The organism is Pseudomonas sp. MDV22-iso1 (genome assembly GCF_058145095.1).
Window position 1 is genome coordinate 56,603 of sequence record NZ_JBYVMF010000022.1, and the last position, 50,837, is coordinate 107,439.

Consider the following 50,837-nt stretch of genomic DNA (forward strand, 5'->3'; position numbering starts at 1 on the left):
GTCTGGCGGTGATGGTCGAGGCCTACCAGCGTCTGCACCTGGACGAACTGGCCAGCACCAGTCTCGAAACCCTGAAGCTCAACTACCCGAACCATCCAAGCCTCGAAGACGGTCAGTTCAAGCCTTCGGTTGCCGAAGCCGACAACCGTTCGTGGTTGAGCAAGGCCACATTGGGCCTGATCGAATCCCGTCCGCCACTGCCGCCGGGTGAAACTCGCGCCAATCAGGACGTGCAGAAGCAATTCCAGGATGCCAAGGATGCGATCCCTAACGATCTCAAGCCGCGCGATGAAAACGGCGACGTAATCGAAGAAGAGGAACAAGAGTCCGAAGGCAATAATGACGACCGTTCCTGGTTCAGCTACATGACGTTTGGCGTGTTCGACTAACGCTTCAACGTTGCGCGAAAAGGGAGACTCCAGAGTCTCCCTTTTTATTGCCTGATGATTACGGCGAGTTAATCCGCTGTGCGCCTGCCCCGTCCTTGGCTAAACTGCCGAATCATCAATCAAATAGCAGCTGACCATGCTTCGTTTACTGTTCTGGATCGCCCTGATTGCCGCCGCCATATGGTTCTGGCGCAAGTTCAAGGGACAGGCTTCCGCGCCAAAGTCATCTGCCGAGCTGGAAGCGGCACCCATGGTGCGCTGCGCTCACTGCGGCGTGCACCTGCCCCGTGACCGAGCGCTGAACCTTCAGCAGCAGTGGTATTGCAGCCAGGCTCACCTTGAGCAAGGCCCGGGCACCAGTGATCGCTGAGACGTCCAGTCCCGGCAACAAACAAGCCCAGCGACTGCTGCGCCTCTATCATCTCTACCGTTTAAGCGTTGGCATCATTCTGGTGCTGCTGATCTCCAGCAACATGGACGGTCAGTTGCTTTCACGTGCCAATGGCGACCTGCTGAGCAACGGCAGCTGGCTGTACCTGGTGCTGAATATTCTGTTGGTGGTGTTTCTCGAGAACACCCGCCGTCCAGCCCAGCTGTTCACCCTGGCGCTGGTCGACGTCGTGTTGCTGTGCGGGCTGTTCTATGCCGCCGGCGGCGTCGCCAGCGCGATCGGTAATCTACTGATCGTCTCGGTCGCCATCAGCAACACCTTGTTGCGCCGACGCATCGGACTGTTGATCGCCGCCATCGGCGCGATTGGCATCGTAAGCTCGAGTTTCCTGCTGAGCTTCAGTCGCCCCGCCAGCCCTAACGATTATTTACAGGTCGGTACGGTCGGCGCCCTGTGCTTTGCAGTGGCATTGCTGGTGCAAGGCCTTATCCGACGTCTGGAAGTCAGTGAAAGCCTGGCCCATCAGCGGGCGAACGAAGTCGTCGGCCTTGAAGCCCTCAATGCGCTGATCCTGCAACGCATGCGAACCGGCATCCTTGTCCTTGACGACGTGCAGCGCATTCAACTGGCGAACATCAGCGCTCTGACCTTGCTAGGCCAGGAAACACTTGAAGGCCTTCTGATCGAAGACGTCTTCCCCCTCCTCGTCGAACGCCTGCAACTGTGGCAAAACAACCCGACGCTGCGCCCCCAAAGCCTGAAAGTCGTCAGTAACGGACTGGAGCTGCAACCGAGCTTCATTGCGCTGGATAACAGTCCAAGCCAGCAGACACTCATTTTTCTTGAAGACCTGGCCCAGATTGCCCAACAGGCTCAGCAGCTCAAACTCGTCGCCTTGGGTCGACTGACCGCCAGCATTTCCCACGAAATCCGTAATCCACTGGGCGCCATTAGTCATGCCGCCCAGCTATTACAGGAATCCGAGGAACTGAACAGCGCGGATCGGCGTCTGACCCAGATCATTCAAGACCATTCCCAGCGGATGAATCGGGTTATCGAAAACGTTCTACAACTGTCTCGGCGCCAGCAAACCTTACCGCAACGACTTGATTTGAAGCCGTGGCTGGAACAGTTCGTCAGTGACGTCCGCGAAAGCGCTACCGAGAAGCAGAAGATTCATCTGAACATCGGTCCGGGAGACTTCAAGACCCTGATGGACCCGAACCAACTGACCCAAATTCTCGACAATCTGTTACGCAACGCCTGGCGCCACAGCGCCCAGATCCATGATCAGGCACAGGTCTGGCTGGCATTGTTCGTAGACCCGCAAAGCCAGCTGCCAATGCTCGAAGTGCGGGACGACGGCTCTGGTGTGACTGCGCAATCCCAAGCCCATTTGTTCGAACCATTCTTTACCACCAGCAACCAAGGCACAGGTCTTGGGCTTTATCTGTCCCGTGAGTTGTGCGAAAGCAATCAAGCCCGCCTAGACTTCCAACCACGCCAAGGCGGCGGCTGCTTTCGCATCACCTTTGCTCACGGACGGAAACAAAGTTGAACATGAGCCCACTGCAAAAAATCCTGATCGTCGATGACGAACCCGACATACGCGAACTCCTCGAAATCACGCTCGGCCGAATGAAGCTCGATACGTTCAGCGCTCGCGACCTCGGCGAAGCCCAGGCGCTGTTGGCTCGGGAGAAGTTTGATCTGTGCCTGACCGACATGCGCCTGCCTGACGGTACCGGACTCGAACTGGTGCAGTTCATCCAGCAGCGCTACCCGCAAGTACCAGTGGCGATGATCACGGCCTACGGCAACCTGGAAACGGCGATCAACGCCCTCAAGGCTGGCGCGTTCGACTTTCTGACCAAACCGGTCGACCTGACCCGCTTGCGGGAGCTGGTGAGCAGCGCACTGCGCCTGCCTGTGCCCGGTGGCGCCAGCACGTCAATCGAACGTCGGCTGCTGGGTGATTCATTGCCCATGCGCAACCTGCGTAAACACATCGACAAACTGGCTCGCAGCCAGGCGCCGGTCTACATCAGCGGCGAATCAGGAAGTGGCAAGGAACTGGTCGCACGCCTGATCCATGAACAGGGCCCGCGTACCACTCAACCGTTTATCCCGGTGAACTGCGGCGCGATTCCATCGGAGTTGATGGAAAGCGAGTTTTTTGGGCACCGCAAAGGCAGCTTCAGCGGCGCCGTCGAGGACAAGCCAGGGCTGTTCCAGGCCGCTCATGGTGGCACCTTATTCCTCGATGAAGTCGCTGACTTGCCTTTGGCGATGCAAGTCAAACTGCTGCGCGCCATTCAGGAAAAAGCCGTGCGCAGTGTCGGCGGTCAACAGGAAACCGTCGTTGATGTCCGCATTCTCTGCGCGACGCATAAAGACCTCGACGCTGAAGTCGCCGCTGAACGCTTTCGTCAGGATTTGTACTATCGGCTCAACGTGATCGAACTGCGGGTTCCATCCTTGCGGGAACGTCGCGACGACATCGAACTGCTCGCCAGCCATGTACTCAAGCGTCTGGCAGCGGACAGCGGCGAACCCGTCACAAAACTTCACCCCCAGGCTCTGGATGCGCTGAAAAGCTATCGTTTCCCAGGCAACGTACGGGAGTTGGAAAACGTCCTTGAGCGCGCTCATACGTTGTGTGAGAACAAGCAGATTGAGGCGAGCGACCTGCGGCTGGTTGATGGCAACTGCAACGCAGAGGGAGATGTGCCAGACCTGACACAGATCGACAACCTAGAAGATTATCTGGAAAACGTTGAACGAAAACTGATTCTCCAGGCTCTGGAGGAAACCCGCTGGAACCGCACCGCAGCGGCTCAGCGGTTGAATCTTTCATTCAGGTCGATGCGTTATCGGCTCAAGAAACTGGGATTGGATTAACGCCAAAAAAGATCGCAGCCTTCGGCAGCGCCTACTGGAGAGTGCATTCCTCTGTAGGAGCTGCCGCAGGCTGCGATCTTTTGCTTTTCTGTCAAATCCGGCCTGTCGGCGCATAAGGCGCAGGATCAATAATCGGCTCACGCCCAAGCATCACATCCGCAAACAACTGGCACGACGCAGGCGCCAACACCAACCCGTTTCGATAATGCCCGCAATTGAGCCAGAGCCCTTCAAATCCAGGCACCGGGCCGATATAGGGAATCCCCTCCGGCGACCCCGGACGCAACCCGGCCCAATGCCCTACCACCTCGGCATCCGCCAACGCCGGAATCAATTCCACCGCCGAGGACTTCAGGCTCTCCAGAGCCACTTCGGTCGGCGTCTTGTCGTAGCCTTCGTGTTCGAGCGTACTGCCAATCAAGATGTGCCCGTCGCGCCGTGGAATTGCATAGCGCCCTTTGGCCAGCACCATGCTCGGCAGGAAATCCGCTGCGCACTTGTAAAGAATCATCTGCCCTTTCACCGGTTCAACCGGCAAATCCAGACCCAGGCTTTTCAGCAAGTCCCCACTCCACGCACCTGCGGTCAGCACAACCTGGTCGGCACGAATGGCACCCGTGGACGTTTGCACACCCACCACTTGATCACCTTCGCGGATAAACCCGTCGACCTCGCACTGCTCGTGAATCGTGACGTTCGGCAGTGCCAGTAACGCCGCCTTCAGGGACTTCACCAGCCGCGGATTACGTACGTTGGCGACATCAGCCATGTAGATCGCTCGCGAAAAACCGGCACCCAGCACCGGCACCGCGTCATGAGCCGCGGAGATATCCACGGCCCGCAACGGACGGTTTTCCCGCAGCGCCCAGGCCAGCGCTTGCGCTTCATCGTCCAGATCCAGCCAATACAGCCCGGTGACATGCACTTCGGGATCGACGCCGGTCGCGGCATGCAATCGCTTACCCAGCTGTGGATAGAAATCCTGTGACCAGTGCGCCAGCGCGGTGACGGCCGGGCTGTATCGCCATGGATAGAGCGGCGACACAATCCCGCCGCCCGCCCAGGAGGACTCCTGGCCAACATTCGAGCGATCCAGCAGCACCACGCTTTGCACTTCGGACGCGAGATTGAACGCTGTCAGCAAGCCAATCACACCGCCGCCGACAATCACTACTTGCTGTTGCCTGGTCATGTTCTGATCCAACCGTTAGATAGACAGAGGGCGCAAAGAGCGCCCAAAACGTAATTCAGCGACCCCAGCAGTCCTTGGTGGTCAGTCCGGCTGTCGCGTTCACCATGCTCCTGATGCCGGTATTAGTGATGGTGAAGTCCCCGCACTTGTCACCCGCCATGGCGGTGCCAGCCTTGCGCACAGCCGTTAGCAGGAAGGTCTGATCGGTCAGCGTCGGAATGATGGTGTAGAAGTCATTGCCGGCGCTCAGCCCTGTGGCACCGGTGTAGACACTGGTTTTCGAATTCGAGTAGAACCGCTCGAGTATCTGCGCCTGCTCCGAAAGCAACCCCGCCACTTCAGTTCGGCGCCCCTTTTTCACGTATTCGGTCAGGCTCGGGTAGCCAATGGTGATGACGATCCCGATGATCGCAATCACGATCATGATTTCGATCAGGGTAAAACCTCGGTTGGATCTGCGCATGCCTCAACTCTCACTTACTGTATTTGTCGCCACATGATGCGACGGCTGCCGCCGCCGGCCTTTTCCACCAGCGTCGTTGGGGTTCCGCTGGAGTCGTTCACGATCTTGCGGGCGCCGCCGTTGACGATGGCGTTGAGCACCGGCATTCCGCCCGTGAAGATCACGCCGCTGGAAATCGTGTCCGTGCCGTCAACCAACCCGTCACCGTTGGTGTCGAGTACCGCGTAGTTGAGCATCTTACCGCTGAACGCATCGAGTTCGACCAGTTTGCCCGTGCCAAAACTGGCGCAAGGGTCGGTGGTGTCGACACTGGCCGTGGTAAAGACGATCCGCCCCAACACCAAAGCGGCCTGATTGATCACCCGTTCACCGGTCAGGGCACTGTTATAGACCAACGGCAAATACCAGCCCTTCTCCGCCGGATAGGTCACGTCGTTCTGGCTGGTGGTGATGAACTGCCCCGAACTTCCCGAGAACACACCCGTGACAGATTGAGCCTGCAGGCTCGCGGTGGTGATCTGCCCGGAGCCGCCATCTGCGTCCCACACCGCATAAAACGCCTGCAGGTCCTTATTGGTTTTATCGGCGGTTTCGTTGAATTTTCCGGTGCCGAAAAATACCACTTTGCCGCCCTGGGAATTGTCCGCGAGCAACGGCTGTGCAGTGATCGGTTGGGTGGCGCCCCCGGCGGTGGTAAATAACGGTTTACCGGAGAACGCCACGCCCCATGCATCGGGACTTGTACTGCTCAAATCAAACTTCCACAGCCGTCCTTTCAGGTCGCCACCATAAGCCGCCTGCACCACGTTCTGGGAGTTGACCTTGAGCTTCACCGAGGACAGGCCGTTCGTGGTTTCGGTACTGTCGACCACGATCTTCCTGATCAGCGAGCCGTTGCGGATATCGACGACGTACAACGCCGCCACACCCGAATTGCTGCCATAACCGTTTGAGATAAACGCCGCCCAGCGACCATCATCAAGGCGTGCTACCTCGGGACGGGCGTAGGCGTAACCCAGATCGTTGAAAGCATTCGACGGGCTTGCCGTGGCCGGCGCGCTGATCTCCCACAAAGCCTTGGGCTGGTTGTTGGGCGAAGCATCAAATAACTGCAACGCGTAATACGTCCGGCCACCGGCACCTGTTCCGCCCAGCGCCAGGGTTTTCCAGTCACTGTCGAGTTGGGCGTCGAACACACCTACCTGACCGTCCACCAGGAATTTGTGGCTGACGCCATTGATGTAAGCGACATCGGCAATGTTACGCAGCGATGGCAACACACTGGAGGGCATGTAGGCATAACGTCGGGCGCCATTGTTTGCATTGATGACGCTGACAAAACCATCGTTGCCGTTCACCACCAGACTGGTAGTCATATTCTGGGCCTTCTTGGCCAGATAGGTGGTGTAGCTCGAATTACCCGATAAATCCGAGGCGGTTTTCTCCGAGGGCGAAGCGAGTACCAGTGGCGAATTGATGACGTCGCCGAGCAAAACGCTTCGTACCCTCAACCCTGCTTTGTTCGTCCCCTTGCTCCACTCCACCAGATCGCCGCCGCCTATGTTGGTGGGCAGTCCCTGGTTGAGGACTGTTTGCTGCGCGGGAGAGAAATTCGTGAACGCCAATGTCACGGGCGTATTGTTAAGGGAGTTCCAGGACTGGTAAGTGGGTGCCGTTGCGCCGGGGACAATGGCCTTGTCCGTGGTCCAGAGCACCGAAGAGGTATCCACCGCGCCTGCCGAAGTGAAGCCGAACGCTTTGATTGTGCCGCGCCAGTCTTTGGGGTCGTAGCTGGTCTGGTAGTACGAGGAACCCGACCCGACGATCGCGCTGCTGGTGGTGCCGCTGCCCCCTGAACCCGCCTTGGAGGTAATGTCGCTCAACGCCGATGACAGCGCGGTGGTCAGGCCAGTACTGTCGGTTGCCAGGTAATACTTGCCCTGACCGTACTTCGCGGCATCCTCCAGCATCTGATTGGCGGTGGTGAAGCCCACGGTGTAGGTGTTCATGTTCTGCTTGGGAAAGTCCGTCGCGTCCCAGCTTTTTTTCGCCAGATCGACACCGGTCGAGCGCATGTCGATGTCGAAGGCAAACTTGGCGATGTCATCCAGAAACAGCGAATCACCTTCGTCGTCGCCGCCCAGCGGGTTATCGCCATCGTTGTTGATGCCGTCCCAGTTCGGCAGTCGGGGGCCGCCTTGGGCAATGGCTTGAGGGTCATTTGTGGGAAAAGTGCGGTCGTAGGTTGGCAATCCATCGGTGATCACCACCCCATAGTTTTTCTGGCAGCGATACTGGATCGGGCTCGTGTACAGGCTGGGCGTGGTGTTGTAGTACGGAGCCAAACCGCGCATGTAACGGGTGACTTCGTAGTAGGTTTCTGCCAGTGGCGTGTTCGCCACGGCACCCAAGGCCGCGATTGAATCGGTCAGCGTCTTGAATTTTGCATCTGTCGTCAGATCGTCGATGGGGACGGCGATGTAACCACCATTGCCGCGGTTGTTGCTGTTGACCGCATTGAAGGTGGCAAGCCCGATGCGCAGCGTGCGATTCGCCCTGACCAAAGCGGTTGATACATTTCGCGCAACACTGATGCGCGAGTCGATGGGAATGGGGGAACTGGCGGTTGAAAAGTCGGTTTTCTGCCCATTCGCCAACCCGACCACGTAGGAAATGTAGTCCCCCGAATACCGTGTATCGCCGTTCCCCGCCGGGTCAGGCAACTTGATGCACAGGGGCGCCAGTGAGTTGTTATAAAAAGCGTTATAGCCGCTTGAACAGCCTGACGTGGCCAGGCTCGAGAGAAAGATCGAATCCCCCGTAATCGCGGACGAACTCAAGCATAAACCCAGGAATACGTTGCACTCGCGGGCCGGTGTCCAGTTCGCCGTCGGGTCGAAGGCAGCAGCGTAAATGATGTTGTTCATGCTGCCTGAGTCGTCGATCAGCAGCATCACATTCGGCGCCACGGCCGCCGCACTCAACAACGGTGAGTCGGAAGGCGTAAACGCATAGGCCGGTGCCGAGAGATACAAACCCAGCAGCGCGCCGCACAGTATTCGCCACCACCCGGCGCGCCTCTCAGTACTTCGCATAGATGCTCTCCACGACACTGCGAACGTTGTTGCCCACCACGGCCACTGCCGTGACCCGGTACAACGTCGCCGAGGTGTTGCTCGGCACATTCACGGCATTCAAGGTGGTGCCAAGGTTCTGTACGCCATAGAAGCCGCTGCCGGCCGCGACCCAGGTGACACCGGAGGTCGCATTGAACCCGGCGCCGTTAATGGTTGATGACTCCGCGGGTGGTGCGCATGGGACGGTTCCACTGCAAACCGCCAATGAATAAGTGTCCAGCTGCACGGCACTTTCGCCGATGCGCAATGCCGCTTCGGCATTCTGGAACGATTGATTGCGCAAGGACACGCTGGTCGCCATTTTTTCCTGCAGGGTGGCGTTCTGCATCGAGGAAATACCGATAAGTGTTAACAACAACAGGAATACCAGGCTAATCAGTAGCGCCATGCCGCGCTGGGAGTGAGGGGTGACTGCAGAAAAACTCATCGGCCCTCCTCTCATGGCAAGCGGTTGCGCAAGGCGGCAACCACGTTGAAGGTTTGATCGCGTACCCGCTTGTCGGGGTCCGTGAGCGTCAACGTCAGTCGCACGCTGCGGATTCGCGCGGGGTCTGAAGGATTACTGCTGTAACTGGAGGCAGCAGCCTCCGTGGCAGAACTGGCGAGGCCAAAGCTCACATTGAACGCGCTGACGTTATCCACGAGCACATACTGAGTCGGCGAACCAATTCCCGCCCCCATCGTCAGCTGTCCATTTTTCAGGCTATAGATCAATCGTCGAATCGGAAACGCCAGCTGCCCTGAGGCAGGTGCCCTGGTCTGGGGGTAGGCCGTCGCGGTACTTCGGCAGTCGGAAATCACAGTCCAGGTCGGCGTCCCCCCGCTCCCCCCAACATCAGCGGTCACGAGCGTGAGTTTAAGGTTGGCGTTGTCCCAACTGATGGGCGTGATTTGATGGGTGTTAAAGTCGCTGCCCGGAACAGCCTCGGTAATAGCCCCCAAACAACCGAACATGCCCACCATGCGAATCTCTTGAATCATCTTGCTCAGCACGAAGCGTGCATCTTCCTGCATGTTGGCCGCGCTGTTCTGGGTGACATAGGTATTTTTGGCAGCGATAAAAATCTGCGCGACGCCCAGCACCACGATCAGACTCAACGCCGTGGCGATCAATAGTTCGACCAGGCCGAAACCGCTGTCGCGCCGGGTCATGGTGTAGACACCGGGTCGACGGTCGCACGACTGGTCAATACAAAACTGCGACGGGCATTGGCGGTGTTGGCGGCTCGGGAGTCATCCCAGGTAATTGTGATGGTGTATACCCGCTGATTAAGGGCGACGCTGCCTGTGGCGGTGGCGCCAAGGGCGCTGGCGATGTTGGTGGTGAAATCGTAAAGATCCTGATCCCGGGCGACGCTCAGGTTGGCCGAGGTGGGTGGCGTGACCGTGTAATCGGCTGCCGAGTTGGCGCGAATTCGATCCATCATGTCGTAGGCAATAAAACTGGCCTGACTGGTCATCCGCGAGCTGTCGGTGTACTTCAACGCATTGAGTTGAATGGCCGCCGCCCCCAACAGGCCCACAGCCAGAATCAACATCGCAACCAGGACTTCAATCAGCGTCGTGCCTTCCTGTGCGCGTTTGCTCCATCCCCTCATCCGCAATTTCCGCTCAATATGATTCGTCCGTTCAAACACACATTCAGTGTCCTGCTTTGCGCGCCCAGCGCATAGCTGATCGCCACCGCAGTGGAAGGTGCCGACAACCCGCCCAGGTTGTTGAAATCGATGGCGGTCACTCCTGAGGGTAGCGTCAGAGTCGCGCCGCTGCTCATTGCGGGAACAACCCGCAATACATTGGCGGGCGTGCCAATACCGTCGTACACCGTCAATTCACCGGTCCAGACACTACCACCCGCCGTCGGACGAACCCGTGTGGTGATGCCCCGGTCGATCGCCTCCAGTCGCGCGAAATTCAAAGCGCGTCGCAGGTCACCGATCTCGGTATCAGCCTTGGTCCCTTGAACCGAACTGGTGAACGCCGGTACCGCCAGCGTGATCAGGATCAGAAAGATGGCGAGCGCGACCAACAACTCGATCAGCGTGAAACCTTTTGTACGATGATCCATCGATGCCCTCCGTTGCCGTCGGCTATACCTGCTGTTACACGCTAGAGCATTCAGCCGGCAGATGTAGGGTTGTTTTGCCATTAGTCGCGCTCGAATGTGCGTGTCACCACACTCCAGGGAGGGAGATGTCATGCGCCAGCAAGGTTTCAGCCTGATCGAACTGCTTATGGGACTGACGATTGCCGGGATTGTTCTGTCGCTGGTCAGTCCGGCGTTCGCAGCACTTACCGAATCGAACCAACGCGAAGAAGCGGCGAAGAGTTTGGTCGCCGGTGTACGCAGCGCGCGAAGCGAGGCGATCACGCGCAATCAGACAGTGATGATTCACGGCATCAATGGCGATTGGAGCCAGGGGTGGCGAATCATTGTGGATGTCAGCGGCAAGGGGTATGAGGACAGCGACAATCCGGTGTTGATCGAGCGTCAAAGTGGCATTGGCGCGCCGATTGTCGGCAACACGCATGTTACGACATCCATACGATTCACCGGTCTTGGCAGACCAGCAAGTAGAGGATTTCAAAATGGAACATTACATGTGTGTGCAATCAGCGAGCCGGTAAGCCAACACCAGGTGGTGCTGGCTTCCAACGGCCGCGTCAGCCTGCGCAGTGATAAAACTGCACAGACGTTATGCGTGGGAGGAGAAAATTCAGAGAAGGGAACGGACGCGTAATTCCTTGGGCATGGAGAACGTGATGTTTTCCTCGCGCCCGGCCAATTCATCGGCACCGGTAGCACCCCACGCCTGCAACTGCTGGATCACACCACGCACCAGTACTTCCGGTGCGGAGGCGCCGGCAGTAATGCCGATCCGCTCGACACCGTCGAACCAGCTCTTTTGCAGGTCTTCGGCGCCGTCGATCAAGTAGGCCGGAGTCGCCATGCGTTCAGCCAGTTCACGCAGGCGATTGGAGTTGGAGCTGTTAGGGCTGCCGACTACCAACACCACGTCACATTCATCAGCCAATTGCTTGACCGCGTCCTGCCGGTTTTGCGTGGCGTAGCAGATGTCGTCCTTGCGTGGACCACCGATCGCCGGGAAACGCGCACGCAGAGCGTCAATGACACGACTGGTATCGTCCATGGAGAGCGTGGTCTGGGTCACGAACGCGAGCCTTTCAGGATTGCTCACTTGCAGCGCGGCGACATCTTTTTCGTCTTCGACCAGGTAGATCGCACCACCATTGCTGCCATCGTACTGACCCATGGTGCCTTCGACTTCCGGGTGACCGGCGTGGCCGATGAGGATGCATTCGCGCCCGTCACGGCTGTAGCGCGCGACTTCGATGTGCACCTTGGTCACCAGCGGGCACGTTGCGTCGAACACCTTCAGGCCGCGGCCAGCGGCTTCGGTACGGACCGCCTGGGAGACGCCGTGGGCACTGAAGATCACGATGACGTCATCCGGCACCTGATCCAGTTCTTCGACGAAGATTGCCCCGCGAGCCCGCAGGTCTTCAACGACGAATTTGTTATGCACCACTTCGTGGCGCACATAGATCGGCGGCCCGAAAACTTCCAGGGCGCGGTTGACGATTTCGATCGCCCGGTCCACACCGGCGCAGAAGCCACGGGGATTGGCGAGTTTGATTTGCATGCTGTGCCTCGTGTCTTGCGCGCAAGAAATAGCGAAAACAGTGAAAAATCTACTGTGGGAACAAGCCTGCTGTGGCGAGGGGATTTAGCGAAACGTCGCACCGCCCCGTTAGGGTGCGAAGCGACCCTAAACCCAACCACCACGGTCTTGAATGAGAACGGGGTGCCTTATTTACGATTGCTTCGCTATCGAACGGGGATAAATCCACTCGCCACAAAGGCTTGTTACCACAATTTACAGCGATGTGACGCTGATGATCTCAACGTCAAACGTCAATGTCTTGCCAGCCAACGGATGATTGAAGTCGATGGTCACCTGCTCATCATCGAACTCTTTCACCACGCCCGGCAACTCGGTATTCGCCGCATCGTTAAAGATCACCAACAAGCCCGGAGACAGGTCCATGCCCTGGAACTGCGAGCGCGGGATGATCTGCACATTCTGCGGGTTGGGCTGGCCAAACGCGTTTTCCGGCGCAATCGCCAGCGTACGCTTGTCGCCCGCCTTGAAGCCAAACAGTGCTGCTTCGAACCCTGGCAACAGGTTGCCATCACCGACCTTGAAGGTCGCCGGGGCTTTGTCGAAGGTGCTGTCGACAGTGTCGCCGTTCTCCAGGCGCAGTGCGAAGTGCAAGGTGACTTCCGTGTTCTGGCGGATGCGTTGCTCAGCCAATACGTGTTCAGTCATGAACGGCTTCTCCGGTCTTTTTACTTTTGAACATATCCAGTGCAAGCATCACGGCACCGACAGTAATAGCACTGTCGGCAAAGTTGAACGCCGGGAAATACCAGCGGTTCTGCCAATGCACCAGGATGAAATCGATCACATGGCCCAAGGCAATGCGGTCATACAGATTGCCCAGCGCGCCACCGAGCACCAGGGCCAGCGCAACCGCCAGCCAGGTTTCGTTGCGCCCCAGCCGCTTGAGCCAGACCACCAGCACGGCACTGACCACAATCGCGATCAACGCAAACAGCCAGCGCTGCCAGCCGGAGCTGTCGGCCAGGAAGCTGAACGCAGCGCCCGTGTTGTAGGCCAGGGTCCAGCTGAAGTAATCGGGGATCACCACGATTTGCTGGTACATGCTCAGCGAGCCTTCGAAGTAGAACTTGCTGGCCTGGTCAATGACCAGAACCAGCAAGCTCAACCAGAGCCAGCTCAGTCGTCCGAAACGACCAACGCCATTAGGCATAGTGGCGAACCTCGCCAGCGCCGCTGATGTTGTCGACACAACGACCGCAGATTTCCGGATGCTCCGGGTTCACGCCAACGTCTTCACGGCAGTGCCAGCAACGGGCGCACTTGGCGAAGCTCGACTTGACCACTTTAAGCTTCAGACCGCTGACTTCGGTGACCACCGCGTCGGCCGGTGCCTGCACGAAAGGTGCAACGCTGGCGGTCGAGGTGATCAGCACAAAGCGCAGTTCGTTGCTCAGCTTGGCCAGGTCGGCGCTCAACGCCTCTTCGGCAAACAGCGTGACTTCGGCTTGCAGGTTGCCACCGACAGCCTTGGCCGCGCGCTGGATTTCCATTTCCTTGTTGACCGCTACCTTCACCGCCATGATCCGCTCCCAATAGGCGCGGCCCAATTCAACATTTTCCGGCAACTCGGTCAGGCCTTCGTACCAGGTGTTGAGCATCACCGATTCGTTACGCTCGCCCGGCAGGTATTCCCACAGTTCATCAGCGGTGAACGCCAGGATCGGCGCGATCCAGCGCACCAGCGCTTCGGAGATGTGGTACAGCGCGGTTTGCGCTGAACGGCGAGCCTTGCTGTTGGCGCCAGTGGTGTACTGACGGTCCTTGATGATGTCGAGGTAAAAACCGCCCAGCTCCTGCACGCAGAAGTTATGGATCTTGGAGTAGACGTTCCAGAAGCGGTATTCGCCATAGTGCTCTTGCAGCTCGCGCTGCAGCAGCAAGGTACGGTCCACGGCCCAACGATCCAGTGCCAGCATTTCTTCGGCCGGCAGGATATCGGTGGCCGGGTTGAAACCGGTCAGGTTGGAAAGCAGGAAGCGAGCGGTGTTACGGATACGCCGGTAAGCGTCCGCGCTGCGCTGCAGAATCTGCTCGGAAACCGCCATTTCACCCGAGTAATCGGTGGAAGCCACCCACAGACGCATGATGTCGGCGCCCAGGGTGTCATTGACCTTTTGCGGCGCGATCACGTTACCCAGAGACTTGGACATCTTGCGGCCAGACTCGTCGACAGTGAAGCCGTGAGTCAGCAGTTCGCGGTATGGCGCGTGATTGTCGATTGCGCAACCGGTCAGCAGCGAGGAGTGGAACCACCCGCGGTGCTGGTCGGAGCCTTCGAGGTACAGGTCGGCACGCGGGCCGGTTTCGTGGCCCATCGGATGCGAACCGCGCAGGACGTGCCAATGCGTGGTGCCTGAATCGAACCAGACATCGAGGGTGTCACTGATCTTGTCGTACTGCGGCGCTTCGTCACCGAGCAGTTCGGCAGCGTCCATCTTGAACCAGGCTTCGATGCCTTCGACTTCTACGCGCTTGGCGACTTCTTCCATCAGTTCAACGGTACGTGGGTGCAGCTCGCCGCTTTCCTTGTTCAGGAAAAACGGAATCGGCACGCCCCAGTTGCGTTGACGGGAAATGCACCAGTCAGGACGGTTGGCGATCATCGAGTGCAGGCGCGCCTGGCCCCAGGCCGGCACAAACTTGGTCTCTTCGATCGCTTTGATTGCCCGCTTGCGCAGGGTTTCGCCAGTGGCAGGCTCTTTGTCCATGCCGATGAACCATTGCGCGGTGGCGCGATAGATCAGCGGAGTCTTGTGACGCCAGCAGTGCATGTAGCTGTGTTCGATGATGGTGGTGTGCAGCAGCGCACCGACCTCGGTCAGCTTGTCGACGATGGCCGGGTTGGCTTTCCAGATGAACTGGCCGCCGAAAAACTCCAGCGACGGAACGTAGACGCCGTTGCTCTGCACCAGATTGAGGATGTCATCGTTGACCATGCCGTATTTCTTGCAAGTCACGAAGTCGTCCACGCCGTAAGCCGGGGCGGAGTGAACCACGCCAGTGCCAGCGCCCAGCTCAACGTAGTCGGCCAGATATACGGGCGACAGGCGATCGTAGAACGGATGACGGAAGTTGATCAGTTCCAGCTCTTTACCGGTCGTGGTCGCGATGACCGAACCTTCCAGGCTGTAACGGGCCAGGCAAGACTCGACCAGCTCTTCAGCCAGCACCAGCAGCTTGTCGCCGACGTCGACCAGGGCGTAATTGAAATCCGGGTGTACGTTCAGCGCCTGGTTGGCGGGGATGGTCCACGGCGTGGTGGTCCAGATCACGATCGAAGCGGGCTTGGTCAGCGACGACAGACCGAAAGCCGCAGCCAGTTGGGCCTCGTCGGCAATCGGGAAGGCCACGTCGATGGTCGCAGACTTCTTGTTCTCGTACTCGACTTCAGCTTCGGCAAGAGCCGAGCCGCAGTCGAAGCACCAGTTCACTGGCTTCAAGCCCTTGAACACGAAGCCGCCCTTGACGATTTCCGCCAGGGCACGGATTTCACCCGCCTCGTTTTTGAAGTCCATGGTCTTGTACGGATTGGCAAAGTCGCCCAACACGCCGAGACGGATGAATTCGGATTTCTGACCTTCGATCTGCTCGGTGGCGTAGGCACGGCACAGTTCGCGGGTTTTATCCGCACCCAGGTTCTTGCCGTGGGTCACTTCGACTTTGTGCTCGATCGGCAGGCCGTGGCAGTCCCATCCCGGAACATAAGGCGCATCGAAACCCGACAGGGTTTTCGAGCGGATGATCATGTCCTTGAGAATCTTGTTCAGTGCGTGACCGATGTGAATCGTGCCGTTGGCGTACGGAGGACCGTCGTGAAGCACGAACTTCGGACGATCCTTGCCAATTTCGCGCAACTTACCGTACAGGCCAATGCTGTCCCAGCGCTGCAGAATCTGCGGTTCGCGCTGAGGCAGGCCGGCCTTCATTGGGAAGGCGGTGTCCGGAAGGTTTAGCGTGGCTTTATAGTCGGTCATTTAAGGCTCTTCATTAGCGATTGGCGCTAGGTGCGACAGGGCACGGGCGGCGGCGACATCCGCATTGATCGCCGTCTTAAGCGCCTCCAGAGAGGCGAAACGCTGCTCTTCACGCAGCTTGTGGTGGAAAACCACCGTCAAACGCCGGTCATACAGATCGCCGGCAAAATCTAAAAGATGTACTTCGAGGTGAGCCTTGCCATCGCCCTGAACCGTTGGCCGCACGCCAATGTTGGCGACGCCAGGCCAGGTCTTGCCGTCGATATCGACATTGACCAGGTAAACACCGGTCAGTGGAACCCGACGACGCTTGAGCTGGATGTTGGCCGTGGGCGTACCCAATTGGCGCGCCAGCTTCTGACCATGCAATACCCGGCCGGCAATCCTGTAGGGACGCCCCAGCAGACGCTCGGCCAAGGCAAAATCAGCAGCGGCCAAGGCATTGCGAACCTGCGTACTGCTGACGCGAATACCGTCCAGTTCCACGGTTTGCGCCGCTTCTACGGTAAAGCCCTGCATGACGCCGGCCTGTTGCAGGAAATCGAAGTCCCCCACCCGGTCACAGCCGAAACGGAAGTCGTCACCGACCTCCAGGTGCTGAACGCCCAGGCCATCCACCAGAATAGTATCGACGAATTCGCTGGCGCTGAGCTTGCTCAGGCGTTGGTTGAAGGCCAGGCACAAAACGCGGTCTACGCCTTCGTCGGCCAGCAGCTGCAGTTTGTCTCGCAGCCGGGCCAGACGGGCTGGCGCCGTGTCCGGAGCGAAAAACTCTCGCGGTTGCGGCTCGAAAATGACCACGCAGCTGGGCACGCCCAACTCGAGCGCACGCTCACGGAGCCTCGCCAGGATTGCCTGGTGGCCACGGTGAACACCGTCAAAGTTGCCAATAGTGGCGACACAGCCCCGATGCTGGGGGCGCAGATTGTGGAGGCCTCGAACCAGCTGCATAACGCGCTTCTTGCTCATAAAGTGGTCGATTATAACCACACCCGGCGGCCGACGACAGGCAACACCGTAACCCAAAGTGATCGAGCCGACAAAAACACCGACTCGCCCGTGTTTATCGCGTCGTGACGTTCAACTCAACGCCTTGCGATTGAAGTCGCGTAAACGAAAGCCCATCAAAAACAGCATACCGAAATAGGCGATCACGCCAGCAGCGACCAAAGCCCCCAGACGCAGGAACCTTTCCAGCATGTGACCCTCGGCCCAGGCCGGCATGAAATGCATCCCTGCCAGTAAAACACCGGACATCACCAGCACGGCAATCACCAGCTTGAGACCGAACTTCCCCCAGCCGGGCTGAGGCTGATACATCTGTTGCTTACGCAGCTGATAAAAAAGCAGCCCGGCATTGATACAGGCACCCGCGCTGATTGCCAACGCCAGACCGGCATGTGCGAGCGGCCCGATCAGCACCAGATTGAACAACTGCGTCACGACGAGGGTAAAAATCGCGATTTTTACCGGTGTCCGGATGTTTTGTTGTGCGTAAAAGCCCGGCGCCAACACTTTAATCACGATGATTCCGAGCAAACCGACGGAATACGCAATCAAGGCCCGTTGAGTCATGGACGCATCAAAAGCGCTGAACTCGCCGTACTGGAACAACGAGACCGTCAGCGGTTCGGCGAGAATACCCAGCGCCAGCGAGCATGGCAGCACCAGCACGAAACACAGGCGCAGACCCCAATCGAGAATCCGCGAATACTCGTGACGATCCTTGCTGGCATAGGTCTTGGCCAGGGTTGGCAACAGAATCGTTCCTAACGCCACGCCCAACACACCGGATGGCAATTCCATGAGGCGGTCGGCGTAATACATCCAGGAAACGGAGCCTGCGACCAGGAACGAGGCGAAGATCGTGTTGATGATCAGCGAAATCTGGCTCACGGACACGCCGAGAATGGCCGGGAGCATCTGTTTCATCACCCGCCACACACCGGTGTCGCGCAGATTCAGGCGCGGCAGCACGAGCATGCCGATCTTTTTCAGGTGCGGCAGCTGATATAGCAACTGCGCCAGACCACCCACCAGAACTGCCCATCCGAGCGCCATGACCGGCGGATCGAAGTACGGCGTCAGGAACACCGCAAAAATAATCATGCTGACGTTGAGCAGTGTCGGCACGAAGGCCGGCACCGAGAAGCGGTTGTAGGTATTGAGGATCGCCCCGGCCAGTGATGACAGGGAGATGAGCAATATGTAAGGAAAGGTCACTCGCAAAAGGCTGGATGTGAGCTCGAATTTTTCCGGCGTAGTGGTGAACCCTGGCGCCGTCGCCCAGATAACCCACGGCGCGGCGATCATGCCCAACGCAGTGACCAGTGCGAGCACCAGCGTCAGCAGGCCGGAGACGTAAGCAATAAACGTTCGCGTCGCTTCTTCACCCTGCTGGCTTTTGTATTCCGCGAGAATTGGCACGAACGCCTGGGAAAATGCCCCCTCGGCGAAGATACGCCGCAACAGATTGGGCAATTTGAAGGCAATAAAGAAGGCGTCTGTCGCCATCCCTGCGCCAAAAGTACGTGCGATGAGCGTGTCACGAACGAACCCCAGAATCCTGGAAAGCATCGTGATAGAGCTGACGGCGGCCAACGATTTGAGCAGATTCATTGAAAGAGTTTGTGCCTGTCGATAAACAGCAGGCGAACAAAGCGCCTACTTATGCGATACTCCGCGCCGCAGCAGCACAGAGCCAAAGCTCGCGAGTTTACAGGTCAAGCGCCGGAAATAAATATCCCGCCTCTTTATACCTACCACTTAGCGGAACGTCTCAACCGCCCTTGACAAGACAACAACTCATCGGCATGATTCGCGGCCTATTTTGTTTGCTATTTCCTAAAAAGTCTTTCGAGGAGCTCGACGGTGGCCAACACACCTTCCGCCAAAAAACGTGCAAAACAGGCTGAGAAGCGTCGCAGCCACAACGCCAGCCTGCGTTCCATGGTTCGTACCTACATCAAGAATGTAGTTAAAGCCATTGACGCAAAAGACGCTGAAAAAGCTCAAGCTGCTTACGTTCTGGCCGTGCCAGTTATCGACCGTATGGCCGATAAAGGCATCATCCACAAGAACAAGGCTGCTCGCCATAAGAGCCGCCTGAACGGTCACGTCAAGGCTCTGAACCTTGCTGTAGCCGCATAAGCGATAAGCTTGTTAAAAAACCGACCTCAGGGTCGGTTTTTTATTGCCTGCGATTTGGCAGACACCGCACAAAAAAATGTAGGAGTGAGCCTGCTCGCGATAGCGGGGCAACATTCAACACTGATGTCGACTGTTCCACCGCTATCGCGAGCAGGCTCACTCCTACAATTTGGATCTTCGTCAGATTACTGGACGTGCGCCCACGGCAGGATCGGAATAGCCGTTACCGCATTCTGTGGACTGCCTTCGATCAAGCGATCGCTGTAGACCAGGTACACCAGCGTATTGCGCTTCTTATCGAGGAACCGCACCACCTGCATGGTCTTGAACACTAGCGACGTGCGCTCCTTGAACACCTCGTCCCCGTCCTTGAGCTCCCCCTTGAAGCTGATAGGGCCGACCTGACGACAGGCAATGGACGCCTCAGCGCGATCTTCTGCCAACCCCAAACCACCCTTCACTCCTCCGGTCTTGGCACGCGACAGGTAACAAGTCACGCCCTCAACCTTAGGATCATCAAACGCCTCGACAACGATACGGTCATTCGGCCCGACAAATTTGAACACTGTCGATACCTGACCAATCTCTTCGGCTGAAGCCAGCAACGGCATCGCCAACAGCAGACCCAACAATCCTTTTGCCACGCGCATTCAGGTATTCCTTCAGACCAGAATCAGGTTATCGCGGTGAACCAGTTCAGGCTCCGCCATATAACCCAACAGACCGACAATCGCCTCAGACGACTGACCAATGATTTTTTGTGCTTCGAGCGCGCTGTAGTTCGCCAGGCCTCGGGCGATCTCACGACCATCCGGAGCCACGCACACCACCATCTCGCCACGACGGAAGCTGCCTTGAACCAGCTTGACGCCCACCGGCAGCAAACTCTTGTTGCCCTTGGACAACGCCGTTACCGCCCCCGCATCCAGCACCAGCGTGCCGCGGGTTTGCAGATGGCCGGCCAACCACTGCTTGCGCGCCGCCAGCATGCCGCGCTCAGGCGACAGCAAGGTGCCGATGCGCTCGCCCGCTTTCAGGCGATCCAGCACGCGCTCCAGGCGCCCACCCACAATGATGGTGTGAGCACCCGAACGAGCCGCCAGACGCGCAGCACGCAATTTGGTCTGCATACCACCACGCCCCAACGCACCACCTGTGCCACCCGCCACCGCATCCAGCGCCGGATCATCGGCGCGGGCCTCGTAAATCAGGTTGGCATCGGGATTGTTACGCGGATCGGCGTCGAACATGCCGTCGCGATCGGTGAGGATCACCAGCAGATCAGCCTCAACCAGGTTGGCCACCAGCGCCGCAAGCGTGTCATTGTCGCCAAAGCGGATTTCATCGGTGACGACGGTGTCGTTCTCGTTGATGACCGGAATCACTTTCAGCTCAACCAGTGCACGCAAGGTACTGCGGGCATTGAGGTAGCGCTTGCGATCGGACAAGTCGTCGTGCGTCAGGAGGATCTGCGCAGTGTGCCGGCCATGTTCGGCAAAGCTCGACTCCCACGCCTGCACCAGGCCCATCTGGCCGATTGCGGCAGCAGCCTGAAGCTCGTGCATCGCACTGGGTCGCACGCTCCAGCCCAGGCGGCTCATGCCGGCCGCCACCGCCCCGGAGGACACCAGCACCAGCTCGACACCCGCCTCATGCAAGGCCACCATCTGCTCAACCCAGACACTCATTGCCGCGCGATCCAGGCCTTTGCCGTCCGCCGTCAGCAAAGCGCTGCCGATCTTCACGACCCAACGCTGCGCACCTGTCACCTTGCTCCGCATCATCTTCAACCTTAGCTTGAGGACAGCGCGACCCAGCGCTGCCCGTGACGTTAATCGTGGTTATTCGTGACCCATGATCGATTTCCAGATACTAAAACGCCGCTCTGGTGAGCGGCGCTTAAGTTTATCGCAACGAATCAGTCACGCACGTAAATGATTTCCGGACCGTCTTCGTCATCCACATCTTCTTCATCCCAGTCATCGTCGCCGATGTCATGGACCGACTTCACGCCGCTGCGACGCAGAGCACGCTGATCATCCAGGGCTTGCAGCTGCGCACGGGCTTCGTCTTCGATACGCTGATCGAGTTCGGCCAATTCTTCCTTGTAAGCCGGGTCGTTCGCCAGGCGATCGGCACGGTCTTCCATGTAACGCATGATGTCGTGGCACAGACGCTCGGTACCGAGCTTGGAGATGGCCGAGATCACATAAACAGGACCAGTCCACTCCAGACGATCAACGATCTCCTTGACGCGAGCATCGTGCTCTTCTTCAAGGATCTGGTCGCACTTGTTCAGCACCAACCAACGATCACGCTCAGCCAGGGACGGGCTGAATTTGGTCAGCTCGCTGACGATCACTTCCGCAGCATCCGGCGCGCTTGCATCGTCCAGCGGCGCCATATCTACGAGATGCAACAGCAGGCGGGTACGCGACAAGTGCTTGAGGAAGCGAATCCCCAGGCCCGCACCATCGGAAGCGCCTTCAATCAGGCCCGGAATATCCGCGACCACAAAGCTTTTCCAGCGATCGACGCTGACCACACCCAGGTTCGGCACCAACGTGGTGAACGGGTAGTCGGCGACCTTCGGCTTGGCGGCCGAGACCGAACGAATGAAAGTACTTTTGCCAGCATTCGGCAAACCCAGCAGACCAACGTCCGCCAGGACCTTCATTTCCAGCTTCAGGTCACGCGCCTCACCCGGCTTACCCGGAGTGGTTTGACGCGGAGCGCGGTTGGTACTGGATTTGAAACGGGTGTTGCCCAGACCGTGCCAGCCACCATGAGCTACCAGCAGTTTCTGACCTGCCTTGGTCAGGTCGCCGATCACTTCCTGAGTGGCCGAGTCGATGACAGTAGTACCGACAGGAACCCGCAGTACCAGCTCTTCACCCTTCTTGCCGGTGCAGTCGGTGCTGCCGCCGTTGGAACCACGCTCGGCATCAAAGTGCCGGGTGTAACGGTAGTCCACCAGGGTGTTGAGGTTTTCGTCGGCGAGCATGTAGACCGAGCCGCCATCACCACCATCACCGCCGTTAGGGCCGCCGTTTTCAATGAATTTTTCGCGACGGAAGCTCATGCAACCGTTGCCGCCGTCACCGGCTTTTACTCGAATCGATACTTCATCAACAAACTTCATAACAAAACGCCTCTCGTCATACGGACGAGCCGAGAAAATCTAGACATAAGACTCTTGCAAAAATGAGCGCAGCGACCTCAATCAACGACCGCAAATCCAGCGCTGGAGCCCATTACAAACAGCTTTGCAAGAGACTCACCCCACAAACGAAAAAGCCCCGTCGCGAGACAGGGCTTTTCCAGCGATCGCGCAATTAAGCTGCGACAACGCTCACGTAACGGCGGTTGAACGCGCCCTTTACTTCGAACTTGATCACGCCTTCGATTTTCGCGAAGAGGGTGTGATCCTTACCCATGCCAACACCGTAACCGGCGTGGAATTGGGTGCCGCGCTGACGCACGATGATGTTGCCCGGAATGATTTTCTGGCCGCCATACATCTTAACGCCAAGGCGTTTGGCTTCTGAGTCGCGACCGTTACGGGTACTACCACCAGCTTTTTTGTGTGCCATGAGTCAATTCTCCTAGTGAGGAATTAGGCTGAAATTAAGCCTGAATACCGGTGATTTTGATCTCGGTGTACCACTGGCGGTGGCCCATACGCTTCATGTGGTGCTTACGACGACGGAACTTGATGATGCGGACTTTATCGTGACGACCTTGGGAGATCACTTCAGCCACAACGGTAGCGCCAGCAACAACTGGAGCGCCGATATTCACGTCGTCGCCATTGGCAACCAACAGAACGCGATCAAAAGTAACGGATTCGCCGGTAGCGATTTCCAGTTTTTCGATCTTCAGGTATTCACCTGGAGCAACTTTGTACTGCTTGCCACCAGTAACGATTACTGCATAAGACATGGTATTTCTCCGATAATCCTGCTCACCCAGCTCTTTATAAGAAGAGGTATTGGCTGGCATGGCTGCATTGGGCTGGAAGGCCCGATTGCAATTGCGTAAGGCAGGTGCTGCCCAGGAAGTTCAGGGTGCGCGATTGTACGCAAGCTGCTGAGGCGATGCAAGGGGCCGTCCATCGCGCCTTGACACCCGCCGACGTGGGTCCTAGCATGCCGCGCAACCCTTCTGGAGCAACTGTCGCTGATGCAACCCCAAGCTTTCTACCGCGCGGTGGCGGACGATTTTAGCGCCGTCGACGGCATCATCAAGAAGCAGCTGACTTCCCGAGTGCCGCTGGTTTCGAAAATCGGCGATTACATCACCTCGGCTGGCGGCAAACGCCTGCGTCCTTTATTAGTGTTGCTCTGCGGCAAGGCGCTGGGCCGTGAAGGCGATGACATGCGCCTGCTGGCCGCGACCATCGAATTCCTGCACACCGCCACCCTGCTGCATGACGACGTCGTCGACATGTCCGGCATGCGCCGTGGCCGCTCGACCGCCAACGCCATGTGGGGTAACGCCCCAAGCGTGCTGGTCGGCGACTTCCTGTATTCGCGCTCCTTTGAAATGATGGTCGAACTGGGCTCCATGCCAGTGATGAAGATCCTTTCGCAAGCGACCCGCATCATCGCCGAAGGCGAAGTGCTGCAGCTGTCGAAGGTGCGTGACGCGAGCACCACCGAAGAAACCTACATGGAAGTCATCCGCGGCAAGACCGCCATGCTCTTCGAAGCGTCCACCCACAGCGCCGCGGCCCTGGCCGGTGCGACGCCGGAACAGAGCGAGGCGTTGCGCACCTTCGGCGACCATCTCGGGGTCGCTTTCCAGCTGGTTGACGACCTCCTCGACTACAAGGGCGACGCGGAAACCCTGGGCAAGAACGTCGGTGACGATCTGGCCGAAGGCAAGCCGACCCTGCCACTGATCTACACCATGCGCGAAGGCACGCCGGAACAGGCGGCACTGGTGCGCAAGGCGATCCAGAAAGGCGGTATCGAAGACCTGGAAAGTATCCGCGAAGCTGTCGAAGCTTCAGGCTCGCTTGAGTACACCGCCCAGCTGGCGCGTGAATACGTGGCCCGCGCGATCAAATGCCTGGACGCGCTGCCCGCCAGCGAATACCGCGATGCGCTGGTCGAACTGAGTGAGTTTGCGGTCGCCCGCACGCACTAAGATCAAAAGATCGCAGCCTCCGGCAGCTCCTACAGGGTTTTGTGTTCACCTGTGAGAGCCGTCGGAAGCGGCGATCTTTTGCTATCCGCGCCCTCCTCGGCTAAAACCCTATATAATGTGCGCTTTTTAGCGGTCCTGAATTCAAGGAGCTTTAGTGAGCACGTTGCCACCCTGCCCAAAATGCAATTCCGAATACACCTATGAAGACGGCCAGCAGCTGATCTGCCCTGAGTGCGCCCATGAATGGTCCGCCAGTGGCGAAGCTGAAGCAGCGTCCGATGACGCCGTGAAGAAAGATTCGGTCGGCAATGTCCTGCAAGACGGTGACACCATCACCGTCATCAAGGACCTCAAGGTCAAGGGGACATCTCTGGTCGTCAAGGTGGGCACCAAGGTCAAGAACATCCGCCTGTGCGATGGCGACCATGATATCGACTGCAAAATCGACGGCATTGGCCCGATGAAACTCAAATCCGAGTTCGTCAGAAAAGTCTGAATCTGCTCCATACCATCCCGCGCCCGCGTGGGATGGTGCTTCATCCCTCCCCCAGCCTTTGCGCCTCTTCCCGTGCAATAGCAAAACGCCAGTCGTTTTGACCTTACGCAATCTTTACCCGGAAAAAAAAGCAAACCACCAATAGGTCCTTGCTATTTGATGAATAAGAATTATTCTCATTGAACCCCAATCAATGGAGATGAGAACCATGACTTATTTGATCGATGCCTGGCTGGACCGTCCACACCCATACCTGCGGATCCTGCATCGGGAGACCGGGGAAGTGTGTGCCGTACTTGAAGAGGAAGCCTTGAACGAGCTGCAGGATCAGGGTGACCTGGACGTCAACGGCTTGAGTTCCAGCGAGCCGATGGTGCTCAAGGAATTGGTGCGTAACCTGTTTCTATTCTGTTATGCCCGAGCGTTGCGCCCGGCAAATGAACTGCACCATAAACTCGAAATATGAAAAACACCGCAAACTCTGTAGGAGCGAGCTTGCTCGCGAAGAATTCAAAGGCACCGCGCTCATTCAGAATGGCCGCGTCATCGTTGACGTCCATCGCGAGCAAGCTCGCTCCTACAGGTAACCAGCGGCTTTACAGAACGTCGAGCAGCTCGACGTCAAACACCAGTACGCTGTGCGGCGGAATGCTGCCAACGCCTTGAGCGCCGTAAGCCAGCTCGCTCGGCACGTACAGACGCCATTTGCTACCGGCGTTCATCAGTTGCAGCGCCTCGGTCCAACCCGGGATAACGCCGCCCACCGGGAATTCAGCAGGCTGACCGCGCTCGTAGGAGCTGTCGAACACAGTGCCGTCGATCAGAGTGCCGTGATAGTGGGTGCGCACTTGATCTTCACGGGTTGGCTTGGCGCCATCACCTTGGGTCAGCACTTCAAATTGCAGGCCGGAAGCCAGGGTGGTGATGCCGTCACGCTTGGCGTTATCAGCCAGGAATGCCAGGCCTTCACCCGCCGCTGCTTCAGCTTTGGCTGCTGCTTCGGCTTGCATGACTTCACGAATGACTTTGAAGCTCGCGGACATCTCTTCCTGACCTACGCGGCTTTCCTTGCCGGCGAAGGCGTCGGTCAGACCCGCCAGGATCGCGTCCAGGCTAACGCCCGGCGGCGGGTTGTCGCGCAGTTGGTCGCCCAACTGGCGGCCGATACCGTAGCTGACGCGAGTTTCGTCGGTGGACAGATTTACTTCGGACATGACACTGCTCCGCTGTGCGGACGGCCCAGGAACATGCCGTGCTTGCACAGCGCATCCCGGAGCGCCCGGAACCAAAAGGGCCAGCAGACTAGCACAGATGCTATTGCGTTGATGAGAGGCGTCAGTTGTGCCATGCAGAACGAAAGGCGATCGGCACCTTCAGGCTTTCCTCGGCACTGGCACCCAGCCCGCACATCTCGTCATGCACCGAGGTGTGCACAAGGTTGAAAGGCAAGGCTGGAAAAGCGTGCAACACTTCACGCGCGTGTTCCACTGAGCGCAAGTGGAACATGCCACCGCTGGCATCGCTCAAGGGGTAGGCGGCACCGTGCATGCGCGCCTCCAACAGATAAATACCGCCTTCCAGCGATATCAGGTTCAGCTCATCGACCTTACCGGCGATGGCAAAGGCATTCAGCTCTTGCAGGTTCATGAACGCACCTCAGACAGTGGCGAACCAGGACCCTTACAGGCATATGCCTCGCCGCATCAAAGTACAAGCCATAAACCACACCGCTTGTCAGTTTCACACTTGTCTGTGGACCAAAGCTTGATCGCGATGGCATCCCTGCGGTTTGAAGTGAAACCGAATTGACCCTGATCGCGAGCAAGCTTTGCTCCTGCAGAACGGGGTGCGTCAGTGCTTGGTCAGCTTATCCAGATAACCCATGGCAAACGCCGAAATGACGAAAGTCATGTGAATGATCACGTACCACTTCAAATGCTCGGGATCGACGTTCTTGGCGTCCATGAAAATCCGCAGCAGGTGAATGGACGAAATCGCCACGATAGACGCCGCAACTTTCATCTTCAGGGAAGACGAGTCCATGGTGCCCAACCAGTTGAGCTTTTCCTTGTCGTCATCAATGTCCAGCTGGGAGACGAAGTTCTCGTAACCGGAAATCATCACCATCACCAGCAAACCACCCACCAACGCCATGTCGATCAGCGACAACAGCACCAGAATCAGATCCGATTCCGCCATGGAGAACACGTTAGGGATGACGTGAAACACTTCCTGGAAGAATTTCAGCGCTAACGCCAGCAGGCCGAGCGACAGGCCGAAGTAGATCGGCGCCAGCAACCAGCGGGAGGCGTACATTGCATTTTCGATAAAGCGTTCCATTGAATCTCACACAAGGGCTGGAAATGGCCGCGAGTATAACAGCCGCTCGTTACACCCAGAAACCGTCCGGAATCCGCAACCTGCGCGTTTGTCACAAGGTTTTTCTGCTAGTGTCCAAACTATTGACAGCCCAGCTGCAACGGACAGGAAGACTGGAAAATGGATGTGCGATTACCTTTAACGAGTGCCGGCATTTGCCTCGCCCTGCTGATGAGCGGTTGCTCGCCCAGCGATGAGAAACGCGAGATCAGCCTCGAAGAAAAGACTGCGCAATTCGAAAAATCACTGGATGCCATCCAGGATCCGAAGCTCAAGGGCGCCGTGGCCGAACTCGGCGGCTCCCTGCTGTTGCTCGAACGGGCGCAACTCAAGCTTGACAGCAAACCTGTGGAAACCGGATACAGCGACGATGCACTGGCCGTGCTCAAGCACTACCCCACCCCTCAGGCGCTGGTCGACACCTACATCTGCGGCCTGTTTGTGCTGCACAAGGATTCCAGCTCCGACTACCTGACCGATCTGCAGCCGGTGTTCCCGTTCAGTTTCAATATCCCCGACGCGTTTCTCTTCCCTCACGGCCTGGAATGGCAATCGGTAACCCTGAGCAATAAGCGCGTGATCCCATTCCAGCCAGAGTGGTCGGAAACCGACCCCGGCATCCAGTTGAGCCCCTCAAGCTCCAACCTGACCAATCCCGATGATCTGACGGTGACCTATCCCTTCATCGATGGCCTCGACGTCGAAAACAAAAATCAGCCGCAACCGGTGAGCCTGCAAGGCAAAGTTGAAGTGATTGCGCCACGCCGGCTGTACAGCTTTGACCTGACGAAAAAAGACGTCGGCCAGACACGCACCAATGACAACCTCAGCGTCAAGTTGCTGAAACTTGAAAACAACTACGCAGAGATCGAGTTCAACAACAGCGCGCCATTGGCACCCGAAGTAAACGAGACGCCAATTAATCCGCTGGTCGTTCAGGCGAAAGACACCACCGGGCAATTTCTCTCGCGCTCAGGGTCGATAAACGAAACCGCAGAGCAGATCGCTTTTTATCAAAAACAACTGGCACGCATGCAACAGCAGAAGGAGTGGAGCGAGGCGTTCGAAAAGCAGCTCGATGAAGAACAACGCGCCTTTGAAAAACAACAAACCCACCACTACTCCAAGGTGTATTTCAACGGGCCGATCGACACCCTCGAAGTCAACGTATTGGACTTCTCGGCTGCCACGGTCACCCGCAAGGACCTAAACCTGCCAGTTCGTCGGTTCGATTCACACACCACGGAAAAAACCATCCAGACGTTAAATCTCCCCGTGGTGGTCTATGACGACCAGGCGCCGACCTGGTTAAAAGGCGCGACGCTAAAAGAAGACCAGTTGAAGAAAGGTGTCAGCATCCGTCAGTCGGTCGAAGACCCAAGCGCGGCGCGCATCGAGTTCGATCATGCCAAAAGCTTCAATGACGAACTGCTCGGCAACTCCTTCAATCCCGGTGACAGCCCTGTCAGCTTTTTTACCGAAGACGGTCAAGGCAAACGCGATGAACCGATCGAACTGCCTCCTGAGGCTTACCAGGTCGATCCATTGCGCGGCACCATCACCTACGACCTGAATCTGTTTCCCGAGACGCCCGCGTACGTCGTGGGCTCGATGCCGCTATTCCTGGCCACCGTCGAGCAGAAAACCCTGGAGTCCCATCAACTGCCCAAAGGCCTTGAGCTCAAAGGCAACGCTCTGGTGGTCGATCTCAAGACTTATCCCGCCCAGGACTGGCGTTTCTTCGCCCGGGACGACAGCGGTAATTATTTGAAGGAAATTCTTTCAGTCAGCCATGATGCGAGCGCGGAAGGCCCGGCATTGGTAGGCGTGCATTATTTTTACGGGCGCCCCACCCGACTGGAAACCTATCAACGAACCGATCTCACCACCGTGCAATACGGTTTCGAGGTCAAGCTCGACAAGGCTGATACGTCCAGCCTTGCTCAATAGCTATCCCAATGACCGGATTCAATGATCAGGCCGGAACTCGAAACCACCGGGATTGCGGTTGCGACCGCCATTGATTTCCCGCAGCTGGGCCTGCAGATGCAGGCACCAGATTTGCGGGTCATCGGCCAGCTCGTAACCATGTAGCGTCAGGCTTTCAACGATGGTGTCGAGGATCGATTCGGCCACGAAAGGCCCATGAAACGGCCCTTGGGCTTTGATGGCTGAAGGTTGTTCGCCGGCCATTCCAGCGGCAAAAAGTAATGTCCACATGCCCGTATCCCCCGCCAGCGGGCGGATGGCACATTCGATCCGGGTCACAAGGCCCAGGCATTGACGGGTGAGGCAGAGGTTGCGCGACATGGCGGCGACCCTCGGTAGATCCGGTATTCAGCCCCCACGAGAAGGCTGTCTCGATCCAGTGATTACTGTCGATATCCTTGAGCTGAGAATAGAAGAAAAGTATGGCTAGCATGCCAACTGAGACCAGAAGGCGCCGAGCGGTCATTGTGTGAAGTTTGACGTCAGTTTGATGTCACTTTATGGCTTTCTGTTGGAGCCGAGCTTGCTCGCGATTTCGGACTTTCATTCAACCTGATGTTGAACGTTAATCCCTCATCGCGAGCAAGCTTTGCTCATACACGGGTTGTGGGTTACGCAGGCTTGGCCTCTACCAACGCCTCCAGCGCCGCTTCTTTTTCTGCTTCCTTCAGATCTTCTTCACTGATCATTTCCGCAATCACGCGCAAGCGCTCCACGACCCTCGCGTTGACACTGCCCTCAGGGAACTCGCCGTTCTCATCAGGTGCACCCGCCGGCTCGCCCACCAACAGGCTCAAGGCCTCATCGGCCTGCCGTACCGCGTACACATGGAACTGCCCGGCACGCACCGCGGCCAGCACCTTCTCGTCGAGCATCAGGGTCGCAACGTTCGCCTGGGGAATAATCGCGCCTTGCTCACCGGTCAAGCCGCGAGCTTCACAGAGCCGGAAGAAGCCTTCGATTTTCTCGTTGACCCCGCCCACCGCCTGCACTTCACCGAACTGGTTGATCGACCCGGTAATCGCAAAACACTGCTTGAGCGGCGTTTTCGACAAGGCCGAAATCAGTGTGCATGCCTCGCCCAGCGATGCACTGTCGCCATCCACGTAACCGTAGGATTGCTCCAGCGCGATACTCGCGGAAATCGCCAGCGGGAATTCCTGGGCATAACGACTGCCCAGGTAACCCGTGAGGATCATCACGCCTTTGGAGTGGATCGGTTGGCCCAGGTTGACCTCGCGCTCGATGTCGACGATACCGCTGCCACCCGGATACACGGTGGCGGAAATCCGCGCCGGCACACCGAATGCCGAGTCACCGACTTCCAATACGGTCAGCCCGTTACATTTGCCCACGGCCGCGCCATCGGTGTCGATCAGGATAATCCCGGCCAGCATGTCATCGAGAATCCGCGCCGAAACTCGCCCGGTGCGGGTCGCCTTGGCCTTGAGCGCACGTTCGATATGTCCGGCATCAGTCATTTCATCCGCCGCCAGGTGACGAATGAAATCCGCTTCGCTGACCAACTGGAACAGATCGCCGATACGCGCCGAAAGACGCCCCTGATGCTCAGCCAGACGCGCACTGTAGGTCGCCAGACGTGCCACCGCATCAGCGGTCAGCGGCGCCATGCCCTCCTCCGACGTTCGGGTTTTCAGCAACTGGGCGAACTGTTCCAGGCTCTCGTCGACCATCGGGATGTCTTCATCGAAATCCACCAGAACGCGGAACATCTCCTGGAAGTCCGGATCAAGGTCCTGCAGCGTGTAATACAACTGGCGAGCGCCAATGATGACGACTTTGACCTGCAACGGAATGTGTTGCGGGTTCAGCGTTACCGTGGCCAGACGGCCTAGCTCACCCAGCGGCGACTCCATCTTCAGCTTGCGCGATTGCAAGGCACGCTTGAGCGCATCCCACACGAACGGCTCGCTGAGCATCTTTTCCGCTTCAAGTATCAGGAAACCACCATTGGCCCGATGCAACGCACCCGGTCGCAGCTGGCGATACGTCGTGTAGAGCGCCCCTTGATCGGTGCTGTATTCGATGCGGCCGAACAGGTTTTCGTATGTCGGGTGCGGCTCGAACACCACCGGCGCACCGCCACTGGACGAATGCCCCACGACCAGGCTCGGCGCGTATTGCTCTTCCAGCATCTTGCGCGCCACGGCGTCGACTTTGCTGTCGTCCACCAGTTGCTCGACCACGGTCTTGAGCAGGTACACCTGCATCGCTTGCAGATAGCCGCAGACGGCCGCGTTCTCTGCGTATTTCTCCGACAACGGAGACAGCAAAGGCTGCAAGGCCAGGGTGATGGTTTCTTCGTTGAGCTGACGCAGTTGATTGCTCGACTCGCGCTTCCATTGCGGCAGGCTGGCGAGCTCTTCGTTCAGCCGCTCTTCCAGTCCAGAGATGTCGTCGTGGAAGCGTTCACGATCCGCCTCGGGCAGTTGCGCAAATTCCGCTTCATCCAGTGCCTTGCCTTCAGCCATCGGCGTGAACGCAATATTGCTGGCATCGCGGTAGAGCGCGACGTCCTTCTCCAGCGCCAGACGTTCGATGATGTCCAGTGCCTTGTCATAGCGCTGGTTGAAGGCGCGGTCGATGGCACTTTTCTTTTGCTGGTAGGACGGGTGTTCGAACACCGCCGGGAATGTCGCCAGCAAGTTGTCGATCAAAGCGTTGATGTCGCCGATAAACGCACCGGCAGTACCCGATGGCAATTCCAGCGCACGGGGCTCGCGCGGTTCGTCGAAATTATTGACGTAGACCCAGTCCGCCGGGGTCTGCAGGCGCTTGCCTTCGGCTTTCAGATAGCGTTTGACGAACGAGAACCGGCCAGTGCCGGGCTCACCCATGACAAAAACGTTGTAACCGGGGCGTGGCATGGCCACGCCGAACTGCAAGGCTTCGACCGCACGTTCCTGGCCGAGCACACCGCGGAAGGGCTCCAGATCATTGGTGGTAGAGAAGCTGAACTGTTCAGCGGAAAACGGACGGGTTAGCGCTTCAGGCGCTAGACGCAAGCTGGCAGCAACAGGATCAGGCATCGGGCTTCCTTACATCAGGCGGGGCAGATAGCGGCATTCTGGCGCTGCCCATACCCCACTTGCAAGGCGCGCCTATAGGCAAAGCATAGACAACCCGCCATCTCCAGGCGGGCCGGGTGAAAAACAGCGTTTAGATCAAATGTTTTGGAAAAAATCACGGAACCCTTGGAACGTGCCTAAACTCCAAATTGCGCGGCTGGAACAATAACCGGCCCACTGGCGCCAGATCGGGCCAGACCCTGTCCATTGGTATGCACATAAAGAGAACAAAGCTATGAAACGGATTCTTCTCGGTACTCTCTTCACCGCTGTATCCATCAACGCCATGGCTCAGGCGCCAGGCGGCCCGGATTGCGGTTGGGGCAACATGCTGTTCGAAGGTCAGCGTGGCACTCCGGCTCACTTCCTGGCATCCACCACCAACGGCACTTCCGGTAACGCAACGTTTGGTATGACATCCGGCACTAACGGTTGCTCGACCAACGCATCGCTGACCTATGGCGGCAAATCCTGGTTTGCCATGAATGGCATGATGAACGAGCTGTCCGAAGACATGGCCAAAGGTAACGGCGAAGCGCTGACTACCTATGCCGTGGTACTGGGCGTGGCGCCGGAAGACCGTGCGCACTTCGCTGCTGTGACTCACGAGCACTTCCAGCAAATCTTCAGCAAGGCTGACGTAACCGCTGAAGACGTGCATACCAACACCCTGGCCATCCTGAAATCCGATCCTCGTCTGGCCAAGTACGCAACTCAAGCTTAAGCTCGACCGACCCGCTCCTTTCGAGGAGCGGGTTTTATTTTTTGAACCTGGCTCTTTTTGGCCCGCACTTTTGGGTCTTTATTCTCGAATTCTAAGTTGCCCACTATGCTCAAACGCCTTGCCTGGCTGGCGCTCTGTGTCTGCGCCCCGCTGTCCGCCGCGCCACACATCGACCCTCAACGTTTGCAGCAACTGGCCAACGACCCTTTCTGGATTTCCCTGGGCCACTACGAAACCGCCAAGCTCGGTGGCTGGCGCAGTTACGTCAGTGACAAGAAATTCTTTATCGCCCCTGACGGCAATGAACACCCGGACCGCGAACTCGCAGCCACCGTGCAAGCGCTGTACGCGCCGGCCAGTGCAGGAGAAAAACACGCCCAGTGTGTTTATCCGTCCCGCACCCGCTGGCTGAAGTCACAGCTCAACCTGACCGATCTGCCGACGCTCGAATGCGCTGAATTCAAGCAGTGGTTCAAGGACGTCTCGCCCCACAGTGCCGTGATGATCTTCCCTGCGGCCTACCTCAATAGCCCGTCGTCGATGTTCGGCCACACCTTGCTGCGTATCGACCAGGCCGATGTTCAGAGCGACAAGACGTCGCTACTCAGCTACGCGATCAACTTCGGCGCCTACATCGAAGGCTCGGACAACAGCATTCTCTATGCCTGGAAAGGCTTGATGGGGGGCTACCCAGGGCTGTTTGCGCTGGTGCCGTATCAGGAAAAACTCTCGGAGTACCGCAGCCTCGAAAACCGCGATCTGTGGGAATACCGGCTGAACCTGACACAGGCAGAAACCGCGCGCATGGTCGAGCATGTCTGGGAATTGAAACAGATCCAGTTCGACTATTTCTTCTTCGACGAAAACTGCTCCTATCGCCTGCTGGAATTGCTCCAGGTCGCACGTCCAAGCTTGCGCCTGACCGAACAGTTCCCGCTGACCGCCATTCCGACCGACACCGTCAAAGCCGTGAAAGAAGCCGGCCTGGTGGAGTCCATCGAGTATCGTCCGTCCCGCGAACGCGAACTGTTGAGCCGTGCCGAGCCGTTGACCGATGAAGAGCAGCAGTGGGTACTGAAGGTCAGCGCCGATCAGAAACAATTGCAAGACCCAGCGTTCAAGGCGCAACCACGCGACCGTCAGGCGCTGATCATCGACGCTTCTTACCGTTTGGAACGCTACCGCGCCAACGGCCAGGAGCGCGATCCTGAGCGGGCTCAGCGCAGCTTCGAACTGCTTCGGGCGATCAACCAGAACCCCGCGCCGGATCTCGATATTCCACGCCCGGGCTTGCCCGAAGACGGTCATGAATCGCGCACCTGGCAGGCCGGCCTCGGCACCCGGGGCGACGAGGCGTTTGCCGAGTACGGCTTGCGCATGGCCTATCACGACCTCAACGACAATGCTGAAAGTTTCCCGCTCGGCGCGCAAATCGAAATCCTGCAGATGAAACTGCGCCAGTACGAAGGCAATCGCTGGCAGTTTCAGCAGCTTGATCTGGCGACCATCCGCTCCCTGACGCCGCGCAACGAGTTGCTGCAACCGCTCTCATGGCAAGTCACTGGCGGACTGGAGCGTGTACCGGGCAAGCATGACGATGAAACGCTGGTCAGCCACGTCAACGGTGGCGGCGGTGGCACCTGGCAGCTCGGCGAAGATGTGCTGGGTTTTGCCCTGGGCACGGTGCGGGTCGAACACAACAATGACTTCGCCGAATTTGTTTCACCAGCGGCAGGTTTCAACACCGGCGTGCTGTGGAAAAATCCGCTGGGCAACCTCAGCCTGGAAGCCAAAGGAGATTACTTCACCAACGGCGAAGTGCGCCGCAGCTTGAGCCTGAATCAGCAGTGGGAATTGTCGCGCAACCTTGGTTTGCGCCTGACGGCACAGCGTGAGTTCAGCCATGTAGCGACGCCTGAGACTGAGGTCATGCTTGAGGTGAAGTGGTATCACTACTAAAAGATCGCAGCCTGCGGCAGCTCCTACAATGGCCACGCGTACACCCGTAGGAGCTGGCGTAGCCTGCGATCTTTTGATCTTTCTTTCACATCCGGCTCACGAATCCACACCTAGACTTCTCCCATAGGCCGTTAAACGGCCCGGGAGTACGAGATGTGGCGTTGCATGGCTGTGCTGGGGGTTTTGCTGTTGAGTGCGGGTTGCCAGACAACCCACGAAGATCTGATCGCCAAGGGGTATCCACCGGCATTCGCCGATGGGTTCGATGACGGTTGCAGCAGTGGTCGACAAGCGGGCGGCGCCATCACCGGTGAGTTTCGCAAGAACGTCCCGCGCTATCTCAAGGACAAGCAATACGCCGAGGGCTGGAGTGATGGCTTTCGCCAGTGCCAGGCCATGCTTGAGAACAAGGATCGCGATGACTATCGCAGCCACCATTGGGATGACCGCGACAAAGCCTGGCAACAGCAAAAAGACCAGGACGCCGCGCGCGCCTATCGCTCGCAATGAGTCGCTGACAGGTATCCGCCGAAACTAAATGCCTGCGAACATGGCCCAAACCCAATAACGGGAGAAAACCATGAGTCGCGCCTTCGTCAATGAAGATAACGCCGCAGCGCAAGCTGATCAGCCGGTCGAACGACAGGTGAGCGAGCAGCCCAATTACGTGACGCCCACGGGGCTGAACCAATTGCAGGCGAAAGTCGCCGAGCTGCAACAGCAACTGAGCGAGCAATCGGCCAAAGGAGAACAGGCGGACAAACAGCGTCAAGCCGACCTGGAACGGGATTTACGGTATTTCAACCAGCGCCTGCACAGTGCTCAGGTCGTAACGCCCGCGAGCTCGACGCAAAAAGTGCAGATCGGCAGCCGTGTGACCTTCGCTGATGAACAGAGCACCGAACAAACGGTGCAACTGGTGGGCGAGGATCAGGCCGATGCGTCGGCAGGCCTGATCAACTGGGGATCACCGCTGGGCCGTGCGTTGCTCGGGGCGCAACTCGGCGACGAGGTGCTGTGGCAACGCCCCGCCGGTGATCAGATGATCGAGGTCGTGCGCATCGAACCGGCTTAAACCACGCCTTGAGCGAGCATGGCGTCAGCCACTTTGACGAAGCCGGCGATGTTCGCGCCTTTGACGTAGTTGATTCGTCCGTTCTCTTCGCCGTAATGCACGCACGCGTGATGAATCGACTGCATGATCGCGTGGAGTTTGCTGTCGACTTCACCGCCGGTCCACAACAGGCGCATGGCGTTCTGCGACATCTCCAACCCGCTCACCGCAACGCCCCCTGCGTTCGATGCCTTGCCCGGTGCGAACAAAATACCCGCCTCGATGAACAGGTCCACGGCTTCCAGGGTGGTCGGCATGTTCGCGCCCTCGGCCACGCAGATGCAGCCATTGCGCAACAGCGTGCGAGCGGCGTCGGCGTCGAGTTCGTTCTGCGTCGCGCAAGGCAATGCGATGTCGCACGCCAGGTCCCACGGGCATTGACCGGCGCGGAACTCCAGGCCAAAGCGCGCGGCCAACTCGCTGATCCGGCCACGCTGGACGTTTTTCAGTTCCAGCACCGCCAACCATTGCTCTTCGGTCAAACCCGCTTCGCAGTACAGCGTGCCTTCTGAATCCGACAGCGAAATCACCTTGCCGCCCAGGTCCATGACTTTGCGCGCTGCGTATTGCGCGACGTTGCCAGAGCCCGAGATCGCCACGCGCTTGCCTTCGACTTTCTCGCCGGTGCGCTTGAGCATTTCCTCGGCGAAGTACACGCAACCGAAACCCGTGGCTTCGGGACGGATCAGACTGCCGCCGTAACTTGGGCCCTTGCCGGTCAGGACGCTGGTGAACTGGTTGCTCAGGCGCTTGTACTGGCCGAACAGGAAACCGATCTCGCGAGCACCCACGCCAATGTCTCCGGCGGGCACGTCAACGTCTGCACCGATGTGCCGATACAGCTCGCTCATGAAAGCCTGGCAGAAGCGCATGACTTCGGCGTCGCTTTTGCCTTTGGGATCGAAGTCCGAGCCACCTTTACCGCCGCCCATGGGCAGCGACGTCAGCGAGTTTTTGAACGTCTGCTCAAACGCGAGGAATTTCAGCACGCCGAGGTTTACCGAAGGATGGAAACGCAAACCGCCCTTGTATGGGCCGATGGCGCTGTTCATCTGGATGCGGAATCCGCGATTGACCTGCACCTTGCCGTGATCGTCGACCCAGGAAACCCGAAACACCACCGCCCGCTCCGGCTCGCAGATGCGCTCCAGAATGCCTGAGTTCAGGTAGTGCGGATTGGCTTCGAGAAAAGGCCACAAGCTGCGCAGGACTTCTTCGACGGCCTGGTGGAATTCAGGCTGGTCAGGGTCACGTTTTTTCAGGTGGGCAAGGAAGGATTCAACGGATTCGATCATGAAAAGTCTCGGCAAATTTGTTGTCGTTGGAGGAGATTGAGCCGGACTTTAACAAACGATTCGCGCACAAGAACAGCGCGAAATGTCGCACTTATGAAATTAAATGGTGCACAGGATATAAATCAGGCTGTTTTTTAGACTGATTTTCGCACCTGAATGGGGATTATCAATTTGGGAATGCACTGTTAGGTGTACCGCCATCGCGAGCAGGCTCACTCCTACAGAGGAACGCATTCCAATTGCAGGAGTGAGCCTGCTCGCGATGGCCACGCCTTGGTCTCGCTGACAAAACCCGGACAAAAAAACGGAGCCCGAAGGCTCCGTTTTTCATGCAACCCACCTGATATCAGGCCAGTTTCTTGTGCCGTACACGATGCGGCTGGGCCGCTGCTTCGCCGAGGCGCTTTTTGCGATCGGCTTCGTATTCGGTGTAGTTGCCTTCGAAGAACACGGCTTGCGAGTCGTCTTCGTACGCCAGGATGTGAGTCGCGACGCGGTCAAGGAACCACCGATCGTGAGAGATCACAATGGCGGCGCCCGGGAAGTCGAGCAAGGCTTCTTCCAGGGAACGCAGGGTTTCAACGTCGAGGTCGTTGGAAGGTTCGTCGAGCAGCAGGACGTTGCCGCCCTCTTTCAAGGTCAGGGCCAGGTGCAAGCGACCACGCTCACCACCGGACAGGTCCTTGACGAACTTCTGCTGATCACCGCCCTTGAAGTTGAAGCGACCCACGTAGGTGCGCGACGGGATTTCGTAGTTGCCGATACGGATCTGATCGGAACCGTCGGAGATTTGCTGGAACACAGTCTTGCTGCCATCCAGGTCTTCGCGGCTCTGATCGACGCAGGCCAGTTGCACGGTATCGCCGACTTCGATGGTGCCCGAATCCGGTGTTTCCTTGCCCATCAGCATGCGGAACAGCGTGGACTTACCGGCACCGTTACCGCCGATTACACCAACGATGGCGCCTTTAGGCATGGAGAACGACAGGTTGTCGATCAGTACGCGATCGCCATAGCCCTTGGAAACGTTCTTGAACTCGATGACCTTGTCGCCCAGGCGCGGGCCGGCCGGAATGTAGATCTCGTTGGTTTCGCTGCGCTTCTGGAATTCCTGCGATTGCATTTCTTCGAAGCGTTGCAGACGAGCCTTGGATTTGGACTGGCGGGCCTTGGCGCCTTTGCGCACCCACTCCAGTTCTTCCTTCATGGCTTTTTCGTGGGCCGACTGCTGCTTGGACTCGGCCGCCAGACGATTGGACTTGGCTTCGAGCCAACCCGAATAGTTGCCCTCGTACGGGATACCGGCGCCACGGTCGAGCTCGAGAATCCAGCCGGCGACGTTGTCCAGGAAGTAACGGTCGTGCGTGATCGCAACCACGGTGCCCGGGAAGTCGTGCAGGAAGTGCTCCAGCCAGGCGACGGAGTCGGCGTCCAGGTGGTTGGTTGGTTCGTCGAGCAGCAGCATGTCGGGGGCGGACAGCAGCAGACGGCACAGGGCCACACGACGCTTCTCACCGCCGGACAGGAATTCGACCTTGGCATCCCACGCCGGCAGACGCAGCGCGTCGGCAGCGACTTCCAGTTGGCGATCCAGGTTATGGCCGTCGCTGGCTTGCAAAATGGCTTCGAGCTTGGCCTGTTCTGCAGCCAGTTTATCGAAGTCGGCATCTTCTTCAGCGTAGGCCGCGTAGACCTCGTCCAGGCGCGCCTGGGCGTTCTTGATCACGCTGACCGCTTCCTCGACCACTTCACGCACAGTCTTGGTCGGATCCAGGATCGGCTCTTGCGGCAAGTAGCCGATGTTCAGGTCCGGCATCGGACGGGCTTCACCCTCGAACTCGGTATCGACGCCCGCCATGATTTTCAACAGCGTGGACTTACCCGAACCGTTGAGGCCGAGCACGCCGATCTTGGCGCCGGGGAAGAAGGACAGTGAAATGTTTTTCAGGATTTCCCGCTTCGGCGGAACAACTTTGCCCAGCCGATGCATGGTGAAGACGTATTGAGCCATGGAGAACCTTGGGTCAGTGACAGATGAATGATTGGAGCGCAGGCGATGCCCGGCCAGACCGTGCGCGTCGTACGATTGATGGGTATCAATGCGTGCGCGCTGAAAAAGTCTGATTCTAGGAGCTGGAACGCTCCCGCGTAACCGGCAAAGCTACCTGATTGACGGAAGGCAGTCCAGCCGAGCGGGGCTGGCACTTTGCCACAACTCAAGGCATGCTAGCCGCCCTTCGGGCGTCCGGCTTATAGTGCACGTCGCGCCGGTCCAGCCCATCCGCAGGATTTCAGTTTGCCTAACGTCCCTCCTTCATCTGCCCCGAGCGCACCGTCTCTTGCGACCGGCTCGCCCCTGCGCGGCACGTTGAAAGGTGCGCTGGCAACGCTCGTATTACTGTTACTCGCCCTGCTCTTTTGGCAACTGCTCGATCAACTGAGCGAAACCCAGAAAAACCAGCGTCAGTACACGATCGACTACACCGCCGACCTGGCGTCGCAAGTCAGCCTGAACATGGCACTTAACGCGCAGATTGCACTTAATCTGCTACCGATCGTCGAGCAACCGCAAAGCGCCGACGAACAGCGGGCGCTGCTGCGCAAAGTGCAGCAGTCACTGCCCGATGTCCGCAGCCTGGCACTGTTAAGCCCCTCCGGAAAAATACTCAGCGACAGTGCTGAAAGCAGCGACGCCGACTACCTGAGCGAACTGGTCCGGCGCAGTCGCGCCCAGGCCCACTATTTCAGCAACGCCGAGGACGGTTCGGTGGTGCATCTGTTGCTGCACCAGGCCAGCGGCAGTACTCGGGGTTATTGGGCCCTGCGCCTCACACCGACCTTCTTCTCTTCCCTGACCAAGCAACACGAAGCGGGCATCCGCCCGCTATGGCTGGTGGAAAACCGCCTCACCCATCAGATCATCAGCCGTGATGATGCTTTGCCCATGGCCGAACCCAGAACCCTGACGCCGGACGATCTAACCAACAGCGTGCTCACCGTTCCTCTGAGCAGCAGCGACTGGCAACTACGCGGACTGTTCGACCGTCAACGCGTTATTGAGCATCTGTTGCCGGCCTTCATCGGCAAATGCCTGCTGGGACTGGCTTTCTCGCTGCTGCCGTTTATCGTCCTGCTGAACATGCGCCGGCGTCAGCGCCAATTGCACGAAGGCCGTCGACGCTATCAGGATATTTTCGAAGGCACTGGCGTCGCGCTGTGCGTACTGGATGTGTCAGGGCTCATCAGCGTTTTCGACAAAGCGAAGATCCACAGCAGCGAACACCTCAAAACCTGGCTGGATACGCCATCGCAACGTCAGCAACTGCTGCAGGAATTGCGCATCACCGAGGTCAACCAGGTCGCCCTGCAATTGCTCAACGTCAATTCCTGCGAGCAAGCCTGGCACCTGCTGATCGACGGCAATCCTCTGGACGGCACTGCCATCGGCGACCAGGTACTGGACGCCGTGCTGAACCGACACAAGCAGCTCGAACTGGAAATCAAGCTCCAGGACGCCAGTGGACGCGACCAGCATCTGTGGTTGGTCCTGCGCTTGCCGGAGGATCGGGACGACTACAAAGCGGTGATCCTGAGCATTACCGACATCACCAGCCGCAAGCTCATTGAGCTGTCACTGCTGGAGCGTGAAGGGTTCTGGTCCGACGTGGTGCGCACGGTGCCGGATCACCTGTATGTGCAAGATGTCATCAGCCAGCGGATGATTTTCAGCAACCACCATTTGGGCCAGACACTCGGCTACAACCGCACCGAGCTGCACCAGATGGGCGAGTACTTCTGGGAAATCCTGCTGCACCCGGAAGATGCCGACTTCTATCACCGTTCGCGACAGACCCAGCGCCAGGGTGGTTACGGTCAATTGATGCAGTGCCAGCTGCGTTTTCGTCATCGGGACGGCAAATGGCGGCGCTTCGAGATTCGCGAGCAAGCACTCGCACGGGACAAGGACAATCAGGTCATCCGTATCATCGGCGTGGCCAAGGACATCACTGAACAGATCGAAGCCAGTGAGTCCCTGCGCGACAGCGAACAGCGATACCGGATGCTCGCCGAAAGCATCAGCGACGTGATCTTCTCCACCGACAGCAAGCTGTCCCTCAATTACGTCAGCCCGTCGGTGCACACCGTGCTTGGCTACGACGTCGACTCGATTTTCCAGAACGGCTGGCAATCGACCATCGCCAACCCGCAACAACTGACCGGCATTTATAGCCTGATGGATCGGGTCAGCAAGGCGCTGGACAAGCCGGAGCAGCTGGCGCTGTTACGCAACCAGGTGCAGACCCAGTTGTACCTGTTCGACTGTCTGCGGGCCGACGGTCGCAAGATTCCAATCGAACTGCGCCTGGTGCTGGTCTGGGATGAGCACGACGCCTTCGAAGGTGTGCTTGGCGTAGGTCGCGACATCAGCCAGCAGCGCCGGGCCGAGAAAGACCTGCGCATGGCGGCGACGGTATTCGAGCACTCGACGTCGGCGATCCTGATTACCGACCCGGCCGGCTATATCGTCCAGGCCAACGAAGCCTTCAGCCGCGTCAGTGGTTACGCGGTGGAGCAAGTCCTCGACCAATTGCCGAACATGCTCACCGTCGACGACCAGCAGGAAGCCCATCTGCGTTACGTCCTCAAACAGCTGAACCAGCACAGTACGTGGGAAGGCGAGGTGTGGCTCAAGCGCCGCAGCGGCGAGCACTACCCCGCCTGGGTGGGGATTACCGCCGTGCTGGATGACGAAGGCGATCTGGCCAGCTACGTGTGTTTCTTCAGCGACATCAGCGAGCGCAAGGCCAGTGAACAGCGGATTCACCGCCTGGCCTACTACGACGCCCTGACGCACCTGCCTAACCGCACGCTGTTCCAGGATCGCCTGCATACGGCGTTGCAATCGGCGGAACGGCAGAAGTCCTGGGTGGTGCTGATGTTTCTCGATCTGGACCGCTTCAAGCCGATCAACGACTCCCTCGGCCACGCCGCCGGCGATCGCATGCTCAAGGAAATGGCGACACGCCTGCTCGGTTGCGTCGACGATGACGACACCGTGGCGCGCATGGGTGGCGATGAATTCACCCTGCTGCTGCAGCCGCGGGCCAACCGTGAAATGGCGCTGAACCGGGCGATACATGTGGCCGAACAGATCCTTGCCAGCCTGGTGAAACCGTTCGTACTCGAAGGCCGGGAGTTCTTCGTCACGGCCAGTATCGGCATCGCCCTGAGCCCGCAGGACGGGAATGAACTCAGTCAGTTGATGAAAAACGCGGACACCGCGATGTACTACGCCAAGGAACGCGGCAAGAACAACTTCCAGTTCTATCAGGCCGACATGAACGCCAGCGCCCTGGAGCGCCTGGAACTGGAAAGCGACCTGCGTCACGCCCTCGAACAGAATGAATTCGTGCTGTATTACCAACCGCAATTCAGCGGCGACGGCAAACGCCTGACCGGTGCCGAAGCGCTGCTGCGCTGGCGCCACCCACGTCGCGGATTGGTGCCGCCGGGGGATTTCATTCCGGTGCTCGAAGAGCTCGGCCTGGTGGTTGATGTGGGCGACTGGGTGATCAGCGAAGCCTGCCGTCAGCTCAAGACCTGGCATCAGGCCAAGGTTCGGGTGCCCAAGGTGTCGGTAAACATCTCGGCGCGGCAGTTCTCCGATGGTCAACTGGGTACGCGTATCGCCAACATCCTCAAGGACATCGGCCTGCCGCCGGCGTGCCTGGAGATCGAGCTGACGGAAAGTATTCTGATGCGCGAAGTCAGCGAGGCGATGCAGATTCTCGACGGGCTGAAAAATCTCGGCTTGAGCATCGCGGTCGATGACTTCGGCACCGGCTATTCCTCGCTCAACTACCTCAAGCAGTTCCCTATCGACGTGTTGAAAATCGACCGTACCTTCGTCGATGGCTTGCCCTCCGGAGAACAGGATGCGCAGATTGCCCGGGCAATCATCGCCATGGCGCACAGCCTCAATCTGGCCGTGATCGCTGAAGGCGTCGAGACCCAGGAGCAGCTGGATTTCCTGCGTGAGCATGGTTGCGACGAGGTTCAGGGGTATCTGTTCGGGCGACCCATGCCGGCTGAACGGTTTGAAGAACGGTTCAGCATTGATGCGTTGTTCGTGTTTGACTGAAGATCTGTGGCACAGCCATCGCCAGCAGGCTGGCTCCCACAAGGTTGATGTCAACCACGGATTGTGGGCACTCCCGGCTTTTGTGGGAGCCAGCCTGCTGGCGATGAGGCCGGCACGATCACCGCTGATCCCGTCATGAAGCCCACTTGTCTGCGACATGATGTCCTTTCATATGCCATCTAAAACCCGTTGGGTTAGAATGCCCCCCTTTTCTGCCCCGATCCTTGAGGACCGCCATGTTCAGCCGTGATTTGACTATTGCCAAGTACGACGCCGACCTTTTTGCCGCCATGGAGCAAGAAGCTCAGCGCCAGGAAGAACACATCGAGCTGATCGCTTCGGAAAACTACACCAGCCCAGCGGTGATGGAAGCTCAAGGCTCGGTACTGACCAACAAGTACGCCGAAGGCTATCCGGGCAAGCGCTACTACGGTGGTTGCGAGTTCGTCGACGTGGTCGAGCAGCTTGCAATTGATCGCGCCAAAGAGCTGTTCGGCGCCGATTACGCCAACGTTCAGCCGCACGCCGGTTCGCAAGCCAACAGCGCCGTGTACCTGGCTCTGCTGTCGGCTGGCGACACTATCCTGGGCATGAGCCTGGCACACGGCGGTCACCTGACCCACGGCGCCAGCGTTTCGTCTTCGGGCAAGCTGTACAACGCCGTTCAATACGGCATCGACGCCAACGGCCTGATCGACTACGACGAAGTCGAGCGCCTGGCGGTTGAGCACAAGCCGAAAATGATCGTGGCCGGTTTCTCTGCCTACTCGCAGATCCTGGACTTCCCGCGCTTCCGCGAAATCGCTGACAAGGTTGGCGCTTACCTGTTCGTCGACATGGCTCACGTGGCCGGTCTGGTCGCCGCTGGCGTCTACCCGAACCCGGTGCCTTTCGCTGACGTCGTGACCACCACCACGCACAAGACCCTGCGCGGTCCACGTGGCGGCCTGATCCTGGCTCGCGCCAACGCCGACATCGAGAAGAAGCTGAACTCCGCCGTATTCCCGGGCGCCCAGGGTGGCCCGCTGGAACACGTGATCGCGGCCAAGGCGATCTGCTTCAAGGAAGCACTGCAGCCTGAGTTCAAGACCTACCAGCAACAAGTCGTGAAGAACGCCAAGGCCATGGCCGGTGTGTTCATCGAGCGCGGTTTCGACGTGGTGTCCGGCGGTACTGAAAATCACCTGTTCCTGCTGTCGCTGATCAAGCAGGAAATCTCCGGTAAAGACGCCGACGCCGCTCTGGGCAAAGCGTTCATCACCGTGAACAAGAACTCCGTGCCAAACGATCCACGCTCCCCGTTCGTCACCTCCGGCCTGCGCTTCGGCACTCCGGCTGTGACCACTCGTGGCTTCAAGGAAGCAGAGTGCAAGGAACTGGCCGGCTGGATCTGCGACATCCTGGCTGACCTGAACAACGAAGCGGTGATCGACGCCGTTCGTGAGAAGGTCAAGGCCATCTGCAAGAAGCTGCCGGTATACGGCGCTTAATTGCACCGTTAAATCGCAGCAATAAAAAACCGGCCAGTGATGGCCGGTTTTTTTTCGCCTGCGATCTCCCCGTGTAGGAGCTGCCGAAGGCTGCGATCTGTTGATCCTGTTTTTAAAAGATCAAAAGATCGCAGCCTTCGGCAGCTCCTACACGTGACTATGGCCACTGGTCAGACCGGTCATGCCAATTATTGGATTTCGACTTGTGCACAGGAAAAAATCCAGCGTAGACTGCGCCTGCACTGGACATACCGGTAAGACCACAATAATTAAGTTCTGAATCTGATGCGCGAAGCGCACGGCAGCCAGGACACCGACCAGGATTCCTCCCATGCTCAGATGGTGCTCGCGTTCAATCTTCCTTCAAGTCGTTCTCGGACTGGTGCTCGGCATCGTCTGCGGGCTGACCCTTCCCGAATACTCCGCCCAGCTCAAACCCCTGGGTGATGGCTTCATCAAACTGATCAAGATGCTTATCGGTCTGATTGTTTTCTGCGTGGTGGTCAGCGGCATCAGTGGCGCGGGCGATCTGAAAAAAGTCGGACGCATCGGCCTGAAGTCGGTGATCTACTTCGAAGTGCTGACCACCATCGCCCTGGTAATCGGTCTGGTGTTCGCCTTCAGCACCGGTATCGGCAGCGGCGCGAACATTCATCTGGACCAGCTCTCTGCTGCCGACATGGGCGACATCGCCCAGCGTGGTCAGCACATGCACACCACCACCCAGTTCCTGATGGACTTGATTCCGACCTCGGTCATCGGCGCCTTTGCTGACAACAACATCCTGCAAGTGTTGCTGTTTTCAGTGCTGTTCGGCAGCGCGCTGAACCTGGTCGGCGAAGCGGCCTCGGGTATTTCCCGGCTCATCAATGAACTGAGCCACGTGATCTTTCGCATCATGGGCATGATCGTGCGCCTGGCGCCGATTGGCGTGTTCGGTGCCATTGCGTTCACTACCAGCAAATATGGCCTGGATTCGCTGCAACATCTGGGCAGCCTGGTGGGCCTGTTTTACCTGACGTGCGTCGCGTTCGTATCGTTGATTCTCGGGCTGGTGATGCGCCTGTCCGGCCTGCGGATGTGGCCACTGCTCAAGTACCTGCGTGAAGAACTGACCATCGTCATGGGCACCGCTTCGTCCGACGCCGTGCTGCCACAAATCATGCGCAAGCTTGAACATCTGGGCATCGGCAGTTCGACGGTCGGCCTGGTGATTCCGACCGGTTACTCGTTCAACCTTGACGGTTTTTCGATCTACCTGACCCTCGCTATCGTCTTCATCGCCAACGCCACCGGAACGCCGCTGGCCATGACCGATCTGCTGACGATTTTGCTGGTGTCGCTGATCACGTCCAAAGGCGCACACGGCATCCCCGGCTCGGCGCTGGTCATTCTGGCGGCGACGCTGACTGCAATTCCGGCGATCCCCGTGGTTGGCCTGGTGCTGGTACTCGCGGTGGACTGGTTCATGGGCATCGGGCGGGCGCTGACGAACCTGATCGGCAACTGCGTCGCCACGGTGGCCATCGCACGCTGGGAAAAAGACATCGATATCCAGCGCGCAAACAAGGTGCTTTCCGGTCAGGTGGGTTATACCTTCCAGCCGAGAAAACCGGTGGTACCGGCGCATCAGCAGGAATTCTAAATAACGTGTGCCTGCCCCGCGGGCGGGCACCTTTATCGCGACATGGAGCGAACAGTGATTACCTCGTCAACCGTCGTAAATTCAGTAGTGGAAAAACTGCGGGCCGCGCTGGTCCGTGGTCAGTGGCGCAAGGGCGAAATGCTGCCCGGGCAACGTGAGCTGGCCGAGCAACTGGGCATCAGCCGCCCGATCCTGCGCGAGGCCGTGATCGTTCTGGAAACCCTTGGCCTGGTGCGTTCGATGCCGGGCAAAGGCGTGGTGGTGCTGGACGCTCCGCTCGCCGACAGCCAAAGCCATGACAGCGCGGTGGCCGGCGCAAGCCTGGAAGATGTGCTGCAACTGCGCTACACCCTCGAGCCGTTCATCGTCGGCCTGGTGGCGCAGTCGATCAGCAGCAAGGAAGTCGGCCAACTGCGCCTGACCTTGATGGACATGCGCGAAGCACTGGAGGCCAACGACAGCGAGGCCGGCGTGAACGCTTACATCGCCTTCCACGAAGAACTGTTCACGCTGACGTCCAACCCGATTTTCCAAAGCGTGGTGCAGCAAACCAGCAACGCCCTCAACCAAAGCGCCGAGGTGCTGCGCAATTCCCCCGAACACCTGGCTGAACGCCTTGAAGAAAACGAAGCAGTGGTACGTGCGATCCGTAGCAAGAATAGCGCTCAGGCGAGTGCCGAAATGCGTCGACATATTCTTCGAGAAGGTCAGCGGATGGGCATTGAACTGAACATCCCGGACGACAATCTCGGCAGTTGACCCCCTTACAGACACCGGAGACCGGCCATGAACAGCTTCGCCTCACCGCAGACTCTGACTGCCCTGCCGTTTTCTTTGCAGAAGGACGATCTTTATACGCGGCTGTTCGATGCCATTCTCGAACAACGCATTCACGCGCAGAGTCGCTTTACAGAAGAAAGCCTGGCGCAGATGTTTGGTGCTCGACGCAGCGACATTCGTGGAGTGCTGACCCGCCTCTCACATCAACAGATCATTGTCCTCAAACCCAACCATCGTCCCCGCGTCGCGTCGCTGGATCGCGAGCAAACCCGACAGACTCTGCATGCACGGCGGTTGACGGAAACCACACTGGTACAACTGGCCTGTGAAAGACGTTGCCGACAAGACTGGAAACCCCTGCACGTTTTGGTCGAAAAACAACGCCGTTGCTCCGAGCAGGGTCCGGCCATTCGACTGTCCGGGGACTTTCACCTGCAGTTGGCGGAAATGGCGGGCAATGCTCCTTTAGCGCAGTTTTTGGACAGCCTGGTGCCTTTGACTTCGCTGGCAATTGCACAGACTGAGTTACAAGAAGAGAAATATTGCGATTGGCAGGTTCACGGGGAAATGCTGGATGCCATTGAGCGAGGGGATGCGCTTGATGCCGAAAGGTTGCTGACGGGGCATCTGGATTCACTGGAAAACATGTTACTGAACTCGCTATCGGAATCCAGCAAGAATCGTGTCGCCAGTTAAGCAGTCTTCGCGAGCAGGCTCGCGCCCACACTGGCTTTGTGTCGTCCGACTTAAAGCAGGCAACCTCTATCAAATGTGGGAGCGAGCCTGCTCGCGATGAGGGCTTCATTCGCATGAAGATTCTCGCCCCCCCTACTCCACCGCCACCTTCGCAAACCCCGCCCGGATTCTCTCTTCCGGCAAATCATCGGCAATAAACACGATCACGCTTTCGCGCGGTTCATCGTCCGCCCACTCGGTATCCCAGTCGAAGCCATACAACTTCAACACGCCCTGGAACACCATGCGCCGAGGCTCGCCAGCGATGTTCAGCACCCCCTTGTAGCGCAGCAGTTGCTTGCCATGGTCTTCCAGCAGTTCGTTCATGAACTCGCTGAGCTTGTCGATATCCAGCGGCTTGTCAGTTCGCAGCACAAGGCTGGAAATGCGATCGATCGAAGGCGCCGAATTGGCCACCGGACGCAAGCTGATGCCGCCGCCCAGATCCGCATTGAGGTTGAAGCCGCGGACGTCGAGCAACTCGGCCAGGTCGATGTTGCCGTGATCTACCACTCGAATGGGTGCGCGACGGTTGATGCGGGTCAGGCGCTCGCTCAGCGCGGTGAAAGTCGCCTCATCCACCAGATCACGCTTGCTCACCAGCAGACGGTCGGCAAAACCAATCTGTGCCTGGGCGATGGTCTGGGTCAGATGGGTGTCGGCATGAGCGGCGTCTACCAAGGTGATGATGCCGTCGAGGATGTAGCGCTCACGCAATTCTTCATCGATGAAAAAGGTTTGCGCAACGGGCGCCGGATCGGCCAGTCCCGTGCATTCGATGACCAGACGGTCGAAGGCAATTTCACCGCTATCCAGGCGCTCAAGCAACAGGTAAAGCGCCTTGGTCAGGTCGGTGTGGATGGTGCAACAGACACAGCCGTTGGACAGCGTCATCACTTGTACAGGCTCGTCACCCAACAGCTGGGTGTCGATGCCGGCGTCGCTGAATTCGTTCTCGATCACGGCGATTTTCAGGCCGTGTTCTGCTTTGAGCAGGTGGCGCAACAGTGTGGTTTTGCCAGCACCGAGGAAGCCACTGAGGATTGTTACTGGAATGGGAGAGGACAAACTGGATCTCCTGACTCACAAATTGAAGTATCAACACAAAATAAATGTGGGAGCTGGCCTGCCAGCGATGGCGGCTGAACATTCAACATCACTGTTGAATGACAGTCCGCCATCGCCAGCCGGCCAGCTCCCACAAGATTGCTGCTAATCCGACCACCGGATCAACAGCACTTCGGCCCACCCTTGCCACCGTAACGGGCTTCCTGACGCTCCCGGAAGAACATCTCGTAGCTCATCACCGGTTTGTCCGGGTGTTTGGTTTGCATATGCTCGACATAGTTGTCGTAGTCGGGCATGCCGACCATCAGGCGCGCGGCCTGACCGAGGTATTTACCGAGGCGACTCAGGTCATTGAACATGTTTGCAATCCTCGATTACGCATCCGGCACAGCCTGGTATGGCGCTTCTTTATCCGTACGCTCTTTGGTACCCCAGGCAGCAATACCGACCTTGAGCGCATAGAACAGGATGCTGAACACCACAAACAGGAACAGCCCCGTCAGCGTTGCGTTGGTGTACGCGTTGTAAATCACGTGTTGCATCTGGTTGATGTCCTTCGCCGGAGCGAGGATCTGACCGTTGGCCAATGCATCGCTGTACTTCTTGGCCAGCGACAGGAAGCCGATCGCCGGGTTGGCGTCAAACAGCTTGATGAAGCCTGCCGTCACGGTGCAGATCAGCAGCCAGACAGCTGGCAGCATGGTCACCCAGATGTAGCGTTGACGTTTCATTTTGATCAGCACGACCGTCGCGAGCATCAGCGCGATGCCTGCCAGCATCTGATTGGAGATACCGAACAGCGGCCACAAGGTGTTGATCCCGCCCAACGGGTCGATCACGCCTTGATACAGCAGGTAGCCCCACATCGCCACGCAACCGGCGGTGGCGATCAGGTTGGCGGTCCAGGATTCAGTGCGCTTGAGCGCCGGCACGAAAGAGCCCAGCAGATCCTGCAGCATGAAACGCCCGGCACGGGTGCCGGCGTCCACGGCGGTCAGGATGAACAGCGCTTCGAACAGGATCGCAAAGTGGTACCAGAACGCCATGGTGTTTTCACCCGGCAGGACACTGTGCAGGATCTGTGCGATACCGACCGCCAGGGTCGGAGCGCCACCCGCGCGAGCCAGAATCGTTGTTTCACCGATGTCTTTGGCCACCGCTTGCAGGGCTTCAGGTGTGATCGCGAAACCCCAGCTACTGACGGTTTGCGCAACAGTCACCACATCACCACCCACGATCGCTGCCGGGCTGTTCATGGCGAAGTACACGCCAGGCTCAATCACCGAAGCGGCGACCATCGCCATAATGGCCACGAAGGATTCCATCAGCATGCCGCCGTAACCGATGTAACGGGCATGGCCTTCATTGGCCAACAGTTTCGGCGTAGTACCGGAAGAAATCAGCGCATGGAAACCCGACACTGCACCGCACGCGATGGTGATGAACAGGAACGGGAACAGACCGCCCTTCCACACCG

48 protein-coding genes (1 of these 48 cut by a window edge) are annotated in these 50,837 nt (G+C 58.2%); 20 read left to right on the plus strand and 28 right to left on the minus strand.

Annotated features, from left to right (window positions below):
• The 4 genes from AC3ZVB_RS22180 to AC3ZVB_RS22195 form a co-directional block, all read left to right on the plus strand.
• A protein-coding gene (locus tag AC3ZVB_RS22180; RefSeq protein WP_162437798.1) for an outer membrane protein assembly factor BamD crosses the window boundary here: on the plus strand, positions 1–389 show its 3' end. It extends 634 nt beyond the left edge of the window; 389 of the gene's 1,023 nt are visible here — the last part of the coding sequence; its start codon lies off the left edge, out of view; it ends in the stop codon at positions 387–389.
• 136 nt (positions 390–525) lie between these two features.
• On the plus strand, positions 526–759 hold the full coding sequence (locus AC3ZVB_RS22185; protein WP_162437797.1) for a PP0621 family protein: 234 nt from the start codon (positions 526–528) through the stop codon (positions 757–759).
• Entirely contained in the window at positions 749–2,338 is a 1,590-nt protein-coding gene (locus tag AC3ZVB_RS22190; RefSeq protein WP_490147768.1) for a sensor histidine kinase, read from the plus strand. Before AC3ZVB_RS22185 ends, AC3ZVB_RS22190 begins: the two co-directional genes overlap by 11 nt.
• Positions 2,339–2,340: 2 nt before the next feature.
• Positions 2,341–3,681 carry a sigma-54-dependent transcriptional regulator gene (locus tag AC3ZVB_RS22195; RefSeq protein ID WP_162437795.1) on the plus strand — a complete coding sequence of 447 codons (1,341 nt, stop codon included), beginning with the start codon at positions 2,341–2,343 and terminating at the stop codon, positions 3,679–3,681.
• 91 nt (positions 3,682–3,772) lie between these two features.
• Here the strand turns inward: AC3ZVB_RS22195 and thiO are convergent, their stop codons facing one another.
• From thiO to AC3ZVB_RS22230, 7 genes are read right to left on the minus strand one after another with little or no spacing between them, the layout of a single operon-like run.
• The gene (gene thiO, locus AC3ZVB_RS22200; protein ID WP_490147750.1) at positions 3,773–4,873 is read right to left on the minus strand and encodes a glycine oxidase ThiO; all 1,101 of its coding nucleotides are present in this window, start codon (positions 4,871–4,873) and stop codon (positions 3,773–3,775) included.
• Between the two features lie 55 nt (positions 4,874–4,928).
• The gene (locus AC3ZVB_RS22205; protein WP_490147751.1) at positions 4,929–5,336 is read right to left on the minus strand and encodes a type IV pilin protein; all 408 of its coding nucleotides are present in this window, start codon (positions 5,334–5,336) and stop codon (positions 4,929–4,931) included.
• A 14-nt stretch (positions 5,337–5,350) separates the two neighbouring features.
• The gene (locus AC3ZVB_RS22210; protein WP_490147752.1) at positions 5,351–8,431 is read right to left on the minus strand and encodes a pilus assembly protein; all 3,081 of its coding nucleotides are present in this window, start codon (positions 8,429–8,431) and stop codon (positions 5,351–5,353) included.
• Complete coding sequence (locus tag AC3ZVB_RS22215) at positions 8,418–8,900, minus strand: pilus assembly PilX family protein (protein ID WP_194692796.1); 483 nt, start codon at positions 8,898–8,900, stop codon at positions 8,418–8,420. The genes AC3ZVB_RS22210 and AC3ZVB_RS22215 overlap by 14 nt, the downstream gene beginning before the upstream one ends.
• Before the next feature lie 11 nt (positions 8,901–8,911).
• Entirely contained in the window at positions 8,912–9,625 is a 714-nt protein-coding gene (locus AC3ZVB_RS22220; protein ID WP_490147753.1) for a PilW family protein, read from the minus strand.
• Entirely contained in the window at positions 9,622–10,071 is a 450-nt protein-coding gene (pilV, locus tag AC3ZVB_RS22225; protein ID WP_162437789.1) for a type IV pilus modification protein PilV, read from the minus strand. Before pilV ends, AC3ZVB_RS22220 begins: the two co-directional genes overlap by 4 nt.
• Positions 10,068–10,541 (minus strand): GspH/FimT family pseudopilin, encoded by a 474-nt coding sequence (locus AC3ZVB_RS22230; protein ID WP_194692798.1) that lies wholly within the window; start codon positions 10,539–10,541, stop codon positions 10,068–10,070. The genes pilV and AC3ZVB_RS22230 overlap by 4 nt, the downstream gene beginning before the upstream one ends.
• A gap of 130 nt (positions 10,542–10,671) precedes the next feature.
• Between AC3ZVB_RS22230 and AC3ZVB_RS22235 the strand changes: the two genes are divergently transcribed.
• Positions 10,672–11,214 carry a GspH/FimT family pseudopilin gene (locus AC3ZVB_RS22235; protein ID WP_490147754.1) on the plus strand — a complete coding sequence of 181 codons (543 nt, stop codon included), beginning with the start codon at positions 10,672–10,674 and terminating at the stop codon, positions 11,212–11,214.
• Here the strand turns inward: AC3ZVB_RS22235 and ispH are convergent.
• The 5 genes from ispH to ribF all read right to left on the minus strand — a co-directional run bounded on the left by ispH (position 11,191) and on the right by ribF (position 17,105).
• On the minus strand, positions 11,191–12,138 hold the full coding sequence (ispH, locus tag AC3ZVB_RS22240) for a 4-hydroxy-3-methylbut-2-enyl diphosphate reductase (RefSeq protein ID WP_162437786.1): 948 nt from the start codon (positions 12,136–12,138) through the stop codon (positions 11,191–11,193). The two genes, AC3ZVB_RS22235 and ispH, sit on opposite strands and share 24 nt — an antisense overlap.
• Before the next feature lie 234 nt (positions 12,139–12,372).
• A complete protein-coding gene (gene fkpB / locus AC3ZVB_RS22245) occupies positions 12,373–12,825 on the minus strand; it encodes an FKBP-type peptidyl-prolyl cis-trans isomerase (RefSeq protein ID WP_490147755.1) in 453 nt (150 codons plus the stop codon).
• The gene (lspA, locus tag AC3ZVB_RS22250; protein WP_162437784.1) at positions 12,818–13,330 is read right to left on the minus strand and encodes a signal peptidase II; all 513 of its coding nucleotides are present in this window, start codon (positions 13,328–13,330) and stop codon (positions 12,818–12,820) included. Before lspA ends, fkpB begins: the two co-directional genes overlap by 8 nt.
• Positions 13,323–16,154, minus strand: coding sequence for an isoleucine--tRNA ligase (gene ileS, locus AC3ZVB_RS22255; protein ID WP_490147756.1), 2,832 nt, complete (start codon positions 16,152–16,154; stop codon positions 13,323–13,325). The genes lspA and ileS overlap by 8 nt, the downstream gene beginning before the upstream one ends.
• On the minus strand, positions 16,155–17,105 hold the full coding sequence (gene ribF / locus AC3ZVB_RS22260) for a bifunctional riboflavin kinase/FAD synthetase (RefSeq protein WP_490147757.1): 951 nt from the start codon (positions 17,103–17,105) through the stop codon (positions 16,155–16,157). It lies immediately after the preceding gene.
• On the opposite strand from ribF, the gene AC3ZVB_RS22265 reads away from it, so the two are divergent.
• Positions 17,013–17,231, plus strand: a complete 219-nt coding sequence (locus AC3ZVB_RS22265) for a hypothetical protein (protein WP_162437760.1) — start codon at positions 17,013–17,015, stop codon at positions 17,229–17,231. The genes ribF and AC3ZVB_RS22265 overlap by 93 nt on opposite strands.
• Before the next feature lie 3 nt (positions 17,232–17,234).
• Here the strand turns inward: AC3ZVB_RS22265 and murJ are convergent, their stop codons facing one another.
• Complete coding sequence (murJ, locus tag AC3ZVB_RS22270; RefSeq protein ID WP_162437781.1) at positions 17,235–18,773, minus strand: murein biosynthesis integral membrane protein MurJ; 1,539 nt, start codon at positions 18,771–18,773, stop codon at positions 17,235–17,237.
• Between the two features lie 252 nt (positions 18,774–19,025).
• Here murJ and rpsT point away from each other — a divergent pair, with 252 nt between their 5' ends.
• Positions 19,026–19,304, plus strand: coding sequence for a 30S ribosomal protein S20 (gene rpsT, locus AC3ZVB_RS22275; RefSeq protein WP_008154937.1), 279 nt, complete (start codon positions 19,026–19,028; stop codon positions 19,302–19,304).
• A gap of 185 nt (positions 19,305–19,489) precedes the next feature.
• Here rpsT and AC3ZVB_RS22280 read toward each other — a convergent pair whose 3' ends face one another.
• The 5 genes from AC3ZVB_RS22280 to rplU all read right to left on the minus strand — a co-directional run bounded on the left by AC3ZVB_RS22280 (position 19,490) and on the right by rplU (position 23,246).
• Entirely contained in the window at positions 19,490–19,954 is a 465-nt protein-coding gene (locus tag AC3ZVB_RS22280) for a CreA family protein (RefSeq protein ID WP_150701499.1), read from the minus strand.
• 12 nt (positions 19,955–19,966) lie between these two features.
• Complete coding sequence (gene proB / locus AC3ZVB_RS22285; RefSeq protein WP_162437843.1) at positions 19,967–21,085, minus strand: glutamate 5-kinase; 1,119 nt, start codon at positions 21,083–21,085, stop codon at positions 19,967–19,969.
• 137 nt (positions 21,086–21,222) lie between these two features.
• The gene (gene cgtA / locus AC3ZVB_RS22290) at positions 21,223–22,446 is read right to left on the minus strand and encodes an Obg family GTPase CgtA (protein WP_162437780.1); all 1,224 of its coding nucleotides are present in this window, start codon (positions 22,444–22,446) and stop codon (positions 21,223–21,225) included.
• Positions 22,447–22,639: 193 nt separating this feature from the next.
• Positions 22,640–22,897, minus strand: coding sequence for a 50S ribosomal protein L27 (gene rpmA, locus AC3ZVB_RS22295; protein WP_003176049.1), 258 nt, complete (start codon positions 22,895–22,897; stop codon positions 22,640–22,642).
• Between the two features lie 34 nt (positions 22,898–22,931).
• Positions 22,932–23,246: a 50S ribosomal protein L21 gene (gene rplU / locus AC3ZVB_RS22300; RefSeq protein ID WP_003176051.1), complete on the minus strand. Its 315-nt coding sequence runs from the start codon at positions 23,244–23,246 to the stop codon at positions 22,932–22,934.
• Between the two features lie 240 nt (positions 23,247–23,486).
• Here rplU and AC3ZVB_RS22305 point away from each other — a divergent pair, with 240 nt between their 5' ends.
• The 3 genes from AC3ZVB_RS22305 (at position 23,487) to AC3ZVB_RS22315 (ending at position 25,417) form a co-directional block, all read left to right on the plus strand.
• Positions 23,487–24,455, plus strand: coding sequence for a polyprenyl synthetase family protein (locus tag AC3ZVB_RS22305; RefSeq protein ID WP_490147758.1), 969 nt, complete (start codon positions 23,487–23,489; stop codon positions 24,453–24,455).
• A gap of 154 nt (positions 24,456–24,609) precedes the next feature.
• Positions 24,610–24,951 carry a zinc ribbon domain-containing protein YjdM gene (locus AC3ZVB_RS22310; protein ID WP_162437778.1) on the plus strand — a complete coding sequence of 114 codons (342 nt, stop codon included), beginning with the start codon at positions 24,610–24,612 and terminating at the stop codon, positions 24,949–24,951.
• A 208-nt stretch (positions 24,952–25,159) separates the two neighbouring features.
• Positions 25,160–25,417 carry a PA4570 family protein gene (locus AC3ZVB_RS22315; RefSeq protein ID WP_162437777.1) on the plus strand — a complete coding sequence of 86 codons (258 nt, stop codon included), beginning with the start codon at positions 25,160–25,162 and terminating at the stop codon, positions 25,415–25,417.
• A gap of 130 nt (positions 25,418–25,547) precedes the next feature.
• Here AC3ZVB_RS22315 and bamJ read toward each other — a convergent pair whose 3' ends face one another.
• From bamJ to AC3ZVB_RS22330, 3 genes are all read right to left on the minus strand, one after another.
• Entirely contained in the window at positions 25,548–26,165 is a 618-nt protein-coding gene (bamJ, locus tag AC3ZVB_RS22320; protein ID WP_162437776.1) for a BamJ family beta-barrel-assembly machinery protein, read from the minus strand.
• A 121-nt stretch (positions 26,166–26,286) separates the two neighbouring features.
• Complete coding sequence (locus AC3ZVB_RS22325; protein WP_194692804.1) at positions 26,287–26,598, minus strand: DUF6482 family protein; 312 nt, start codon at positions 26,596–26,598, stop codon at positions 26,287–26,289.
• A 204-nt stretch (positions 26,599–26,802) separates the two neighbouring features.
• Entirely contained in the window at positions 26,803–27,291 is a 489-nt protein-coding gene (locus AC3ZVB_RS22330) for a TIGR00645 family protein (RefSeq protein ID WP_033054284.1), read from the minus strand.
• Positions 27,292–27,450: 159 nt separating this feature from the next.
• Here AC3ZVB_RS22330 and AC3ZVB_RS22335 point away from each other — a divergent pair, with 159 nt between their 5' ends.
• Positions 27,451–29,280: a hypothetical protein gene (locus AC3ZVB_RS22335; protein ID WP_490147759.1), complete on the plus strand. Its 1,830-nt coding sequence runs from the start codon at positions 27,451–27,453 to the stop codon at positions 29,278–29,280.
• A gap of 18 nt (positions 29,281–29,298) precedes the next feature.
• Here the strand turns inward: AC3ZVB_RS22335 and AC3ZVB_RS22340 are convergent, their stop codons facing one another.
• Both AC3ZVB_RS22340 and AC3ZVB_RS22345 read right to left on the minus strand, forming a co-directional pair.
• The gene (locus AC3ZVB_RS22340; protein WP_162437773.1) at positions 29,299–29,640 is read right to left on the minus strand and encodes a PA4575 family protein; all 342 of its coding nucleotides are present in this window, start codon (positions 29,638–29,640) and stop codon (positions 29,299–29,301) included.
• A 290-nt stretch (positions 29,641–29,930) separates the two neighbouring features.
• Positions 29,931–32,369, minus strand: a complete 2,439-nt coding sequence (locus tag AC3ZVB_RS22345) for a Lon protease family protein (RefSeq protein WP_490147760.1) — start codon at positions 32,367–32,369, stop codon at positions 29,931–29,933.
• A gap of 274 nt (positions 32,370–32,643) precedes the next feature.
• On the opposite strand from AC3ZVB_RS22345, the gene AC3ZVB_RS22350 reads away from it, so the two are divergent.
• From AC3ZVB_RS22350 to AC3ZVB_RS22365, 4 genes are all read left to right on the plus strand, one after another.
• Positions 32,644–33,132, plus strand: a complete 489-nt coding sequence (locus AC3ZVB_RS22350; RefSeq protein ID WP_162437771.1) for a DUF3015 domain-containing protein — start codon at positions 32,644–32,646, stop codon at positions 33,130–33,132.
• Between the two features lie 105 nt (positions 33,133–33,237).
• A complete protein-coding gene (locus AC3ZVB_RS22355; RefSeq protein WP_490147761.1) occupies positions 33,238–35,091 on the plus strand; it encodes an Lnb N-terminal periplasmic domain-containing protein in 1,854 nt (617 codons plus the stop codon).
• Between the two features lie 153 nt (positions 35,092–35,244).
• Positions 35,245–35,601 carry a hypothetical protein gene (locus AC3ZVB_RS22360; protein ID WP_162437769.1) on the plus strand — a complete coding sequence of 119 codons (357 nt, stop codon included), beginning with the start codon at positions 35,245–35,247 and terminating at the stop codon, positions 35,599–35,601.
• Between the two features lie 70 nt (positions 35,602–35,671).
• A complete protein-coding gene (locus tag AC3ZVB_RS22365) occupies positions 35,672–36,166 on the plus strand; it encodes a GreA/GreB family elongation factor (protein ID WP_490147762.1) in 495 nt (164 codons plus the stop codon).
• On the opposite strand, the gene gdhA is transcribed toward AC3ZVB_RS22365, so the two are convergent.
• Both gdhA and ettA read right to left on the minus strand, forming a co-directional pair.
• Positions 36,163–37,500: an NADP-specific glutamate dehydrogenase gene (gene gdhA, locus AC3ZVB_RS22370; protein WP_490147763.1), complete on the minus strand. Its 1,338-nt coding sequence runs from the start codon at positions 37,498–37,500 to the stop codon at positions 36,163–36,165. The two genes, AC3ZVB_RS22365 and gdhA, sit on opposite strands and share 4 nt — an antisense overlap.
• A gap of 346 nt (positions 37,501–37,846) precedes the next feature.
• Complete coding sequence (gene ettA, locus AC3ZVB_RS22375; protein ID WP_162437766.1) at positions 37,847–39,511, minus strand: energy-dependent translational throttle protein EttA; 1,665 nt, start codon at positions 39,509–39,511, stop codon at positions 37,847–37,849.
• Positions 39,512–39,796: 285 nt separating this feature from the next.
• Here ettA and AC3ZVB_RS22380 point away from each other — a divergent pair, with 285 nt between their 5' ends.
• From AC3ZVB_RS22380 to AC3ZVB_RS22400, 5 genes are all read left to right on the plus strand, one after another.
• Entirely contained in the window at positions 39,797–43,642 is a 3,846-nt protein-coding gene (locus AC3ZVB_RS22380; RefSeq protein ID WP_490147764.1) for a sensor domain-containing protein, read from the plus strand.
• 236 nt (positions 43,643–43,878) lie between these two features.
• Positions 43,879–45,132 carry a serine hydroxymethyltransferase gene (glyA, locus tag AC3ZVB_RS22385; protein WP_162437764.1) on the plus strand — a complete coding sequence of 418 codons (1,254 nt, stop codon included), beginning with the start codon at positions 43,879–43,881 and terminating at the stop codon, positions 45,130–45,132.
• A gap of 331 nt (positions 45,133–45,463) precedes the next feature.
• Complete coding sequence (locus tag AC3ZVB_RS22390) at positions 45,464–46,777, plus strand: C4-dicarboxylate transporter DctA (protein ID WP_194692810.1); 1,314 nt, start codon at positions 45,464–45,466, stop codon at positions 46,775–46,777.
• Between the two features lie 54 nt (positions 46,778–46,831).
• Entirely contained in the window at positions 46,832–47,536 is a 705-nt protein-coding gene (locus AC3ZVB_RS22395) for a FadR/GntR family transcriptional regulator (protein ID WP_490147765.1), read from the plus strand.
• Positions 47,537–47,563: 27 nt separating this feature from the next.
• Complete coding sequence (locus AC3ZVB_RS22400; protein ID WP_490147766.1) at positions 47,564–48,253, plus strand: GntR family transcriptional regulator; 690 nt, start codon at positions 47,564–47,566, stop codon at positions 48,251–48,253.
• Positions 48,254–48,385: 132 nt separating this feature from the next.
• On the opposite strand, the gene yjiA is transcribed toward AC3ZVB_RS22400, so the two are convergent.
• From yjiA to AC3ZVB_RS22415, 3 genes are all read right to left on the minus strand, one after another.
• Positions 48,386–49,360 (minus strand): GTPase, encoded by a 975-nt coding sequence (gene yjiA, locus AC3ZVB_RS22405; RefSeq protein ID WP_162439536.1) that lies wholly within the window; start codon positions 49,358–49,360, stop codon positions 48,386–48,388.
• Positions 49,361–49,521: 161 nt separating this feature from the next.
• Entirely contained in the window at positions 49,522–49,719 is a 198-nt protein-coding gene (locus tag AC3ZVB_RS22410) for a YbdD/YjiX family protein (protein ID WP_007895266.1), read from the minus strand.
• Positions 49,720–49,734: 15 nt separating this feature from the next.
• Positions 49,735–50,837: carbon starvation CstA family protein (locus tag AC3ZVB_RS22415; RefSeq protein ID WP_490147767.1), on the minus strand; the 1,103-nt coding region annotated here is incomplete at its 5' end.

What these genes read in the sequence shown, in the direction of transcription:
- AC3ZVB_RS22185 (WP_162437797.1), top strand. Translation starts at nt 526, where the DNA reads ATGCTTCGTTTACTGTTCTGGATCGCCCTGATTGCCGCCGCCATATGG.
- AC3ZVB_RS22195 (WP_162437795.1), top strand. Translation starts at nt 2,341, where the DNA reads ATGAGCCCACTGCAAAAAATCCTGATCGTCGATGACGAACCCGACATA.
- thiO (WP_490147750.1), bottom strand. Translation starts at nt 4,873, where the DNA reads ATGACCAGGCAACAGCAAGTAGTGATTGTCGGCGGCGGTGTGATTGGC.
- AC3ZVB_RS22205 (WP_490147751.1), bottom strand. Translation starts at nt 5,336, where the DNA reads ATGCGCAGATCCAACCGAGGTTTTACCCTGATCGAAATCATGATCGTG.
- AC3ZVB_RS22210 (WP_490147752.1), bottom strand. Translation starts at nt 8,431, where the DNA reads ATGCGAAGTACTGAGAGGCGCGCCGGGTGGTGGCGAATACTGTGCGGC.
- AC3ZVB_RS22215 (WP_194692796.1), bottom strand. Translation starts at nt 8,900, where the DNA reads ATGAGTTTTTCTGCAGTCACCCCTCACTCCCAGCGCGGCATGGCGCTA.
- AC3ZVB_RS22220 (WP_490147753.1), bottom strand. Translation starts at nt 9,625, where the DNA reads ATGACCCGGCGCGACAGCGGTTTCGGCCTGGTCGAACTATTGATCGCC.
- pilV (WP_162437789.1), bottom strand. Translation starts at nt 10,071, where the DNA reads ATGAGGGGATGGAGCAAACGCGCACAGGAAGGCACGACGCTGATTGAA.
- AC3ZVB_RS22230 (WP_194692798.1), bottom strand. Translation starts at nt 10,541, where the DNA reads ATGGATCATCGTACAAAAGGTTTCACGCTGATCGAGTTGTTGGTCGCG.
- AC3ZVB_RS22235 (WP_490147754.1), top strand. Translation starts at nt 10,672, where the DNA reads ATGCGCCAGCAAGGTTTCAGCCTGATCGAACTGCTTATGGGACTGACG.
- ispH (WP_162437786.1), bottom strand. Translation starts at nt 12,138, where the DNA reads ATGCAAATCAAACTCGCCAATCCCCGTGGCTTCTGCGCCGGTGTGGAC.
- fkpB (WP_490147755.1), bottom strand. Translation starts at nt 12,825, where the DNA reads ATGACTGAACACGTATTGGCTGAGCAACGCATCCGCCAGAACACGGAA.
- lspA (WP_162437784.1), bottom strand. Translation starts at nt 13,330, where the DNA reads ATGCCTAATGGCGTTGGTCGTTTCGGACGACTGAGCTGGCTCTGGTTG.
- ileS (WP_490147756.1), bottom strand. Translation starts at nt 16,154, where the DNA reads ATGACCGACTATAAAGCCACGCTAAACCTTCCGGACACCGCCTTCCCA.
- ribF (WP_490147757.1), bottom strand. Translation starts at nt 17,105, where the DNA reads ATGCAGCTGGTTCGAGGCCTCCACAATCTGCGCCCCCAGCATCGGGGC.
- murJ (WP_162437781.1), bottom strand. Translation starts at nt 18,773, where the DNA reads ATGAATCTGCTCAAATCGTTGGCCGCCGTCAGCTCTATCACGATGCTT.
- AC3ZVB_RS22280 (WP_150701499.1), bottom strand. Translation starts at nt 19,954, where the DNA reads ATGCGCGTGGCAAAAGGATTGTTGGGTCTGCTGTTGGCGATGCCGTTG.
- proB (WP_162437843.1), bottom strand. Translation starts at nt 21,085, where the DNA reads ATGCGGAGCAAGGTGACAGGTGCGCAGCGTTGGGTCGTGAAGATCGGC.
- cgtA (WP_162437780.1), bottom strand. Translation starts at nt 22,446, where the DNA reads ATGAAGTTTGTTGATGAAGTATCGATTCGAGTAAAAGCCGGTGACGGC.
- rpmA (WP_003176049.1), bottom strand. Translation starts at nt 22,897, where the DNA reads ATGGCACACAAAAAAGCTGGTGGTAGTACCCGTAACGGTCGCGACTCA.
- rplU (WP_003176051.1), bottom strand. Translation starts at nt 23,246, where the DNA reads ATGTCTTATGCAGTAATCGTTACTGGTGGCAAGCAGTACAAAGTTGCT.
- AC3ZVB_RS22305 (WP_490147758.1), top strand. Translation starts at nt 23,487, where the DNA reads ATGCAACCCCAAGCTTTCTACCGCGCGGTGGCGGACGATTTTAGCGCC.
- AC3ZVB_RS22315 (WP_162437777.1), top strand. Translation starts at nt 25,160, where the DNA reads ATGACTTATTTGATCGATGCCTGGCTGGACCGTCCACACCCATACCTG.
- bamJ (WP_162437776.1), bottom strand. Translation starts at nt 26,165, where the DNA reads ATGTCCGAAGTAAATCTGTCCACCGACGAAACTCGCGTCAGCTACGGT.
- AC3ZVB_RS22325 (WP_194692804.1), bottom strand. Translation starts at nt 26,598, where the DNA reads ATGAACCTGCAAGAGCTGAATGCCTTTGCCATCGCCGGTAAGGTCGAT.
- AC3ZVB_RS22330 (WP_033054284.1), bottom strand. Translation starts at nt 27,291, where the DNA reads ATGGAACGCTTTATCGAAAATGCAATGTACGCCTCCCGCTGGTTGCTG.
- AC3ZVB_RS22335 (WP_490147759.1), top strand. Translation starts at nt 27,451, where the DNA reads ATGGATGTGCGATTACCTTTAACGAGTGCCGGCATTTGCCTCGCCCTG.
- AC3ZVB_RS22340 (WP_162437773.1), bottom strand. Translation starts at nt 29,640, where the DNA reads ATGTCGCGCAACCTCTGCCTCACCCGTCAATGCCTGGGCCTTGTGACC.
- AC3ZVB_RS22345 (WP_490147760.1), bottom strand. Translation starts at nt 32,369, where the DNA reads ATGCCTGATCCTGTTGCTGCCAGCTTGCGTCTAGCGCCTGAAGCGCTA.
- AC3ZVB_RS22350 (WP_162437771.1), top strand. Translation starts at nt 32,644, where the DNA reads ATGAAACGGATTCTTCTCGGTACTCTCTTCACCGCTGTATCCATCAAC.
- AC3ZVB_RS22355 (WP_490147761.1), top strand. Translation starts at nt 33,238, where the DNA reads ATGCTCAAACGCCTTGCCTGGCTGGCGCTCTGTGTCTGCGCCCCGCTG.
- AC3ZVB_RS22360 (WP_162437769.1), top strand. Translation starts at nt 35,245, where the DNA reads ATGTGGCGTTGCATGGCTGTGCTGGGGGTTTTGCTGTTGAGTGCGGGT.
- AC3ZVB_RS22365 (WP_490147762.1), top strand. Translation starts at nt 35,672, where the DNA reads ATGAGTCGCGCCTTCGTCAATGAAGATAACGCCGCAGCGCAAGCTGAT.
- gdhA (WP_490147763.1), bottom strand. Translation starts at nt 37,500, where the DNA reads ATGATCGAATCCGTTGAATCCTTCCTTGCCCACCTGAAAAAACGTGAC.
- ettA (WP_162437766.1), bottom strand. Translation starts at nt 39,511, where the DNA reads ATGGCTCAATACGTCTTCACCATGCATCGGCTGGGCAAAGTTGTTCCG.
- glyA (WP_162437764.1), top strand. Translation starts at nt 43,879, where the DNA reads ATGTTCAGCCGTGATTTGACTATTGCCAAGTACGACGCCGACCTTTTT.
- AC3ZVB_RS22390 (WP_194692810.1), top strand. Translation starts at nt 45,464, where the DNA reads ATGCTCAGATGGTGCTCGCGTTCAATCTTCCTTCAAGTCGTTCTCGGA.
- AC3ZVB_RS22400 (WP_490147766.1), top strand. Translation starts at nt 47,564, where the DNA reads ATGAACAGCTTCGCCTCACCGCAGACTCTGACTGCCCTGCCGTTTTCT.
- AC3ZVB_RS22410 (WP_007895266.1), bottom strand. Translation starts at nt 49,719, where the DNA reads ATGTTCAATGACCTGAGTCGCCTCGGTAAATACCTCGGTCAGGCCGCG.